The 57671-nt window shown below is 48.8% G+C and carries 52 protein-coding genes and 1 pseudogene (1 of these 53 running past the window's edge); 34 read left to right on the forward strand and 19 right to left on the reverse strand.

What is annotated here, in order from left to right:
• The 6 genes and pseudogenes from DU002_RS19390 to DU002_RS15915 form a co-directional block, all read left to right on the forward strand.
• Positions 1 to 230, forward strand: a pseudogene (locus tag DU002_RS19390) (IS91 family transposase); the annotation flags it as partial.
• Between the two features lie 293 nt (positions 231 to 523).
• A complete protein-coding gene (locus DU002_RS15895; RefSeq protein ID WP_114339407.1) occupies positions 524 to 2173 on the forward strand; it encodes an AAA family ATPase in 1650 nt (549 codons plus the stop codon).
• Positions 2174 to 3052, forward strand: coding sequence for an HNH endonuclease (locus tag DU002_RS15900; protein ID WP_114339408.1), 879 nt, complete (start codon positions 2174 to 2176; stop codon positions 3050 to 3052). It begins immediately after the preceding gene.
• A 124-nt stretch (positions 3053 to 3176) separates the two neighbouring features.
• The gene (locus DU002_RS15905) at positions 3177 to 3617 is read left to right on the forward strand and encodes a hypothetical protein (protein ID WP_114339410.1); all 441 of its coding nucleotides are present in this window, start codon (positions 3177 to 3179) and stop codon (positions 3615 to 3617) included.
• A 116-nt stretch (positions 3618 to 3733) separates the two neighbouring features.
• Complete coding sequence (locus DU002_RS15910; protein ID WP_114339411.1) at positions 3734 to 4117, forward strand: hypothetical protein; 384 nt, start codon at positions 3734 to 3736, stop codon at positions 4115 to 4117.
• Between the two features lie 313 nt (positions 4118 to 4430).
• Positions 4431 to 5183 carry a hypothetical protein gene (locus DU002_RS15915; RefSeq protein WP_114339412.1) on the forward strand — a complete coding sequence of 251 codons (753 nt, stop codon included), beginning with the start codon at positions 4431 to 4433 and terminating at the stop codon, positions 5181 to 5183.
• A gap of 26 nt (positions 5184 to 5209) precedes the next feature.
• Here the strand turns inward: DU002_RS15915 and DU002_RS15920 are convergent, their stop codons facing one another.
• From DU002_RS15920 to tcdA, 4 genes are all read right to left on the reverse strand, one after another.
• Positions 5210 to 5518 (reverse strand): hypothetical protein, encoded by a 309-nt coding sequence (locus DU002_RS15920; RefSeq protein WP_114339413.1) that lies wholly within the window; start codon positions 5516 to 5518, stop codon positions 5210 to 5212.
• Between the two features lie 3 nt (positions 5519 to 5521).
• Positions 5522 to 5965 (reverse strand): hypothetical protein, encoded by a 444-nt coding sequence (locus DU002_RS15925; RefSeq protein WP_114339414.1) that lies wholly within the window; start codon positions 5963 to 5965, stop codon positions 5522 to 5524.
• Between the two features lie 78 nt (positions 5966 to 6043).
• Entirely contained in the window at positions 6044 to 6904 is an 861-nt protein-coding gene (locus DU002_RS15930) for a hypothetical protein (protein ID WP_114339416.1), read from the reverse strand.
• 147 nt (positions 6905 to 7051) lie between these two features.
• The gene (gene tcdA, locus DU002_RS15935) at positions 7052 to 7885 is read right to left on the reverse strand and encodes a tRNA cyclic N6-threonylcarbamoyladenosine(37) synthase TcdA (protein ID WP_114339418.1); all 834 of its coding nucleotides are present in this window, start codon (positions 7883 to 7885) and stop codon (positions 7052 to 7054) included.
• A 112-nt stretch (positions 7886 to 7997) separates the two neighbouring features.
• Here tcdA and deoC point away from each other — a divergent pair, with 112 nt between their 5' ends.
• The 4 genes from deoC to DU002_RS15955 are packed head-to-tail and all read left to right on the forward strand — an operon-like array spanning position 7998 to position 11743.
• Positions 7998 to 8813, forward strand: a complete 816-nt coding sequence (gene deoC / locus DU002_RS15940; protein ID WP_233496518.1) for a deoxyribose-phosphate aldolase — start codon at positions 7998 to 8000, stop codon at positions 8811 to 8813.
• 2 nt (positions 8814 to 8815) lie between these two features.
• Positions 8816 to 10075, forward strand: a complete 1260-nt coding sequence (locus DU002_RS15945) for a phosphopentomutase (protein WP_114339420.1) — start codon at positions 8816 to 8818, stop codon at positions 10073 to 10075.
• A gap of 24 nt (positions 10076 to 10099) precedes the next feature.
• On the forward strand, positions 10100 to 10807 hold the full coding sequence (deoD, locus tag DU002_RS15950; protein ID WP_114339421.1) for a purine-nucleoside phosphorylase: 708 nt from the start codon (positions 10100 to 10102) through the stop codon (positions 10805 to 10807).
• A 3-nt stretch (positions 10808 to 10810) separates the two neighbouring features.
• Positions 10811 to 11743, forward strand: a complete 933-nt coding sequence (locus DU002_RS15955) for a type 2 periplasmic-binding domain-containing protein (protein ID WP_114339422.1) — start codon at positions 10811 to 10813, stop codon at positions 11741 to 11743.
• A gap of 26 nt (positions 11744 to 11769) precedes the next feature.
• Here DU002_RS15955 and DU002_RS15960 read toward each other — a convergent pair whose 3' ends face one another.
• Together DU002_RS15960 and DU002_RS15965 are read right to left on the reverse strand one after the other, a co-directional pair.
• Complete coding sequence (locus DU002_RS15960) at positions 11770 to 12558, reverse strand: ABC transporter permease (RefSeq protein WP_114339424.1); 789 nt, start codon at positions 12556 to 12558, stop codon at positions 11770 to 11772.
• Between the two features lie 93 nt (positions 12559 to 12651).
• On the reverse strand, positions 12652 to 13296 hold the full coding sequence (locus tag DU002_RS15965) for an AhpA/YtjB family protein (protein ID WP_114339425.1): 645 nt from the start codon (positions 13294 to 13296) through the stop codon (positions 12652 to 12654).
• A gap of 116 nt (positions 13297 to 13412) precedes the next feature.
• Here DU002_RS15965 and serB point away from each other — a divergent pair, with 116 nt between their 5' ends.
• The 3 genes from serB to DU002_RS15980 all read left to right on the forward strand — a co-directional run bounded on the left by serB (position 13413) and on the right by DU002_RS15980 (position 15994).
• A complete protein-coding gene (serB, locus tag DU002_RS19530) occupies positions 13413 to 14534 on the forward strand; it encodes a phosphoserine phosphatase SerB (protein WP_233496519.1) in 1122 nt (373 codons plus the stop codon).
• Positions 14534 to 15484, forward strand: a complete 951-nt coding sequence (locus tag DU002_RS15975) for an alpha/beta fold hydrolase (protein ID WP_114339427.1) — start codon at positions 14534 to 14536, stop codon at positions 15482 to 15484. Before serB ends, DU002_RS15975 begins: the two co-directional genes overlap by 1 nt.
• Positions 15485 to 15562: 78 nt before the next feature.
• Positions 15563 to 15994 carry a GFA family protein gene (locus DU002_RS15980; RefSeq protein WP_114339428.1) on the forward strand — a complete coding sequence of 144 codons (432 nt, stop codon included), beginning with the start codon at positions 15563 to 15565 and terminating at the stop codon, positions 15992 to 15994.
• 71 nt (positions 15995 to 16065) lie between these two features.
• On the opposite strand, the gene DU002_RS15985 is transcribed toward DU002_RS15980, so the two are convergent.
• Positions 16066 to 18531: a PilZ domain-containing protein gene (locus DU002_RS15985; RefSeq protein ID WP_114339429.1), complete on the reverse strand. Its 2466-nt coding sequence runs from the start codon at positions 18529 to 18531 to the stop codon at positions 16066 to 16068.
• Between the two features lie 182 nt (positions 18532 to 18713).
• On the opposite strand from DU002_RS15985, the gene radA reads away from it, so the two are divergent.
• Positions 18714 to 20075 carry a DNA repair protein RadA gene (gene radA, locus DU002_RS15990; protein WP_114339569.1) on the forward strand — a complete coding sequence of 454 codons (1362 nt, stop codon included), beginning with the start codon at positions 18714 to 18716 and terminating at the stop codon, positions 20073 to 20075.
• 82 nt (positions 20076 to 20157) lie between these two features.
• Here radA and DU002_RS15995 read toward each other — a convergent pair whose 3' ends face one another.
• Positions 20158 to 20775, reverse strand: a complete 618-nt coding sequence (locus DU002_RS15995; protein ID WP_114339430.1) for a PEP-CTERM sorting domain-containing protein — start codon at positions 20773 to 20775, stop codon at positions 20158 to 20160.
• Positions 20776 to 21187: 412 nt separating this feature from the next.
• Here DU002_RS15995 and DU002_RS16000 point away from each other — a divergent pair, with 412 nt between their 5' ends.
• Positions 21188 to 21955 (forward strand): ChaN family lipoprotein, encoded by a 768-nt coding sequence (locus DU002_RS16000; RefSeq protein ID WP_114339431.1) that lies wholly within the window; start codon positions 21188 to 21190, stop codon positions 21953 to 21955.
• A 14-nt stretch (positions 21956 to 21969) separates the two neighbouring features.
• The gene (locus DU002_RS16005) at positions 21970 to 22398 is read left to right on the forward strand and encodes a hypothetical protein (protein WP_114339433.1); all 429 of its coding nucleotides are present in this window, start codon (positions 21970 to 21972) and stop codon (positions 22396 to 22398) included.
• A 214-nt stretch (positions 22399 to 22612) separates the two neighbouring features.
• Here the strand turns inward: DU002_RS16005 and DU002_RS16010 are convergent, their stop codons facing one another.
• Positions 22613 to 22960: a hypothetical protein gene (locus DU002_RS16010; protein WP_147271883.1), complete on the reverse strand. Its 348-nt coding sequence runs from the start codon at positions 22958 to 22960 to the stop codon at positions 22613 to 22615.
• 391 nt (positions 22961 to 23351) lie between these two features.
• On the opposite strand from DU002_RS16010, the gene DU002_RS16015 reads away from it, so the two are divergent.
• Positions 23352 to 25367, forward strand: coding sequence for a DUF3857 domain-containing transglutaminase family protein (locus DU002_RS16015; RefSeq protein ID WP_158538091.1), 2016 nt, complete (start codon positions 23352 to 23354; stop codon positions 25365 to 25367).
• A gap of 14 nt (positions 25368 to 25381) precedes the next feature.
• Positions 25382 to 26545 (forward strand): hypothetical protein, encoded by a 1164-nt coding sequence (locus tag DU002_RS16020; RefSeq protein ID WP_147271884.1) that lies wholly within the window; start codon positions 25382 to 25384, stop codon positions 26543 to 26545.
• An 85-nt stretch (positions 26546 to 26630) separates the two neighbouring features.
• On the opposite strand, the gene DU002_RS16025 is transcribed toward DU002_RS16020, so the two are convergent.
• The 3 genes from DU002_RS16025 to ettA form a co-directional block, all read right to left on the reverse strand.
• The gene (locus tag DU002_RS16025) at positions 26631 to 27932 is read right to left on the reverse strand and encodes an amidohydrolase (RefSeq protein WP_114339439.1); all 1302 of its coding nucleotides are present in this window, start codon (positions 27930 to 27932) and stop codon (positions 26631 to 26633) included.
• A gap of 126 nt (positions 27933 to 28058) precedes the next feature.
• Positions 28059 to 28427: a PilZ domain-containing protein gene (locus DU002_RS16030; protein ID WP_114339441.1), complete on the reverse strand. Its 369-nt coding sequence runs from the start codon at positions 28425 to 28427 to the stop codon at positions 28059 to 28061.
• A gap of 196 nt (positions 28428 to 28623) precedes the next feature.
• Entirely contained in the window at positions 28624 to 30288 is a 1665-nt protein-coding gene (ettA, locus tag DU002_RS16035) for an energy-dependent translational throttle protein EttA (protein ID WP_114339443.1), read from the reverse strand.
• Between the two features lie 229 nt (positions 30289 to 30517).
• Here ettA and DU002_RS16040 point away from each other — a divergent pair, with 229 nt between their 5' ends.
• The 11 genes from DU002_RS16040 (at position 30518) to DU002_RS16090 (ending at position 43916) form a co-directional block, all read left to right on the forward strand.
• Positions 30518 to 35494 (forward strand): cache domain-containing protein, encoded by a 4977-nt coding sequence (locus DU002_RS16040; protein ID WP_114339445.1) that lies wholly within the window; start codon positions 30518 to 30520, stop codon positions 35492 to 35494.
• 333 nt (positions 35495 to 35827) lie between these two features.
• Positions 35828 to 36442, forward strand: coding sequence for a LysE family translocator (locus tag DU002_RS16045; RefSeq protein WP_114339447.1), 615 nt, complete (start codon positions 35828 to 35830; stop codon positions 36440 to 36442).
• A gap of 116 nt (positions 36443 to 36558) precedes the next feature.
• On the forward strand, positions 36559 to 37812 hold the full coding sequence (glyA, locus tag DU002_RS16050) for a serine hydroxymethyltransferase (RefSeq protein WP_114339449.1): 1254 nt from the start codon (positions 36559 to 36561) through the stop codon (positions 37810 to 37812).
• Positions 37813 to 37922: 110 nt separating this feature from the next.
• A complete protein-coding gene (gene nrdR / locus DU002_RS16055) occupies positions 37923 to 38387 on the forward strand; it encodes a transcriptional regulator NrdR (protein WP_114339450.1) in 465 nt (154 codons plus the stop codon).
• A 26-nt stretch (positions 38388 to 38413) separates the two neighbouring features.
• Positions 38414 to 39535 (forward strand): bifunctional diaminohydroxyphosphoribosylaminopyrimidine deaminase/5-amino-6-(5-phosphoribosylamino)uracil reductase RibD, encoded by a 1122-nt coding sequence (gene ribD / locus DU002_RS16060; RefSeq protein WP_114339452.1) that lies wholly within the window; start codon positions 38414 to 38416, stop codon positions 39533 to 39535.
• A 34-nt stretch (positions 39536 to 39569) separates the two neighbouring features.
• Positions 39570 to 40235 carry a riboflavin synthase gene (locus DU002_RS16065; protein ID WP_114339454.1) on the forward strand — a complete coding sequence of 222 codons (666 nt, stop codon included), beginning with the start codon at positions 39570 to 39572 and terminating at the stop codon, positions 40233 to 40235.
• Positions 40236 to 40351: 116 nt separating this feature from the next.
• Positions 40352 to 41461 (forward strand): bifunctional 3,4-dihydroxy-2-butanone-4-phosphate synthase/GTP cyclohydrolase II, encoded by a 1110-nt coding sequence (ribBA, locus tag DU002_RS16070; RefSeq protein ID WP_114339455.1) that lies wholly within the window; start codon positions 40352 to 40354, stop codon positions 41459 to 41461.
• An 85-nt stretch (positions 41462 to 41546) separates the two neighbouring features.
• Entirely contained in the window at positions 41547 to 42011 is a 465-nt protein-coding gene (gene ribH / locus DU002_RS16075; RefSeq protein ID WP_114339457.1) for a 6,7-dimethyl-8-ribityllumazine synthase, read from the forward strand.
• 11 nt (positions 42012 to 42022) lie between these two features.
• Complete coding sequence (gene nusB / locus DU002_RS16080; RefSeq protein ID WP_114339459.1) at positions 42023 to 42439, forward strand: transcription antitermination factor NusB; 417 nt, start codon at positions 42023 to 42025, stop codon at positions 42437 to 42439.
• Positions 42440 to 42451: 12 nt separating this feature from the next.
• Positions 42452 to 43438, forward strand: a complete 987-nt coding sequence (gene thiL / locus DU002_RS16085; RefSeq protein ID WP_114339461.1) for a thiamine-phosphate kinase — start codon at positions 42452 to 42454, stop codon at positions 43436 to 43438.
• A complete protein-coding gene (locus DU002_RS16090; RefSeq protein WP_114339463.1) occupies positions 43422 to 43916 on the forward strand; it encodes a phosphatidylglycerophosphatase A family protein in 495 nt (164 codons plus the stop codon). Before thiL ends, DU002_RS16090 begins: the two co-directional genes overlap by 17 nt.
• 93 nt (positions 43917 to 44009) lie before the next feature.
• Here the strand turns inward: DU002_RS16090 and DU002_RS16095 are convergent, their stop codons facing one another.
• The 4 genes from DU002_RS16095 to xseB form a co-directional block, all read right to left on the reverse strand.
• Positions 44010 to 44231 (reverse strand): hypothetical protein, encoded by a 222-nt coding sequence (locus tag DU002_RS16095; RefSeq protein WP_114339465.1) that lies wholly within the window; start codon positions 44229 to 44231, stop codon positions 44010 to 44012.
• A gap of 154 nt (positions 44232 to 44385) precedes the next feature.
• A complete protein-coding gene (gene dxs, locus DU002_RS16100) occupies positions 44386 to 46263 on the reverse strand; it encodes a 1-deoxy-D-xylulose-5-phosphate synthase (RefSeq protein WP_114339467.1) in 1878 nt (625 codons plus the stop codon).
• A gap of 22 nt (positions 46264 to 46285) precedes the next feature.
• Positions 46286 to 47167: a (2E,6E)-farnesyl diphosphate synthase gene (gene ispA / locus DU002_RS16105; protein WP_407642959.1), complete on the reverse strand. Its 882-nt coding sequence runs from the start codon at positions 47165 to 47167 to the stop codon at positions 46286 to 46288.
• Complete coding sequence (xseB, locus tag DU002_RS16110; protein WP_114339468.1) at positions 47164 to 47412, reverse strand: exodeoxyribonuclease VII small subunit; 249 nt, start codon at positions 47410 to 47412, stop codon at positions 47164 to 47166. Before xseB ends, ispA begins: the two co-directional genes overlap by 4 nt.
• A gap of 349 nt (positions 47413 to 47761) precedes the next feature.
• Here xseB and pomA point away from each other — a divergent pair, with 349 nt between their 5' ends.
• The 4 genes from pomA to DU002_RS16130 all read left to right on the forward strand — a co-directional run bounded on the left by pomA (position 47762) and on the right by DU002_RS16130 (position 53723).
• Positions 47762 to 48526, forward strand: a complete 765-nt coding sequence (pomA, locus tag DU002_RS16115; protein ID WP_114339469.1) for a flagellar motor protein PomA — start codon at positions 47762 to 47764, stop codon at positions 48524 to 48526.
• 12 nt (positions 48527 to 48538) lie between these two features.
• On the forward strand, positions 48539 to 49474 hold the full coding sequence (locus DU002_RS16120) for a flagellar motor protein MotB (RefSeq protein ID WP_114339470.1): 936 nt from the start codon (positions 48539 to 48541) through the stop codon (positions 49472 to 49474).
• Positions 49475 to 49600: 126 nt separating this feature from the next.
• The gene (gene thiI / locus DU002_RS16125; RefSeq protein ID WP_114339471.1) at positions 49601 to 51055 is read left to right on the forward strand and encodes a tRNA uracil 4-sulfurtransferase ThiI; all 1455 of its coding nucleotides are present in this window, start codon (positions 49601 to 49603) and stop codon (positions 51053 to 51055) included.
• A gap of 112 nt (positions 51056 to 51167) precedes the next feature.
• Positions 51168 to 53723 carry a bifunctional diguanylate cyclase/phosphodiesterase gene (locus tag DU002_RS16130; RefSeq protein WP_114339472.1) on the forward strand — a complete coding sequence of 852 codons (2556 nt, stop codon included), beginning with the start codon at positions 51168 to 51170 and terminating at the stop codon, positions 53721 to 53723.
• A gap of 9 nt (positions 53724 to 53732) precedes the next feature.
• Here DU002_RS16130 and DU002_RS16135 read toward each other — a convergent pair whose 3' ends face one another.
• The gene (locus tag DU002_RS16135; RefSeq protein WP_114339571.1) at positions 53733 to 54164 is read right to left on the reverse strand and encodes a GNAT family N-acetyltransferase; all 432 of its coding nucleotides are present in this window, start codon (positions 54162 to 54164) and stop codon (positions 53733 to 53735) included.
• 275 nt (positions 54165 to 54439) lie between these two features.
• On the opposite strand from DU002_RS16135, the gene DU002_RS16140 reads away from it, so the two are divergent.
• Positions 54440 to 54910 (forward strand): DM13 domain-containing protein, encoded by a 471-nt coding sequence (locus DU002_RS16140; protein ID WP_114339473.1) that lies wholly within the window; start codon positions 54440 to 54442, stop codon positions 54908 to 54910.
• 12 nt (positions 54911 to 54922) lie between these two features.
• Here DU002_RS16140 and DU002_RS16145 read toward each other — a convergent pair whose 3' ends face one another.
• Both DU002_RS16145 and DU002_RS16150 read right to left on the reverse strand, forming a co-directional pair.
• Positions 54923 to 55549 carry a hypothetical protein gene (locus DU002_RS16145; protein WP_114339474.1) on the reverse strand — a complete coding sequence of 209 codons (627 nt, stop codon included), beginning with the start codon at positions 55547 to 55549 and terminating at the stop codon, positions 54923 to 54925.
• 118 nt (positions 55550 to 55667) lie between these two features.
• Positions 55668 to 57671, reverse strand: the 3' portion of a protein-coding gene (locus tag DU002_RS16150; RefSeq protein WP_114339572.1) for a DNA polymerase II. 378 nt of this gene lie beyond the right edge of the window; 2004 of the gene's 2382 nt are visible here — the last part of the coding sequence; its start codon lies off the right edge, out of view; its stop codon occupies positions 55668 to 55670.

Raw genomic sequence — 57671 nt, forward strand, 5'->3', positions numbered from 1 at the left:
CCCCGCAACACGGAAAGAGCAGTGTGCGTTATCTGGGACTATACAGCGCAGGCGGAAGAACGAAATTGAACCGTGCCCGTCTGCAGCTTGGACAGTCAAAGGTAAGCCAAGGTGAATTTATCAGTTGGCAGGCTTACCTGATTGGTTGTGATGTACCCCGCGTGTGTGATGTTTGCGGGGCATCGTTAATACATGGTGATAAGGAGGTGCCTGTTCATCATGCGGCTTAATCAACATACGGCACTGTGTTTTTGGCGCGGTGGAATGCTGTGTGGGGACAATCTGACCGAGCGCAAGTTATGAGTTGCTCAGTATTAACAGAGTGTTGCGTTAAGTTAGCAAAGCACGGCATAGTGAGTGTAATAGATAACGTTGTTCGTCCATAGCCACGGCGGTGCGGGTGTACAACAAGTTTGATAAACGAGGAACCACCCAGAGAGCGGTGGTTTTATTTGGGCGCGTTATAGGTCCTGTTATCAAAGGCGTTAGCTGTATTATATTGCACTTCAAACTTAGGTAACCAATGAAATACTATTATTCAGAGTCCCTATCGATAGAAAATCTTGATGGCTTTCATTTATTACAAGATCATCGAGGAACAAACTATAAAAGTCCTTGGGATGATTTTGGATATATTATTACGTTTAAATTGTACTATGTATCTGAAAAGCAGAAGCGAAAACTAGGTACTCTAAAAATATTAATTAAAGATAAAGAAGATTCATCATTGTACTTTAAGGAAAATGGCAAACCTTTAGAATCTAAATATTTTGAAATTACAGATGTTTTAAATATCGATAATATAGTATCAATTGGTGAAGAGGTTGATTTCTATAAGAAAATAAATTCCTTGTTTAGTGAAAGTGAAGCCGAAGAGATATTGATTAAAATCTGTGATGCCGGATATTTTAACGATCAATATGATGAATTTTCTAGCTGGAAGGGTTTTTCTGGTAGCTTTATGCGTGGGAGTGCATCGAGTGCAATATTGAAAAAAGGGTATCAAATTGCTCTAGGTCGTTATATCCCTAAAAAAACATTTGATATAACACTCACTGAACTTGGTGATACATTCGATGATTTATGCCTAAAGTTTGATACTAGCCGAGAAATTGGAAAGTCTAATATCAATTTACTGATAGGAAAAAATGGTGTCGGTAAGTCACATGCCTTAAAGAAGCTCAGTGAAATTATTACAGGTGTTATTGATACTAAAGATAACCACCCATATTTCCACAAGTTAATTATGATTGCCTTTTCACCATTTGAGAGCTTTTATACGAAAAGCGAGATCTTTAAAAAATTATCTAGTCGCTACTCAGCAAGTGAAGAAAAAAGCAATAGAAAAAGCGAATCAAGAAAAAGGTTACATGTAAACGAGTATTCATATATTGGCTTTAAAAATGATAGTGGTGATCATGATTTAAATCACCCAATAAAGCAAAGTATAAATTCTTTAATCAAAGTTATTGAATATGATGATGAAAACTCGTGGTGGGAAGAGCAGTCTAGATTTAAAATACTCAAAGATACACTTTCATTATGCATTGATTTTGATTCAGTATTTATTACAAACGATGATAATCAAGAGCTTGAAGTTACTTCGACTTTAAACACTAACTCTTTAAAAGATAGTCTTAATTATAACAAGGGCATTATTTTCAAAAAAGATGGAAATATTTTGCCATTAAGCTCAGGTCAAAAAATATATTCATACATGATTCCTGCAATTATTGCTGAACTTGAGGAAGAGAGCTTATTAGTTCTAGATGAGCCAGAGTTATATTTACACCCTGAACTTGAAGTGGGGTTAATGAATATGCTGCAACATATTTTGAAAGAGACAAAATCTTACTCAATTATTGCCACACATTCAGCAATACTAGCTAGAGAGGTTGAGAGTAAAGCTATAACCATTCTCAGAAAAAATAAGGGAAATACGGAAACTAATATTTCAAGTGTTGAAACATATGGTGAGTCGTTAGATATCATTATTTCGGAAGTTTTTGATGATGACTACATGGTTAAGCCGTATCAAAGGGAAATTGATAGATATTTAAAGAAAGCAGAAAATTCAATAAACACAATCAAAAATCATATTGGAGATGATGCCTTAGCATATGCATTATCAAAACTGGATGATGGTGATGATATAGAAATAGAGGATATGTAATTGCTATATCTTGAGGATTTTGTGAGAGGATTGCCTTGTGGTTGGCTTAACCTTGCTACAACATGCAGAAAAGATAATGTTCATGAGCTTATCGCTATTTCAGAAGAGTTAACTGAAAGGTACCCTTTATATGAAGGGATCATTCGTAACTATAGAGTTGAACTTGAAGCTACAGACTTTGATGAACATCGAGAATTACTTGTTCATTACTATGAGAAAGCTCCTGCATCTTTAAATCGAGAGTTGCTATTTAGAAGAAATGAGCACGGTTTGTATTCGTGTCCATTTTGCGGCAATCCAAAGAAACCAGATACATTGGATCACTTTATTCCTAAGGATCAGTGGCCTGAGTATTCAATCTTTCCAAATAACTTGGTTCCACAGTGTCGAAGCTGTGCTCCGATTAAAGGTGAAAACTATTATTGTGTAGATGCTGGCACAGCAAAGTTTATCCACCCAATATACTCAGACCTTCTCCAAAAGTTTAGGTTTAAAATAACAGTAGCTTTTAGTTGTGAAACAAATCGCCCCTCATTTTCTGTCGTATTAAGAAAATTGCAAGTGACAGGCGATGGTGAAGACCAAAGAGTAATTTTTCATATTAAAAACTTAAAGGTTAAACAACGAATAATAAAATTTTGCCAAGATGATTATCGAAGGTGGCAAACAAGACTCTCAAAAAGGAGGTTTGATTTGAGGGGGGCGTTGTTACAAAGGTTAAATGAGATACCTCAAAATGATAGAGGAAGAGATTGGAAAAGCGCATTTATTGAAGGGCTATTAAATAATGAAGATGCAGTAGACTATCTCCACTCGTTGAGGCCTAATGCTATGGATCAGCCTTTAGTGCCAATAGTGGAAGAGCTAGAACTTGAGTAAATTGTAGTGGTGACAGCTAACAAGGCCTTAAAGTCGGAACTCCAACAGTTGGCTGAGTTTCGCTGCGCTTCACATTTTAGCCAACTGTTTCCATCCGCTTAAGGCGGCGTTATGTGTGTAGGGTATGATTGATCAAGAATCGAGAATACAATTCGCCGAATTGATTCGAAGTTTGTGCTCTGGGAATATTACAAACGACGACTTTGAAGACTCTGTTCCTTTTCAAAGTGAAGATAGAGCTATCTCGGCAGTTTTCTATTATGGAGCTTGGGGGATATATTCTGACATGAAAGAGTATAAGCTTAGAGGTAAGAATAGACTGAGTAGAGAAGACAAAGAATACGCCGCAAAACTGATTTTGTTTTTAAAATCTGGTTTTGAGTATGAATGGCCGGTTCGAAATCGTAAAAGGTCACTCTTGCACAGGTTTACATTCGGTTTGTTCGGAGAAATTGAGCCAGATCCATGGAGTTTAGTGGGGGATAAAACTGCATGGCCATTTTTAAACATCTCTCAGCTAGAACAAGCAAAAAGGCAATATGGCTATCTCGGGAAAAACACATAACAAGGCGCTAAAGCCGGACGCTCAATGCTACGTTTCGCTTATGCGAATGGCTTCGCCATTTTATCGCAACGCTACACTCTCGCATTGGCGCCGCTTAGCTTGGCGTTAGGAATACGATGAAAGCAAAGCATATGCTTATTATTGCATTTCTGCTTTTGGCTTCTAGCGGGGTTATCTATTTCTGGATTGCTTTGCCCGAAAGTATAACTGTCCGTGCCATTGGGAATGTTCCGCTTTTTGATCCCAACACGCTGGCAGGTAAAGTTGGTGACGTACCGCTAGAAGTTGGTGTACTGAAACCTGGTGATGAGTTACAGGTGATCGCGTGTGTAGATAGCAAGAGTGATATTAACGTTCATGCTCGTTACCAAGGAAAAGAAGTAGCTGTCGGAGAGTGGAAGGAAGAAATCATTTTGCTTAGGCGCCATGCGTTCCCTTGGGAAGACTCCGCAATAATATCTTGCCGTTGGTTCTTTCAGCATGTATCAATCAATGCTTAGTATCAAGTTTGAAGTGCAACAGTAGCGGTTAGTGTTCATTGAATACCTCTTCAGCTGTTTTGTCGCCTAATCGTTTTCTCGGGTGATTGTTCAATCGCTTGGCGGTAGATTCATAGTCCGCTTGCGTTATGGATACTGACCTTTGCCCCTGATTTAACACCCGTAAGGCAAAGCGGCGAGGTGCTTACTCTTTACTCCTGACTCTGTGGCCAAATGACGCAGCTTTTTACTGGCTACGTCAAAAGCCCGATCTATGATAGAAGTAGAGTTCATTGCAGATAGGGATCAGATATACAGAAAGGGATTAACTCAAATGTCAGAGACGGACTACCCAGCCACACTTGGATCCAGGCTAGCTGAGGTTAAAACTCAATTCATAGAGGCGCTCAGCTGTGAGACCGCCCCTGCACTTAGAAAGATCATCGAGCAGTTTTCCGAGCAACAGCTCTATCATATCGGCCTCTACTATAACGCTGGCACATGGTCTTATTGCACCCCTTTTGCTTGTAGCGAACAAGGCTTAGTGGCGGGGCTTGAGCAATGTTTCGATGAGGAGGGGATCAGTGATGCTGAAATGAAATCGGCTATCCGTTGGGATCCCAGCAGTGCCACTTTTTTGCCTGTTGAGGGTGTCGTCGCAGCGCTGCTGACGAAGACTGAGCGTAGCCTCTCCTCGGTTAATGATCTTTTGGAGAGTCTGGATCCTATCTATTCCATACCGGCACCGGAAAACAGAGAGCAATCGGCCAACTACAAATCTGTAGAGGAAGCCTACTACGATCTGATCCGTGAAGTGCACAGCGAGTTGCATCAGGCTGCGGTCGAGGCGCTTTGCTGTGTGGCTGCTCTGCCAGATATCGCTGAGTTTTTGACGTCTCACCCATGCATTTTGAGTGTTTGCTCCGATGAAATAGACGACGAGCAATTTGTTGCCGACGTCATCAAAATCAATGGTCGTTCAGGCGCTAGTCGCGTGGTCGAGGATTTCAAAGTGAAGGCTAGCGTGTTTGGGACTGAGCTTACCGAAGCGGAGATCCAAGCGTTTATTGCCGCCAGACAACCATAGCGTTTTCGTTGAGCCCCCAATAGCAACTATATATCCACAATGACAGCCGCAACAATGAGCGCAACGAGTGGGGCTGACGGTGCGATCAGCCACCAAGACCACAGTGAGACGTCGGTAAAAGCGTATAGGCACCAAGCGATAGGGATTAACCAGAATGGGTAGGTAAGAAGCATTGCAATGGCTGGCAGTGCAATAGCTGTGATGACCGCTCTTCTCCAAGCGCGATCTTGCTTACACTTGCTGAGTGTTAATGGTAGCCAACCACTGATGGTCAGCGAGGGAATATATAAGGCGGCAGCAATTAAGCTGATGAGTATCATCCATGATAATGTCATTTTTTATCCGTTATTGTCGGTACGTTTAGGGTCGTTGCTTTTGTTAATTGGCTTCCAAATTGCCCGAAATAGATCGTAACTGGTCAGCAGCATCACTGGCGATACAGCTGCTGATAATATTCCCATTGCCCAGCTATGTGTGCCGGTATCACATGGGTTGTATCGACAGACCAATTCTGTGGGCTGTAAAACAATGAGAGGGAATGTTAAGCCTGCCATTAAGCAGCCCAATAATAGAAAAATAGCCCCGAAGCCGATCCTGCCCTTGGTTGATTCAATGATATGGGGCGTTACGGTGCCGCTTTTGGCAAATATCCGCACATACCAAATACACAGTGAGGCAGCGCCGAGCGCAAGTAAGTCAAACAAGATATTAGCAAACGTTGATGGGAGTACTGCCAGAGCTAGGAAGTACGCTAAAAGGATAGTGATGATCTGCCAATGCATGAATATCGTTGCCTGATTCGTCTTAGTTCTTATCTGCTTGTTTGATGGGGCGGCTTAGATTTTTGCCAATAACAACAATTAGTTGGCTGCCGCTTGTTCATAAACAAAATCATAATATTGCGCTGAATTAGCGCCGTAAAAACGGGTCAATATTGCGTCGACTTCCTTTCGTTTTTTATCAAAGAGCAGGCAAAATGCTTCTCGACGAAACCACTTTCCTACCATGCCTCTGCGGTATACAGCTTGTAGCGTAATGTCATAGCGGCCGTCACTGTTTTTTGTCACCGCGAGGCTGTTGTCACTCATCTGCGGACATTGCCACATGATGGTGGTGGCAAGTAATGCGTCGCCCTGTTGTGTGCGTACTTGTTTTTTTGTCAGTGCGTTAATTTTAACGAGTGCGCCTTCTAAGCTGGTATCTGGGTAAATATTTAGATCTTCTGTCTCAGTTGAAACGCACATATGCATCAGTGCCGTTGTGTTGTGCGGGGCGTTTAGTTGTTCATTGTCGAGAACCGCTTTGCAGGCCTGTCGGTTGGGCAACCATTGATAAAGCAGCCCTGTGATGCAAAATATTCCTCCGGAAATGGCGATCAGACCAATAACTCCTCTGTGTGCGGCATCGGAACAGTCTGTGGCTTCGTCACATAAGAGTGACAATGGCTCGTGTGAAAGCAAATAAAATCCGACATAAAGAAAAATGGGGCTGCCAAGTAGCATTGCGAAGCATTTAATTAGGCTAAGTCGCTCAAGCAAGGGGAGGCCTTGAGGGTGCAGTTTGTCGTCAATCAGCGCCGCAGAATAGGGCAGCAAATAGATAGCAAAGATGAGCAGTGTGGCGTCAAGGAAAGCGCCGAACCACGTGTAACGCCATATCACGCTGACGCTAATACAAAACACCAAAACGGTTAAATGCAGATATTTTTCGATAGAACTCATTCGAACACTTCCCTGTCTTTCCAGTTTTTTAGTAAGCCGACACTAAGACTATGATCCACAAAAAATAAGCGAAAACGGCTATCGCTGTGCAGGTGGCTCTGATGAACAGTCGATGGGTCATCCCTTGTGGTCAGAGCTTAACTGCGCTTACTCTGTTGTTGGCTTTTCTAATAACGCTTTACGCGCTTTTGCTAGCACCTTATCTACTGCTCTGGCGGCGGCGATAAAGCCAAAGGTTGCGGTGACCATGGTGGCGGCGCCAAAACCGCCAGCGCAATCTAAGCGGGTGCTGCCATCATTCATCGCTTTGGTTTGGCATACCGAGCCGTCCGCTTGTGGGTAGACCAGCTGCTCTTCTGAAAACACCGCTTCGATACCAAATTTGCGCTTGGTGTTCTTGGTGAAGTTGTGCTTTCGTCGCAGGTTATTGCGTACTTTGGCAAGCAGTGGGTCGTTAAAGGTTTTTGCCAGATCGCCGCTGGTGATCAAGCGGGGATCGGTTTGCCCACCCGCGCCACCAACGGTGATTAAAGGGATCTTGTTACGCTTACAGAAGGCGATCATCGCCGTTTTGGCGTTGACACTATCAATGGCGTCAATCACACAGTCAAAGCCCGCTAGTAGATATTCGGCTTGGGTCTCTTCGGTGACAAAATCTTCAACACAGTTGACCTGGCAGGCAGGATTGATGGCGCGAATACGCTCAGCCATGACGGCGGTTTTGTCTTGGCCTATGGTGTCTGCGGTGGCATGGATCTGGCGATTGGTGTTGGTGACACAAATATCGTCCAGATCAATCAGGGTGAGTTGGCCAACACCGCTACGGGCTAGCGCCTCTGCCGTCCATGAACCGACACCACCAATACCGATAACGCATAGGTGCGCGTTGGCGAGGATCTGTGCTGCATCATTACCATACAAGCGGTTGATGCCACCGAAGCGCAAAGTGTCTGTACTGCTGTCTACATCGATATCGGTCATTACACTACCAAACAGGCCATGATCCGCTGACCAATGCTGGCCAGCTAAGTTGAGGCGGCATTATACTGATCGTATCCATATCAATCCAAACTAAACTAAATGGGTCAGGGCTTTGAATCACGACGATACCCAAACAACATCGCCTGAATTGGCTGGGCAGCTATTCGCGCTAATGGACTTTACCTCGCTCAATCAAGACGATGATGAGTCGGCTATTACCCAATTGTGCCACGACAGCCGTATTGAGCTGGATAGCGGTGACTTGCTGAATGTGGCAGCACTGTGTGTTTATCCGCGCTGGGTATCATTGGCGAAACAACTTCGGCCTGACAACCAAACCCGCATTGCGACGGTGGCGAACTTTCCGGCCGGTGATGCTAAACCGGCGACGGTGATGCATGAGGTGTCTGCCGCATTAGAGGCTGGGGCTGACGAAATTGATCTGGTGATCCCCTACCGGGCGGTGATGGCAGGGCAGTGGTGGTTAGCCGCGGCGTTGGTTAAATCGGTTCGTCGCCTGAACGAAGCTTGTGTTTTAAAAGTGATTATTGAAAGTGGCGAACTTCAGGATGTGTCACTTGTTCGCACAGCCAGTCAGTTGGCGCTGGACGAGGGAGCGGATTTTATCAAAACCTCAACTGGCAAAGTGGCAGTGAATGCGACGCTGGAAGCGGCGAAAGTGATGCTTGAGTGCATCCGTGATCATGGCAATGTGGCAGGCTTTAAAGCGGCTGGAGGCATTAGAACCATGGCAGAAGCGAGCGATTACTACGAGCTAGTCAAGCAAACACTGGGAGCTGACGCGTTGACTGCAAAACGATTCCGTTTAGGCGCCAGCAGTTTACGGCAATCACTGTTGCAACAGATGCATACGGATGGTGTGCTTAATGATACTCAGGGCGCAGTGACTCAGACGGGAGAATACTAGCGATGCAAAGACGGGTGATCTGGCTGGTGTTGGACTCCTTTGGTATTGGCGCTTCCGCCGATGCCGAACAGTTTGGTGACGCAGGGGCCAATACGCTGTTGCATATCGCCGATGCTTGCCAGCAGATCAGGAAACGGCCGCTCGCGTTACCTAATCTATACCAATTGGGCTTGGCTGATGCCTGCGCGGCCAGCAGTGGCCATTGGCCAGAAGGCTGGAATAGCACGCTGGGTAGTGCGCCAATCACTGGCGAAGCGCCACTTAACCTGCTGGGGCATAAGGCGAGCTGGGGATTCGCCGAAGAGATATCCAGCGGCAAAGACACCCCTTGTGGCCATTGGGAGATGGCAGGGGTGCCGGTGTTTTTTGAATGGGGCTATTTCCCGGAAAAAACAGAATCATTCCCCCCCAGCTTTTTGCGTAAGTTACGTCAGCAAGGTCTGCTTCCCGGCGTATTGGGCAACTGCCATGCGTCGGGTCCTGCGATTATTAAAGAACTTGGCGAGCAGTCTGTCGCTGAGGGGATGCCAATCTGTTACACCTCGGCTGACAGCGTGTTTCAAATTGCGGCCCATGAGCAGCATTTCGGTTTGGAACGGCTGTATCAACTGTGCCGTTTAGCTTTAGAGCTATTGGCGCCCCACAACATCTCCCGTGTTATCGCCCGGCCATTTGTTGGTGAGGATGCAGAGAGCTTTAAGCGCACCGCCAATCGTCAGGACTTTTGCGTTGAGCCGCCGGGTAAGACGCTGTTGGAACGCTTGGCCGATGAAGGCCGAGAAGTGATTTCTGTGGGAAAAATTGCTGATATTTATGTGCATAAAGGGGTGAGCCAAGCGCTTCACGGTGATGGCAATGATGCCCTGTTTGAACAAACCTTAAAGGCGCTAAAAACTCTACCCGCCGGTGGCTTGTTGATGACCAACTTGGTTGACTTTGACATGTTGTATGGTCATCGTCGCGACACCTTGGGCTATGCCGATGCCCTGGAGCAATTTGACGTCCGCTTACCTGAGTTACTGGCGGCGATGGCAGAGGAAGACCTGCTGCTGATGACGGCTGATCATGGTTGCGATCCAACCTGGTCTGGTACTGATCATACCCGCGAACATGTGCCGATATTGGTCGCCGGAAAACAGATAAAGACAGGGACGGTTGGCCATCGTAAAAGTTTTTCTGATATGGGACAAACTGTTGCACAATTCATGGAAATACAACCGCTTGAGTACGGCGAGAGCTTTCTTTCTGTGCTATTAGATTAGTTCGAGTTGAGACTAGGAGAGTGTATGGCTACCCCTCACATTAGCGCCGGATCCGGTGCCTTTGCCGATACTGTACTGCTGCCTGGTGATCCGTTGCGGGCCAAGTTTATTGCCGAGCAATATCTAGAGCAGGCTGAGTGTATTAATCAGGTGCGCGGTATGTTGGCGTATACCGGCAACTACAAAGGGTTGCGGGTATCGGTGATGGGCAGTGGCATGGGGATCCCCTCTTGCTCTATTTACGCCCGCGAGTTGTATACCGAGTATGAGGTGAAGCAGATCATCCGCGTTGGCAGCTGCGGTGCGATTCAAGGTGATATCCAGCTCAACGATATTATTTTGGCGATGGGTGCTTGTACCGATTCAGGTGTTAATCGGGCACGTCTTGCTGGTCATGATTTTGCTGCGATCGCTGATTACGGCTTGTTAAAACGGGTGGCGGATCAAGCGTTGGCGGATCAAGTGCCGGTGCGGGTGGGTAATGTGGTGTCTACGGATCTGTTTTATGCCCCCAGTGGTGAATTGATGGACCGGGCAGATCAGATGGGTGTGCTGGCAGTAGAGATGGAAGCCGCCGGACTTTATGGTGTTGCAGCGGAATATGGCGCGAAGGCGCTGACCGTGTTAACTGTCAGTGACCATATTCGCCGAGATGAACAGCTGAGTAGTGATGCGCGGGAGCGGAGCTTCCACAGTATGATGAAGCTGACCCTTGATGCGCTATTGGATTAATCGATGGCAGTTTTTAAGACACTTTGTTTGGCATGCTCAGCAATTAGCCTTTCGTTGTCGTTTGCAGTTTTAGCCAATAACCTGGCTGCTGACGGTACTCAAGCTGCACCTCGAGCCTCAGGCGCTGCCGGTTACCCGGCTGTGGTACTTATCAACCGCGGTCACTCCAAGTTAGATCCTCGTTATGACTATCCTCGCGAGTTGCTGGCTGAGGTTTTGCTGAGAACTGAGGATGAGCATGACGATGTCACGGTGCGCCCCACTGATAAGGTGATGCCTCGCGATAGAGCTTTGCTGGAGCTGGAGCGTGGGGAAGTATTACACGTGATGGCCGAAGCCCCTAAACCAGGCTGGGAAGAGCGGCTTATTCCCGTTCGCATACCTATTCGTAAAGGGATCCAGGGCTATCGCCTATTTTTGATTAAGCAGCAGAATCAGCCGATGTTTGCCAGCGTGAATAGTTGGCAACAGTTGGCTGATATTGCAACTGGCTCTGGTGAGCAATGGTCAACACGTTGGGCGATGGAAAAGGCCGGCATGGAAGTGGTCACTGGATTGGATTATGAGTCATTGTTCCGGATGTTGATGCACGATCGCTTTTATTCGTTCGGTCGTGGTGTCAATGAAGTGTTCACGGAGTTCGACGATCGCCAGCGCTTTTATCCTGACCTCGCGGTGGAAAGCACCTTGGTTGTGTATATCCCGCTGCCCACCTATTTTTTTGTTTCACCCAAATACCCAGCATTGGCCGCGCGAATAGAGCGCGGGCTAAGGGGCATGATCGATGATGGCAGTTTTGACCGTTTATTCATTGAGCATTTCGGTGCAGCGATAAAGCGTGCAGATTTGGCTAACCGTAAGCTATTTGCGATCGACAATCCTAACTTGTCAGAGCAAACGCCGTTGCAAGATGCTGCGTTGTGGTACCGCCGCTAACTGATACTGGTCTTAGGTTTCAATCGTTACTCTCGAACGCTCACCTGTAACTTGCCGGTATCACCGATCAGTGTTTTCACCGATATCAGCAGAGTCGAAGCGATTGCCACGCAGAGCATGACAAAAATTGAGATCATGATCAGCCACTGGTATTTCACGGCTACCACGGGGTCTGTGCCACCTAATATCTGGCCGGTCATCATGCCGGGTAGCGTCACGATGCCGGTGGTAGCCATTGAAGCCAGGATCGGGGCAAGGGATTGGCGCATCGCTGATTGCAGGAAGGGCAGGCTGGCTTGATAGGGAGAGGCTCCCAGTACTAACGCTCCTTCATATTCCATCTGCCGTTCAGTAAATGCGTTAAATAGGCGTTGCAGCGCGACAATATTCCCGCTCATGCTGTTTCCCAATAGCATACCCGCGAGCGGGATCAGGTATTGCGCGTGATAGACGGGCTCTGGGCGCAGCAGTAGTACCAGCAAAATCAACAGCAATGGCAGCAGCCCAAGCAGTAGCCCGGTGAGTACTGGAATAAACAGTCGCTTTAGTGGCAAACGTGCTTTGCCGATAATTGCACTGGTGCCCACCAGCAGCATGACCAGCAGCCAAGCAAGATTTAAGCTGATGCTGTTTAGCTGAAACAAAAATTGTAGATAGATACCAACCAGAGTGAGTTGCACACTCATTCTGAAAATGGCCGCAGCGGATTCTTTTGCCAGACCTAATCTAAAGTAGCTATTGATCGCTAGGGGGATTGCAAGCAATAGGCTAAAACAGAGCAGGTAACTCCAGGAGATATCAATGACGGCTTGCATCGTAGGCTCCTTGCGAGGGGCTGGTGGGTAAGCCGCTTTGTTTGCTGTTTAGTCTGATAATATCAAACGGACTATATGGCGTGTGGGTATTGCTCAGCGTCGACGCCTGAGCACCAACGCTAACATAAATCCGGTTAACCCCGTCAGCAGCAACATAATTCGCCCTTGGTCGTAACTGGTCTTCTTAAGTTGCGTCGCCTGATCCAGTAACTTCTCCATCTCTAGGGTGATGCGAATATACCCGAGAGTTTCGTTCTCTTTGACAACCTCGGCAATATAGGGGCGTAGCTCTCGGCTGGGACGATTTTCAGGGGAGAACTGGCCAAACCCGAGCAGGTCATTGATCGCGAGTACGTTAGCGGAGCGCGCGACGGCGATACCCTCTACATCATAGATGGTCGCGTCGTGGATAAAAGGATCGGACGCCAGGTGTTCAGCCATGGCTTGTAAGCGCGGCTGATCTTGATCCAACAGCAGTTGCACCGCTTCCAAAGCCGCCTGATGGGTCAGCATACGGGACATCACTTCCGTTTGTTGTTGGATGAGTGCGTTCGTTCTCACTGACAGCATGACCATTAATTGCATGATCACCATCACCAAGGCGACAGTGATAGCAATAAAAAATAATCGCCAATAAATTTGCCTAGTGCCGTTATTTTTATTCGAACTCACTGTTTTTATTTTATTTTTTTTATCATTGCCCGCTAATTTCGGTACAACGTTGGCGGTTTGGCTCATGATTCCTTGTTAAGCTCATTTGCGGCTTAGGGAGGACAGAAATACTATAGGTGTCCTGATTTGTGAAGCAACGTCTTATCGTCTTCACATTAGACACTAGATTAAAGGGATAGCGTGTGAAACTAATCACTTTTTCTCTGGCTCCTTCGGCGCTGGATTGGACGAGTCGTGAAGTGTTGGGAAAACTGCTCGATGATGTGAGCTCTGGGCAGAGTTTATTGCAGGATGTTGCACTGACCGATGATGGCGCTCAACTGCGTATTGCAACCGAGGAGGACGATAAACTGACTCGGAGTTTGCAAGCGTATACCTTGGCCGAGCAGGAGCGTGTTGATCACATTCCTCGTCTGGGTAGCCGCTTGGTGGTGTGGGGGGCTGAGCTCAACCTGCGAGGTCTGGCGCTGGTATTGGACTATCTGAAGCAGAGCGATATCCCGGTTAATGGCATTCGTCCGATTGCTGATCTGGCGGAGCCCACTCAGTTAGGTGCTGTGGTTGTGGATCTAGCCAAGGCTGAGTATCCCGATCGTGCCACGTTGGCGGCGGTTGGCCAAACCCTGCAGTTGGATCTGAACCTGCTGGATCAAAACGCACCAGTATTGGACCAGCCTGGATTGTTGTTGATGGATATGGACTCTACTGCGATCCAGATTGAGTGTATCGACGAGATCGCCAAATTGGCCGGTGTTGGCGAGCAGGTGGCTGAGGTCACTGAACTGGCGATGCAGGGTAAGTTGGATTTCGCCGAGAGCTTACGCGGTCGTGTCGCTACCCTGAAAGGGGCGAACGAGTCTATTCTGGCTGAGGTTGCTGGCGCTATCCCGCTGACGCCCGGCTTGGAAGCGCTGCTGGCAGTGCTGAAACAGCACCACTGGAAAGTGGCGATTGTTTCTGGCGGATTTACCTATTTCACCAGCAAGCTGGAACAGGATCTTGGCTTGGACTTTACTCGGGCGAACACGTTAGAAATTATTGACGGTGTTCTGACGGGCAGTGTGCAGGGCGATATCGTTGATGCGGCAGTGAAAGCGACAACGCTAAATGAGCTGCGTGACGAGTATGGCTTTACCCATCGACAAACGGTTGCTGCTGGTGACGGTGCCAATGATCTGCTGATGATGGCTGAAGCACGTATGGGAGTCGCATTCCATGCGAAGCCGGTGGTGCAAGCACAAGCGGCTACCGGCATCAGCCTGGGCGGCTTAGAGGGTATCTACTACCTGCTGGCCAGCGACTAATGCCAACCTTGCAATACCGTAGCCTGTTCGTCGAGCCTGTGGCTGGTGTCAGGCTACACTTGCGTGAAATCTGTCTGCCTGCTGGCCAGACCGATCAAGTCGCCCCCAGTCGTGGGGCGATCCTGTTTCTTCACGGCTCCATTGAAAATGGTCGCATCTTTTACAATGAGAAAGGGCGTGGCCTTGCGGCCTATCTGGCGTCTCAAGGATTTCATTGTTACGTTGCCGATCTGCGTGGTCGTGGCCTCAGTGAGCCCAAAGTTGGTCGCGGCGCTGACCACGGCCAGTGGGAATCTGTGGTGGAAGATATTCCGGCGTTGCATCGTTTTGTTGCTGACCGTCACCCACAAGGGGTGCACTGGATCGCTCATAGCTGGGGAGGCACCTTGGCTGCCGCCACGTTGATCCGTTTCCCTGAATTACGTCCACAAGTATTGAGTAAAACCCTATTTGGGGTGAAGCGTCGGATCTCCGTCCGTAGTTTAGAATTCTATTTCAAGATGGGCGTTGTCTGGCAAGGGCTGGCGCCATTATGCAAGTTAGTGTGTGGCTACTTTCCGGCCAAGCCCCTAAAGATCGGTGCGGATAACGAACCTTGGGGAGCGATATGGCAGGTGACGCGCTGGACTCAGGATCGTCATTGGTGTGATCCCGTTGACGGATTTGACTATTCAGCTGCGCTGCAGGCACAGCACGCGGCTCTGATGAGTGAGCCCGTCTCTGACTATCGTTGGCCGCGAAGTTGGTTTCTTGCTGGTGTTAACGACAAGGTATTGGGACATCCAACGGATGTGCAGCTATTTATTGATGAACTGGGGGCTGCAGAAACCCGCTTTACTTTGTTGTCGCAGGTGAAAGGTTATCGTCACGATTACGGTCATATCGATATGTTGGTGCACCGGGACGCGGCACAGGATCATTTTGTCGAATTAGCTGACTGGTTGGACTAACCTCACTAGGTTATTTCTCTCCCTCGTCTGAGAGCGGATCCCGATTTTCATTGATACAGCGAAGATTAAGGAGCAAGGATGAGCAGCAAAGGAATTACCGGTCAGTGCCTGTGCGGCGATATCAAGCTTGTTGTAGCAACACCTCCCGATCACTTTGAAGCCTGCCATTGCGATATGTGTCGGCGTTGGGGTGGTGGCGCATTTTTGGCTTTTGATGGTGGTTGCGACGTTGTCGTGACGGGCACACCGTCTGTCTATGATTCATCTGAGTGGGCTGAACGTGGCTTTTGTGGCAGTTGTGGTTCCCACCTGTTTTATCGAATAAAGCAAAACCAGCAGTATATGTTACCCATGGGCTTGTTCCCTGAATTGAAACAAACGCCATTTACCCAAGAGATCTTTATCGACGAAAAGCCGAGTTACTACGGCTTTGCTAATGAGACGAAAAAGATGACCGGGGAAGAGGCGTTTGCGGCATTTGCGGCGCAGGGGCGGGAGAACGAAGAGTGAACCTTTGGGGGTAGCGTAGTGTGAATGCCCCCTTATTAAGGGGGCATGCTGAAGTCGTGTTTCTTTGTTCGCTATTTTTTATTGATTGTGGGGTAGCGACAGAGTACTTCTTTAGTGACATCCACTAATTCACCGACACCGACGACATCCCACAGCTCCATTTCCAACTTTTTCGCTTTATGGATAGCGTACTGGCTGATATAGCTGAGTTCATCGTTGACGAATTCGATGTCTGGCCGCCCAGTGCGGGATAGGTGCACTTGCCAGGCGAAGAACTCTCCTTGATTAAGGCTGTCGAGAATAAACATGCGACGTTTAATCTCGTTTTCGAACTCATCGGCGTATCGGCACTGGGCAAAAGTCGGGATGCCATCACTGTCGGTTTGCAAGCGGATATAGAGTTCCAGGGTGATCGGCGGATCTTCCCGTTCCAGCTTTTTCAGAGGCACAAGGAGGTGTTCGTGGAAATGCTCGGCTTTCACTAGCGGGTATAGGTTGATGCCGCTTTTGTGCTCTTTATCAGCAATACGTTGTAGCAGTTCGCAGACCGGAGAGAAATGCTCACTGGCGGCGACGGTATCGATAGCATAACGGGCGCCGCGCTTATGCACATAAAATGGCGTGGTGGTAACTGCATGAGCGCTGATATTACGCAGTGCGTTGGACATACCATCAACCACTTGGGGTGATCTTAGTGCGGGTAGTTTCTTGCGGTTGGACTCGATCACTTGCGACAGAAAACGTTTCGCTTCCTGACTACCTAGTTCAGTTTTTAGTTTCAGGTGCAGTACGGTGTCGGTGGCGTTATGCCCGACAATCTCATAAGCCAGCTCTTCCAGACGGATCTTTTTGGTGAGCTTTTGCAACTGTGGCAGGGCAAGATGAATAGCATCACCTACCTCACATGGGATCGGCTCGTCTAACTCTACCTGCAAGCCAGCGGAAGAGATATCTCGGGTAAACCCCTCAAAAGCTTTCTCTCCCAGTTTGCAAATCACCTGTGTCTTGTAAGCGAAGCGCGTTTCGCGTCTGAGGTTTGAAAAGCTCAATGCGTGCAGCTCAATGGCTGACTTGCCGCCGCGTTTATGGCCTAACGCTTTCAGTATATTAACTTGCGACTTGTCCCACTCGTTACTGGCATAACGCTGCACGCCGATCTCCGAGGTGACGTCTGAAATCAATACCACCTGGCGAACATCTTTAAGGCGTCCTTCGACACGTGGAGGAGGAGACTGCTGGTCTAGCTCTGGCCCCTCCCGTCCATCTTTTAGTGTTGTTAGGTTGGCGTGCGCAGGATGGATACCTGCGATAGTTAATTGCAAGACCTGCCAGCTGGGCTTATTGGCACCAAACCCCATGAAAACTTGTTTTTGCTGCTCTGACTCAAACTCACTTTCAATGGCGGAATAGTAAAACAGTTTGCCGCGGGCACTGTGAGTAAAGCAGTATATCAACAGAGGATCTTGGGGGGCTTCCCGTAATCTATTTAAACGTGCAGGTTGCAATACGCCATCCAGTTGCAGACGATACTCTTCGTCGCGCCAGTAGTGGATAATGTGGCGATTATTCTCTGTCACTAGGGCTAACTCGGGGGTTAACGCCTCGTCGCGCTTGCCGCTGCAGAATACTGGCAGGGCACACATGCGGGGAAAGAAGTATTGCTCGTAGCCTTTGCAAAGTACCGCGTCGACGGCATGATCCAGATTCACCTTGTAGCGGCGTTTGTTGCCACGGATCAGACGTTCAAGAAACTCGTCGAACACAGGCTCGTTGTTGGCGCGCATCAGGCGTAAGCGTTGTTGGCCATTCAGGTGTTCATCGCTACCCATGACCACATATTCGATCCCTTTGCCCATTTCTCCGAGCACATAGTCATCTTCTAGGCCCATCAGCTTGACGAGAATATGGTCGCCCTTGGGGATCTCAAAGCTGTCGTCGACTTTAATACGTGCACCGCTCACCGAAAGATCTGTGGTGTTGCCTTCGATGACGACGCCATCGGCCAGTGTCACTTCGATGGAGATGGCATAATGCATCCGCTCTTCAGAACGCAGTACATAGCGACCAAATTGAACCAGCTTTCCTGGATAATGGGGGACTTTGCGGTTCGCCAGCAGCAGCGCTTCATCTTCAGCTGATTTTTTGCTGCTGGACTGAAGCTCAGAGAGTTGCTGTTCTTGTTGTTTTCGGTGCAATACGCGAAAGTTATTTTCGGTATTCATCACGTCTTCATAGACGCCCATGGTGTACACGCCGCGATAATCTTTCACGCTACGTTTAAAAGACTGTACCGCCATATCATCAAGGTAGTGCAAGCGACCATCATGCTCGAATGGATGACAGTTGCCGTTAACACGGCCACGTAAATCAATAACACGCACGCAAGGGGAGGCTAGGCGCTTAAGTTCCATTTTAATCAGGAAGCGCGCAGAGGGTGACTCGCTACGGGTTAGTCGTGCGAGCATATCCTCAAAGTCTGGTTCTGCCACCAACGGTTTCAATTGGTCGATGATGGCGCTATACGCTGTGAGTTCCATGCGAGATTGTTTACTACCTACAGACTGACAAACGGGATAACTGACAGTAGAGTATCCCTCAATATTCTATTAATTATTATAGCGGCGTACATTTGACGCCTTACCCTAATGATTGAGAGAAGCAAATTCAATGCCATACACATAAATTTGTGGCATGGCTCAGCAGGATTATCGAGGTACTGATGGCAAAGGCGAAAACTGCCTACGTTTGTAGTGATTGCGGGGCCGATTTTCCCCGGTGGATGGGGCAGTGTGGCGAATGCCATGCATGGAATACCATCAGCGAGGTACGACTGGCCGCGGCACCATCGGCACGGAGTGTGCGCGATGGTTATGCTGGCGCGGTGGCCGCACAGGTACAGACGTTGGCGTCTGTCGATCTCAGTGAGCTTCCTCGTTTCAGCAGTGGTTTTGCGGAGTTTGATCGCGTGCTGGGTGGCGGCATTGTGCCCGGCTCGGCAACTCTGATTGGCGGTAATCCAGGGGCGGGTAAAAGTACTTTGTTGCTACAGACCATGTGCCATATGGCGAATCATATGGGCGCTATCTATGTCACGGGCGAAGAATCATTGCAACAGGTTGCTATGCGCGCCAAGCGCCTCTACTTACCCACCGACAAGCTAAAAATGCTATCCGAGACCAATGTCGAGACCATCTGCACGTTGGCGTTGAAAGAGCAGCCAAAAATCATGGTGGTGGATTCGATCCAGGTGATGCACATGGCGGATATTCAATCGGCGCCGGGCAGTGTTTCACAGGTTCGAGAGTCAGCAGCCTATCTCACTCGGTTTGCCAAACAGCACCAGATCGCCATCTTGATGGTGGGGCACGTCACCAAAGATGGTTCGCTGGCAGGACCCAAGGTGCTGGAGCACTGCGTTGATTGTTCGGTGCTGCTTGATGGCTCAGCGGACAGTCGTTATCGCACCCTACGGGGTCATAAAAACCGCTTTGGTGCAGTGAATGAGCTGGGTATTTTCGCCATGACCGGGCAGGGCTTGAAAGAGGTCAACAACCCATCGGCTATTTTCTTGTCCCGTGCCGAAGAGCACGCCGCTGGCTCGGTGGTGATGGTGATCTGGGAAGGGACGCGCCCACTGCTCGTCGAGTTGCAGGCGCTGGTGGATCAGTCGCCGTTGGGCAATCCGCGGCGCGTTGCGGTGGGTCTCGATCAGAACCGCTTGAACATGTTGCTGGCGGTACTGCATCGTCACGGTGGTTTGCAGATGGCAGATCAGGATGTGTTTGTGAATGTCGTAGGGGGCGTAAAAGTCACTGAAACCAGCGCCGATTTAACCCTGTTGATGTCGCTGGTTTCCAGCTTTAAAAACCGCGCTTTGCCAGAAGATATGGTGGTGTTTGGTGAGGTGGGTTTATCCGGAGAGATCCGACCGGTACCGAATGGTTTGGAAAGAATTTCTGAAGCGGCCAAGCATGGTTTTAGTCGCGCCATCGTGCCTTATGGTAATCGTCCTAAGCAGCCGATAGAGGGAATGAAAGTAGACGCGGTGAAGACCCTGGCGGAAGCCTTAGAGCTGCTATAGCTGAGTGATAGGCACGTGAAGCAAGGTACGATCAAAAAGGGCAGGTGATACCTGCCCTTCGTTTATGCCGTCGATAAGATGCTTAACCGAGGCGGCGACGCAGCCCAAGGCTGGCTAGTCCAAGGAGGAACAAACCAAAGATACCCGGCTCTGACACATCCCTTACCGTAATGGTGGTACGGAAAGCGGCTGTTGTGTCTGTGGTGCCGTCAAAGTTATTTGCCGTCCACAGCCAGTATGCATCACTGCTGATCTCGCCAAGTAGATTGCTACCCCAGACACCCGCTCCATTTTTATGCCATTCGGTGGCAGCGACATAGTCAACGCCATTGGTGGTGACGTCCCATGTGCTGGATGTCAGGTTGATATTGTCCTGCCAGATGATTTCAGCGAGCAAGCCCGCAGGATTACCGCGAGAAGGAGCCCCGAAGTTTTGCACTACAAATCCAATACTGTAAGTGCCTGGATCTAAATCAAAAGTGATTGAATCGGCATTAGTCCAGTTATTGACATTGGCACCTTTGTCTAACAGTAATGAGAAGTCTGATGGGTTAGATAACGGGTTACAGCCCAAGTTCAAACAAACACCAAAATCGAGAATCGTGTTGTCTGCGGTGTAATTGATGGTAACGGGAGCAGCATTGACGGAAGCGCTGATAAGGGCGGTTAATCCAATAACTAACTGACTGATCTTCGACATAATCTATTCACCTACGGCAATCTTTGGGATTAAGTGATACTAAAGAAATGTCTAATGCAAAAATCGATCCTAATTAGCAATTGTTAATATTCTCAATTAGTTATATTTTGCCAGCAAAAGCAGAAATAAGAATGTGTAAATTTAGCTGACACTTTCTTGGTGCGTCATTGTTTTCTTCGCTGGTGATTTTTTCTCGTTTCTAGCTTGTTTGCTTAGTGGATGGTAGGTCGTTGTGCCGCCTTTTCCTATTTGATCTAATTTGGCCACTAGGTACAGAGTCGTTTTCATTTCATAGGCACTAAAAGACACCTTGCATTACGAATCCCCACGGCCTAAATTAGCCCTGCAGTAAGGAAGCTGACCCTTAGACAAACGTTGTTGAAGGGATGATTACGAAAAAGGAGTTTTGTAAATGACCTACCCAAAGCTTGATTTAGCAGAAGCAATTGTTGAAGCACCTGGAAAGAACCTCTATCGCTTGATGGTTCGCCCCTCGACCCGCGTATTGGTTATGGGCGAGAATTACCACACTCACCGTGCGCATAAGTTGGAAGTTGTCCAAGCATTGCAGAAGCTGCGTTTTGCCGGATTTGATTGCTTGGCGTTAGAAGTTTTCCCTTCAGATATGACGCCCATATTGCAGAGCTATTCACGCTCTGGAGAAGGAGCTGAGTTAATTTACGCGCATCTACATCAGTATTTTCCGCAGAACCCTGATTACTACATCGCATTGTTACAATCCTCACGAGAAATGGGTGTTGAACTTGTTGGTATAGATATGGAATATCGGAGATTTATTCAGGGGCAGCTGGAAGACGAACATGTTGAGCGCAACAGACACATGAGTGAAGCGATTGCCGTTCAAGTTGCGCAAGGCAAACGTGTAGTGGCGCTAATGGCTGTGGCCCATTCCACCGCGTTCTTAGGAAAGAGTGTGACCGACTATCTTAAGGAACAACATTCAATTTTAACGGTATCTGTCACGCTTACGGGCGGTATGGATTGCTTTGAACAACAAAGTTGTTTCGCTCAAACAACAAGAGCATCGAGACCAGATGTTTTACGTGCGGCACAGTCTAGTCAACTGTGGAAGAAAAGGTTCTTTGTTAAAGGCAAGTCGGTGAACTCCGCAGACTTTGTACTTCATCTCCCTCAAGTACCTATGGCTTCTGCACAATAGAGCGAGGCTTATGTATGAATACTGTTGTCGCACTAGCGATCTTTTTCTTCATCACACTTCCTGGTCGGGTGGATGCGGCTGATGGATTGGTAACTCCACCTCCAGAACAACCAAATTTGCAGCGAGAGTTTTACCGACCGTGTCTGAATTTCATCAGATCTAAGCGTTTTAAAGAAGCTTATATGACTTGTGAACAAGGCTACGTAGCTAATGAATGGTGGTCTTGGTGGGGACTTGTCAGGCTTAACCAGGCTTTTGATTTCAAGAGCGCGGAACTGATAGCGAAAATGCCTGACCCCTATGGTTTTCTGATCGAATCCCAATGTTTACTGCACTACAAGTTCGATGACGATAAAGCGGGTACCGCAGAGCTTTGTGCAAGCTCACCAGGGAAACGAGGTCCAAAGATCGCCGAGAAGTTGCGCCAGGATCTGCAGTTTTAACCAGATATTAAGAATAGAAAGCATGAATGCCTTGTTACCCTTTCTGATGTCGTTCAGGACACCGGCTCGCAGGCTTAGATTTCGTGCTGTTTATACGGCATGTTATAGGGCTTTCAGATTTGCATGTTCACTGGATAGCCGGATCGGTGATGTCCCTTCAGCGTCCAATAACTAATTAATGCTTCCGTTACGAGGCTTGTTACATCTCAACAGCTTACTGTGACTTCAGTTCAGTTGCTAAATCGGAGCTGTTTTTATAACAAGCAAACGTAAGCCGTTCGTTGTTTTTGAAGTCGACTCTCAAAATTGGAATGCCTAGAAATCTTCGCATCGCTACCTTGGTGATGTCATCTAAGTTTTTCGTGGCCGTGTAACCTGAAACTGGGTTGCTAAAGCAGAGCTTGCCGTCACCTACAATCAACCGAGATTCGAGTATTTTAGGTTGAATGTGTAACTCAAAGTGGTGCAACGCTCCTAAAATGATGAACCCCATTGCGACAATAAATAGTGCAAATGAATCCCAGTCAGAAAGGAGTGCAACCGCTCCGCCGGTAAGCCACATGCAGCGTGCTGCCATTCGCCATCGAGTTGCAGTTAGCTCATATAGGTTCTGATCAAAGTGATATGTCATAAGCAAGAACACATTAGCATTATTCGATTCTTTGGTGACAGAGTGCAGTTTAAATAAGGGAAAAGTTCTGTGGGAAGCGTCAATCCAGTGCCTACAGCGGTTACTAGAAAAGGTGGCTCATGACGACAAGCATAGGCCTCAGTAACTATGTGTGGAAATAGGTTTTGTGTGTGCGTTTAGCTGAGCTCTGAGGGCGTAGCAGAGAGGTGTGACAGGGGTCTGATAAATCCGCTTGCAGATCATTTGTTGGTTAGCTGACTTTTGTTTAACCAGATGTTGCTTTTATAATGCTTGGCTGAAGTAATGCACAGGAATGGCATCGATGTATATAAAAAGGATAGTTGGCTGTTTTCTCGGTCAACTCATATTGCTATTAGCGCTCCAGCCGGCTGCTGCCAATGATTATTGGATGGTCTCAGAAGCCCCCACTTGGGTGGAACAGGCGCAACCCGATTTAGCTCGTTCGCCCTCAACGGAGGCGGTTGATTTTCTTCTTGCTGATTCTCAGGTCAATTTGACCTCTGAAAGCCCGGTTCAGTATCGACATTACAGTTATCGAATTAATGACTCTCTTGGTGTCGAAGAAAACTCAGATATAGAGATCGGCTTTAATCCTGATTTTGAAACGATCATTTTGCATCATGTTCATATTCTGCGGGACAACAAGGTGATTGATCGCCTGAAAGCGGAAGATATACGGGTCACAGATCTCGAGCCCGATGCCAGTAGCCGTATTTATTCAGGTTATAAGCAGCTGGCACTGTGGCTAAAAGGAGTGAGCGCTGGTGATGTTGTTGATTACAGTTATAGCGTTAAGGGGCATAACCCCGTCTTTGCTGGCCATGTGAGTTATTTCTTTGATCTTGGCTGGAGCCTGGATGTTGGCGCAGTGAATGTTAGGGTTATCACTAAACGTGAGCGCCCGTTAAATTATCGGCTGATTAACAGTGATGCTTCCGTATCGACAAGCTCCCATGGAAGTGAGATCGAATACCGTGTTGCTTTAAAGAACACCGCCGCAGTGATTGATGAAGGTGACGGCCCTCAGTGGGAGGCAATCTACCCCTATCTTCAAGTATCTGATTTTGATTCATGGCAGCAGGTTGCTGAGTGGGCAGTGGCATTGTTTGAGCGTGGCAAAGGTAAGCTCAGCCCTGATTTAGTTGAATATATTCAGGAGCTTAAGTTGCAGCCAAGGCAGCAGGCGATTGAAAATGCGATTGCATTTTCACAAGAAAAAGTGCGCTACCTCGGAATTGAAATTGCCGAGAACTCTCATCTCCCTCATTCGCCGGCAGAAGTATTTGAAAATCGCTACGGAGATTGTAAGGACAAATCTCTACTACTGGTCACCATACTTAACCAGTTAGGAGTGGAGGCTAACCCTGTACTGGTTTCTACCCAACAGACCAAATCTGTCGGCAATTACTTACCCACGTATGGTCTATTTAATCATGCTATCGCAACCTTTAGTTATCAGGGGCAGCGTTACTGGGTTGATCCGACGATGACCCATCAAGGCATAGGTTTAGATAGTTATTTTCAGCCAGATTATGGCGATGCGTTAATTGTCAGCAAACAGACCGATAGCCTGACGATGATGCCTAACGTTGCACCGGCGCAGCAGTCAATTGCAGTGACTCAGCAGTACCATGCTTCTGATTATCTTTCGCCGGTGGTTTGGCGTATACGTTCAGAGTATCGCGGCCGAGAAGCCGAGAGTATGAGGTATCAATTCGCACGGGCGGGCAAAAAGCGGCTGGCGCAAGATTACTTTAACTATTATGCCCAGCTCAACGAAGGGCTTGAGGTGATGAGTGACTTAACGGTTGAGGATGACAGAGTTCAGAACCGTATGGTTATTAGTGAGGAATACTTATTGCCCAATTTTTGGAAGTTAGATGATGGTAACGCCAATTTTGGTTTTTACGCTGATTTGGCTGATAGCTACTTGAAGCTGCCGCAACAGGTTAATCGTAGCCAACATCTAGGTATTTATGGTCCGATCCTGATGAGTCAGAAAATGGAGCTCTGGTTGCCTGAGCATATTAATTTCATCTGGGAAGATGAGCAGAAGGTGATAGAAAATGATTTTATTCGCTACACCATCGACTTGTCGGCCAAGTATCGAAAGCTAATCCTCGAGCACAGTTATCAAACCAAACTAGAGTCGGTTCCCCCGTCATCGGTGAGTGAACATATCCGTGTTTTACGGGAAGCGCGTGAGTACCTCGAATACAGTAACGGTGTAAACAATGTCACCAGTGATCCATCGTATGACGAAGTAAAAGCGTTAGTCAGCCATATTCAGAAACAGCAAAAGAGCTTAAGACAATGAGGGTGATTCAGCGAATGAAGGCATTGTACAGCGTGGCTTTGGTTGCTGTTCTGCTGGCTGGGTGTGCCAGTAACAGTAATCAATCAATCGATAATTCTCAGACGTTAGCCTCCAACAATGACGATATAAAGCAAGTTCATACCGAGCTGGCGAACCCGATATTTGGTAGCCCGCGTTTCTTCCAAGCGTTTGCGGAAAGTGCAACCGAATCAGTCAATGATGCTTACCGAGAGTATAAAGATCCCACTGCGGTTGCTGATTATGTGCAGTATAGAATTCAACAGGATGGTCAACCTGCTGAGGTTAGTGAGGGCTTTTTGGGATTGGAGTGGGGTGAATTTGGCGAAGGAGCGCTCGATCGGCACTTCATTGACGGCGGTATCGATACGGAATGGGAGTTTATCGACAGCTATGTTAGCGATGGCTATACCGACAGCTATTATGCTGTACATGCCCAGCAAGGGATCGAATATATTAATATCGTTTGGCAGAATGCAACGCCGGCGATTGTTGATCTGCATAAGATTATCTATCGCTTCAGCCTATTCGACTCGTTTATTGGCGTTGATAGGTTCATGGAGTCTGAGCAATATGAGATGAGTCAAAGAGCTTATTTCATTCATGCATACAAGGCGCTCAATAAAGGGGATCTTCAGCAGTTTAAAATTCGCTATGAGGGCTTACCGGAAGAGCTAAGGCAGCACCCTTTGCTGGTTGATAAGTTAGTGCGATGGGCGGTTTTAGATGATTCTGGTCAATGGAAGCAGATGATTAGAAAAGTTGCTGTGAAAGCTGAGCCTCACAGCCAGTTTTATAACTACTACCTATTGACTAATCAGACAGAAAAGGCTCTTGCGGCATTAGATACCTTACCTCCAACTATTCAAGAGTATGGTGGGGTGAACGTTGAGCGAGCGGTTCTCTATTATGAACTGAATGAGTTAGATAGAGCTGCGTTATTGGTTAACCAGGCAATATTAAGTGATCCTTACTTGGTGCTGCCGTACTACGTCAAACTGATGGTTGCACTTAAGCGGGACGACCAAAAGAGTGTGCTACTGACGTTGGAAGTACTCAAAGCACGCTTCAATGTTGAGTATGACAAAGAATCGTTCTTGGAAATTGACGACGCTGAGGGCTTTCTTAGTTCAAGCTATGCTGCGCACTATTTTGGTTAGTGGTGATTAACTCAGTGATTTAACGCAGCTAAAAAAAGGCGAGTTATTAACTCGCCTTTTTTATGGGAAGTGGGCTTTGCTTTAGCTATTTCCTTTGCTGCAAATAATCCACCGCTAACTGCGTCATGGTTTGTGTGCCCACGGTGAGTGCGGACTCGTCGACATAGAAGCGGGGAGAGTGATTACTTGGAGCTGTCAGAGGGTTCTGCTCTGCCGGCGTGACGCCCAGGAAGTAGAAGAATCCTGGCACTTCTTGGGCGTAGTAGGAAAAGTCTTCCGCACCGGTGATGAGCCCCATCTCTCTTACATTGTCTTTGCCTGCCACGGTATTAAAACGCTCAACGACAAAATCTGTCAGTGATTTGTTGTTAACGGTGACGGGGTAGCCCTTGAAAATGGTGACCTCAGCTTTGGCACCCGCGCTTTCTGCGACTAGCTTGGCGGTATGCTCAAGCTTTTCGTGGATCTGCTCGCGGATCCCCATGTCAAAGTTACGGATCGTGCCGATCAACTCAACACTGTCGGGAATGATGTTATTGCGAATGCCGCCGTCAATAACGCCAAATGAGATCACCGAAGGTGCTTTAGTTACATCAACCTGCCGACTGGCAATGGTTTGTACCGCCATCACGATCTGTGACGACACCACTATGGGGTCAACACCACCCCATGGGCGAGAACCGTGGGTTTGTTTGCCGTGTACGGTAATTTTGAAACGGTCTGCACTGGCCATGGCTGGGCCGCTGCGATAGCCAATTACGCCTGCGGGCAGGGTGGAGGTGACGTGTTGGCCAAACACCGCGACCGGTTGGTGCTTCTCAAATAGACCTTGCTTGAGCATCAAAGCTGCCCCGCCTTCCTCCCCTTCTGGGGCGCCCTCTTCTGCAGGCTGGAAGATAAATACCACTTTTCCGGGCAGTTGCGATTTGAGTGCGACTAGGTTCTTCGCTGTGCCCATCAACATCGCAACGTGGGTATCGTGACCACAAGCATGCATGACACCAACTTTTTGACCTCTAAATTCGGAGGTGGCTTTTGATGCGAATGGCAGGTCAACCTGTTCGGTGACCGGTAACGCATCCATATCGGCACGTAGCGCTATCGTTGGGCCGGGCAGGCCGCCTTCAAGCACGGCGACAACACCGGTATGGGCTATGCCTGTTTCAACGGTCAAACCCAGCGCTTTCATCTGCTTGGCGATATAGACACTGGTTTCAAATTCGCGGTTACTGAGTTCTGGGTGTTGGTGCAGGTGGCGACGCCATTCAATGACTTGTGCTTCGGATGCGCTATTAAGTTTGGCTACGGCGGTTGGTTCAATCTGTGTCGCATCGACGGTCATGGCGCTAGCAAGCAGTGCCGTCGCAAGAATAGTGGATGTTTTCATATCGGTTCCCTGGAAAGGAGTTGATTGTTCAACGCATCTTTATTGTTTTTGTGCGTTTTATTTAGCCGTTCCAGAGTAGAGAGTTTGCCGCTCACTGTCATTACTGTGAGCGGCAGAAAGAGAAAACTATAGTGCGGGCGGATGGCTTAGATCGGCCAGTTCTCTGTACAGTAGATCTTCATCGCCGACATTTAACTCAATCAGGCGCTTAAGGTGGGAGACACTTTCGATCCCGATATGGTGGCAATTCCAACCTAAATAATGAGCCCGTTGATGGGATAGCTCTACTTCCATCTCTATTTCGACATCAGAGCCGTCTAAATGAAAACAGAGTTTATAGTCAGCGTCTTCGTCGTAAACCCAATCTTTGGGTTCAGCCACCAATGCGCCTTTTAGAGACAGGTCGATCAGCTCAGTGCTAACGCTTTTATCACCAGTGACAATATTGACCGGTGTTGAGAATACGATTCGGGTAAATCTTCTTTTTTCGAGCATCAGGTTTTAAATCCATACATTCGGCAGAGACCAATGTTACCTAGCAATCATAGTCAGCCCTGTGTCTGTTGAGAAGCCAGGTGAGTGATTGAGTCCTGCCTCAGATCACAGGCTTTGCAAATAGATCGTGGCGAAACAGCGTTTTAGAGCATAAAAAAGCCCAGACGAGTCTGGGCTTTCACGACCAACAGAGAGGTTAGCCAATCTTCTTATACTTGATGCGATGGGGTTCGATCGCTTCTGGCCCAAGGGTTTTCTTTAACCAGGTTTCGTAGTCAGAGAAGTTACCTTCGAAGAAGTTAATCTTACCTTCGTCACGATAGTCGAGTATGTGAGTGGCGATACGGTCAAGGAACCAGCGATCGTGCGAGATAACCAGGGCGCAGCCCGGGAAGTCCAGCAGCGCATTTTCTAATGCACGCAAGGTTTCAACGTCAAGGTCGTTGGTCGGTTCATCCAACAGGATGGTGTTACCACCGGCTTTAAGTAGCTTGGCCAGATGCACACGGTTACGTTCACCACCAGACAACTCACCAATCCGTTTGTTTTGGTCGCCACCTTTGAAGTTAAAACGGCCGACATAGGCGCGGCTGTTGATCTCGACGTTACCGACAGTGAGGATGTCTGCGCCTTCTGAGATCTCTTCCCACACGCTCTTTGTGTCATCCATGGTGTCACGGAACTGTTCTACGGCAGCCAGTTCCACTGTGTCACCTATGGTGACCGCACCGGAATCGGGTTGCTCTTGCCCTAATAACATACGGAACAGGGTCGATTTACCGGCACCGTTAGCGCCGATAATGCCAACAATGGCTCCTTTAGGTATGCTGAAACTGAGGTCATCAATGAGCAGCCGGTCACCATAGCCTTTCGACAAATGCTCAACATCGATCACTTTGTCGCCTAAACGTGGACCGGGCGGGATATAGAGCTGGTTCGTTTCATTCCGTTTCTGGAAATCTTTATTTTGTAGCTCTTCAAAGCGTGCCATACGGGCTTTACTTTTTGCCTGACGACCTTTGGGGTTGGTGCGAACCCACTCCAATTCTGCTTCGATCGACTTCTGGCGCGCTTTCTCAGAGGAGGCTTCTTGCGCCAAACGCTGATCTTTCTGTTCTAACCAACTGGAATAGTTGCCCTCCCAAGGAATGCCCTGGCCACGGTCAAGTTCGAGGATCCAGCCCGCGACGTTATCGAGGAAGTAACGGTCGTGGGTGATCGCCACCACGGTGCCGGAATAGTCGTGCAGGAAGCGCTCCAGCCAGGCCACTGATTCCGCATCTAAGTGGTTGGTTGGTTCGTCGAGTAGCAACATGTCTGGGTGTGCCAACAATAAGCGGCACAGGGCGACGCGGCGCCTTTCACCACCTGACAACACCTCAATTTTGGTGTCCCACTCAGGTAAACGCAGGGCGTCGGCGGCACGTTCGAGGGCGTTATCCAGGTTATGCGCATCTGATGTGGCCAGGATCGCCTCTAATTCGCCTTGCTCTTTGGCCAGCGCATCAAAGTCGGCATCCGGCTCGGCATAAGCGGCGTAGATAGCGTCCAGTCGAGTCATCGCATCTTTAATATGGGCGACAGACTCTTCGACGATTTCACGAACGGTTTTGTTTGGGTCTAGTTCCGGCTCCTGTGGCAGGTAACCGATGTTGAGTCCCGGCATGGGGCGGGCTTCACCCTCAAACTCGGTATCGACCCCAGCCATAATGCGCAGCAGGGTGGATTTACCTGCGCCATTAAGACCAAGTACACCAATTTTGGCGCCTGGGAAAAAGGAAAGGGAAATATCCTTAAGGATGTGACGCTTTGGTGGAACGATTTTCCCCAAGCGGTGCATTGTAAAGACGTATTCAGCCATATCTGCCGGACAACTCTTGTTAGTCATTAAGGGAGGATTACGGCGCAATAGTTTAGCTGAATCTGACGGGGATAACAGTGATTTGCGTTAAGCATGGCTTTTGCAGCGAAGATCTTCCTTTACTCATTCTGATCCTACGTTTTCTGGTGAAAAGCCATTCTGTTGACTAAAATTCAATCACTTAAGTTGAAATCAACATAAGCCGTTTATCTTACACAGGAATGGTCAGATGATCGTTAAGGTCAACCGGACGACCACGGCACTGTTGTTTTCCCTGTCGTTGCTGTTAATTGGGGCACCAGTCGCTTGGCTGTTATACGCAAAGTTTCAAAGTAACGAACGCTATCTTCAGCATCGGTCGTTCGCGGTGCTGCATCAAACGCGTACCCACCTCGATAATAAATTCAAAGCGTTAGCTGGGTTGTTTCAACGCCTGCCAAAAGCCAGCTTATGCGCGTCTTCGCTCTCTCCTGAACATATTCAACAGATCAAAGCTTCATCACCAGCGTTTAAGGAGGAGCTACATAGCTTTATTCTGGAGGGTAATGCTTACATTGATGGTGATTTTGATGATGAGTTAGCGGAAGTGCTGGGTTATGAACTGGGTATTGATGCTGAGAACGATGACTTTGAGTCCCTCTACAACGAGGTATGTCCTAAGCCGGATTCTGGCGTAGCGGCTGATAAAGTATGCGCACTGTTTAATGAATATAAAGCGATCCCCAAGCCCAAATATAGCGATAAAACCGCTTATTCGGACGAGGGTGAGTCTAGGGTAGAGGGCGATGATGCGCTTGTTCATGGCATCAATGCATTAGGCTCATGGGGCTGTCGCATAGGTGTCTTTGCCGACAGTAAGTCGATGCGAGCATCTGGCGCGTTCGAAACCCAACTGCTGCTGTCGGAGATTCAGCATGAGTTGTTCTCATTTTTGGATGAGATCATCTCATTGGCAAAAACGGGTGCCGGTGATCCTCGTCAGGAGCTAGCGCCTACCTCGCAACGGTTTGTCGAGCAGGTTGACTCAATTGATCTGGCCAGTGAGGCTTTTGTTGCTGACAAAAAAGAGCAGCAACGAGGGGACTTTTTACAACGCCTTAAGCGCAACTCTTTAATCTCATCCGCGGAGGTTTATTTTTCCGGGCAACAGAACTGGTTTCCGTTAGACAGTGAAAGCAGTACGGCGGCCTGCAAAGCCAATGCAGATCGTCCCTTTGTTCGGTTTATGGGCGGGGCGCGAGGGTTCTGGATGATGCGTTGTCTGGCGCAGCAGAACAGTAGCAGTGCAACACCTTTTGTCGATCGGAATTATTTCAGCTTTGATACCCGTGAGCTATTAAAAGACACTCCCAGCGTGTCGCCCTTTGACCTCATGATGCTGGTTAACATCGATGGCGGCGTGATCACCACGGTAAAAAGCTCTGTCGAAGATGTCGATGCATCCACGTCGTTTAATGACTCTCATTTCACCCATATTAATGATTTTCTCAAAAGTGCTGACGATAAGTCCAAGCGGGATTGGGAAGAGGCGATTAAGCCTTTGTACAAGGCGTTGCAGAGTGCGGCCAGTAGTAGTTCGACGAGTAGTAAAAGTACCCTCGAACGACTTCCAGTGGGGGCCGCAAGTAGCTTTGATATCACCATTGGTGAGATGCCATTTCGTCTTTATATCATGCCCTATGAGCTGCCTTATCCCGTTATTTCTCGGGGCAAATTGCAGCAAGGCTATTTGCTGTTAACCGGCTTGATCCCGATGGAGGAGGCGAGGGCGTCGAAGTTTTCCTTGTCGCCCTCAATGGCTGCAGCAACTTTGGGTGGAGTACTGTTGCTATTAGCATTGTGGCCGATTCTGCGTTTTCGCTTTATGGGCGTTAATCAAGCGATGGGGGCGAATGAGTTTCGTGTCGCATTGGCTGGCGTTGCTTTGTTTGCGATGACGATCACCCTCGCCATTACTGATCTGTTGGTTTACAGCAACTCGAAAGCGCATGTGCAGCGGCAACTGTATGAGATTGCTGGGCAGGCGCGAACGCAGGTGGGCGACGAACTGACCCATAAGCGGCAACTGCTTACCCAGCTTTGGCAGAAGCAGTCGGAACAGCCGGTGGCGGTCAGTGATTTGCCCAGCGCTGATTATGGCCAACAGCAGCTGCAATGTGTGCAACCCCTGTCGGGCAGCGAAACAAATTATGAAACGGTTAACTGTATTCCGAAACAGATTGAGGCTTTACCGCCACTTGAACACTATTTCTTGCTGGACCCTGAAGGTAAACAGGTCGGGCCGTTTTACTCCTGGTATCCGTTTGATCTGCTCGACAATGAGCGTATTAGCTTAGCCACGCGCGAATATTTTTCTGCGCTGGCGTTGGACAAAGGCTGGCGTTCGCCCTTAGGTGGACATTTCTATGTCGAGCACATTTTCAGTTATTCCGATGGCTTGCGAAGCACAGTGACATCGATTGCTTTGCCGCCTAATCAATTTAACGCCAAGGTGGCAGTTGCTGAATTTCATTTGGAAAACTTGCTCGAGCCGGTTTTGCCCTTTGGTTACAAACTGGCAATGGTGGAGAACCAGACTGGACGCGTACTTTATCATTCGCAGTCAGAGCTGAGTCTGTTAGAGAACTTTCTCGTGGCAACGGATCATGATCGGGATCTTAAGCTGGCCTTAAGTAGCCAGGAAGATATGACGCTGCGGGTAAATTATCAGGGTAAACCTCATTACCTAACGACAATGTCCTTAAATCAGTACGGCATTCCCTGGAGTGTGGTGGTGATGTACGACCACAGCCTGTTGCAGATTATCAACTTTAACGTGCTGCTGATGGTGCTGGTGAGCATGTTGGTGCTGCTGTTGTGCCTGGCGGCTTTTCTGTGGGTAGGAAAGGTGTTTACACCCGGCTTGAGCTGGTTGTGGCCTAACTACTATCGCCGCCCTGTCTATCCGTGGTTGGTGGGCACTGCCGTGCTTAGCTTGATACAAGGGGGCGTTTTTGGCTTTGGCGTCGAACACGCCACGGTGCTGACCGTCTTGTACTGTTTGGTGTTGTTAATATTTAATTGGGCAAACCTCTGCTTGCAGGTGGCGCATGGTCCGTTAACCAGTGCGTGGCGCCGCTATGCACTGATTGCCATCGCCTTGGTCGCCGCATTGGCAGATATTATTGTGACGGTGCTGGTGTGGCAGCGCGAAGAAGCGTTTGGTTTGAATGCGGGCGTGGTTATCGGTGCTATGGCGTTGCAAGTGTTTATCATGGCTAAACAGTTGCAACGCTTTCCTCCATCACTGGAGCCTGCGCCTGGCTGGGTCAGTCGGGCTTGGGCGCAGCGACTTTACCCGTTACATGGTGGCCTGATGTTGGGGCTCGTGGTGGTACTGCCGACCCTCATTCTGTTTCAGCAAATATCTAAACATCAGATCTATCTGTATAGCGAACTGTCGTCGATTGATATTGGCCAACAGTTCAATCAGCAGCTCGCAAAACGCCATTGGTTACTTGAAACCTTATATCCGAAACCCTCTGATGGTGGTCTGGGCACTGGAGATACGCCCAAAGTTAACTCCGATGGGGTATCAAAACATTGGTTGGCGACCCATTTCTTTGCTCAATCGAAACACGCATTTTTTACTGAGCAATCCAATGGCTGTGGTAACGGGGTGTTTGGTTTAGGCTGCATAAAGGATCAGGATTCAGATGGCTACTATGTGCGTTATGCCCGTATCAACAGTAGCAAAACAGTTGGTCATGCCAACGAGGAGAAATCTTTTCTGGTTCAAGATAAGGGTTTTTATGATTACTTGATTAGTTTAACAACACCACTATCTGATTTTGCCGCGCGGATTGGTTTTCGGGCTGCAGGGAGAGAAACCGGAGCCTTGTCATCTATTCGCTATTGGACTGCGAAAGGTCTTTATCGCCCCTTGGATGCCGCCGAGGAGCCTGCTTTCATTATCCCGCTGTTACCGACTGCGCTGGCGATGATTCTGGAGTCTGTCTGGTTGATGGCGTTTGCGCTGCTTCTTATTGGCTGGATGCTGTACCGCGTATTCCGTTCGCTGGCGGAGCGCTGTCTTGGCTTGCTGGTACCTAGGGTGTTAAGCCAGAATTTCCCCAAACGTGGTTTAATGCGCCAGGTGCTTGAGAAAGCGACCCGTGTTCCCGGTGGGGTGTTAATGCTGTGGCCAGGTCAAAGAAAGCTGATGCGCTATCGCCGATGGCTTGGGACAGAGCATGGTATCCATTGGCTAGATCTGTCCGATCCTGATGCCGAGTTGCCGATGCGTTATGGCGATGGTGGTGTGACTTCGCCGCTGCCACGACTGGATGGCTGGGAAGTGGTGGTGTGTTACAACTTGGAAACGGCGGCAATGGACGAAAAGCTTCGTCGCAATGCGCTCTCGCTGCTTCAGCAATTGCTGGAACGACGCCAAAGTTTGGATGCGATGGGGTTTGTGGTGTGCTGTGAGCGCTCGCCGCTCTATCGTTTGATCCACAGTAATGCATACACAGAAAGCTTGGGAACGGCAGACAACGAAGTCCAGCAGTGGGCGCAGATGTTTAGTGGGTTAAGAAAATTCTACGCTTGGAGCCCCAGTCATCATGGGTTTGGCTTGATGCCAACCGATAATCCAAAGCAATACCACTACTTATTGAGCCGCCGGGAAGCCGCAGTTTGGCCTGATTTGAGGCTGGTGCATTTTGAGTTCAAACGCTGGTATCAATCCCACCAACCCAAGCATTTTGAAGTGGAAGACTTGGAAACCTGGTATATCGCCAATGCCGGCAGTTTGTACCGCAGAAAATGGGAGCTTTGTACCCGAGATGAAAAAGTGGCGCTGTATCAATTAGCCAGCGGTAGCTTTATCAATTGCCACAATTTGGAGGTGATAGAGCATCTAGAGCGCGGCGGTTATATCGTCAGAGACCCGAGGTTACGTATCTGTAATCGCAGCTTTGCTCGATTTGTTTTAGCTGCGGAACGCAGTGAGGTGATGGAAATCTGGCTGCAGGAAGCCTCTGTTAGCCAGTGGAACGTAATCCGAATACCGTTACTGACGTTGATCGTGGTGGCGGTGGGAGCCATGCTCTATCTGTTTAATACTGAAATGGAAAGCATGGCTGCCGCACTGGCTGCCGCCCCTGCTATTTTAGCCATCTTGGCGAGAGGCATGGCCTTTGTTAGGGGAAGCCCACCTAACGACTAGGTGGTTGACCTGCCATCATGGTAATCAGCAGTCCTAGTGCCATTAGGCCGCAGAACCCTGCGCCAAGTAGTGCTAATGTCGCAATGAGTGCAGTAAACATAATAGGCTCCTTGGGTAAGCAATCGTGGTCACTATCTGAGTTGGCCGCGAGTCATTGTTTACTGCAAGCATATAGTGCGCCATATCAACGATGTGAGCTCGCATGCCTTGTCATACAGGGCTTACGCTGAGTTAGCTTGCTTATCAACTCCCTTTTAGCTCTATTGATTGATCTTTGCTGGGGGATCATTATGGTTACTCTCCCTTTTTTGATGCATAGATGATGTTTGCCGTATGACGTTGACCGCTTGGTTCTCCGTATTTGCTGTCTGTCTATTGGGTGCGATGACCCCAGGCCCGAGCTTGGCGGTGATCATGCGCAATTGTATTCAACGTAGCCGCGGACATGCTTTGCTGGCGAGTTGGTGTCATGCCATCGGTATTGGTGCTTATGCCTTGGCGGCGATTCTCGGTTTGGGATTGCTGATGACACAGTTTCCACAACTGTTTCTCTGGATCAGTTATCTCGGTGCTGGCTATCTGGTTTGGCTCGCATCGAAAGCACTGCGTTCAGGGCCTAGTTCTTTCGTGGTTGATAGCGAAGACAAAGTGCATATCCCTTATCTGCATTCGGCGAGCGAAGCGTTTGCTATCGTTTTTTTGAATCCCAAAATCGCCCTGTTTTTTACCGCACTCTTTAGCCAGTTCATCGCCGCAGATATGAATTGGCTGACTATTTTAATGCTGGTGTCGACCGTGACTCTCGTGGACGGGTGCTGGTATACCTTGGTTTCACTGTTACTTTCCCATCAAGGCATTTTGCCTTGGTTAAAACGTTATAGTCATTGGATAGACAGGGTCACAGGGGTTGTATTTTTGCTGATCGCAGCGCGAGTTGTTCTCGTATAACGCCTTGTTTAAGGTCAAAGAAGAGACAAAAACTAGGCATACGGCATTACTCAGGGTAAAATACGCCGCCTTGAAACACCCTCTTAGCCCATTTTTGGCACCCGCCGGGAGAAACCATGCTGAAGCGTGATATGAATATTGCCGATTTCGATCCTGAATTGTGGCAGGCGATGACCAACGAAGTGTCTCGTCAGGAAGACCACATCGAACTGATTGCGTCAGAAAACTACTGCAGCCCTCGTGTACTTGAAGCACAAGGCTCTCAGCTGACCAATAAATACGCAGAAGGCTATCCTTTTAAGCGTTATTACGGTGGTTGTGAATACGTCGATGTGGCCGAGCAGTTGGCTATCGACCGTGCATGTGAGTTGTTTGGCGCAACCTATGCCAATGTACAGCCCCATGCTGGTTCTCAGGCCAACTCTGCAGTATTCCAAGCGATGATTGAGCCTGGTGACACTGTGTTGGGTATGAGCCTGGCCCATGGCGGTCATCTGACTCACGGTTCTCATGTCAGCTTTTCTGGTAAGATCTACAACGCTGTTCAGTACGGTATCAATGATGATGGCAAGCTCGAGTACGAAGAGGTACGCAAGCTGGCCTTGGAGCATAAGCCGAAGATGATTATCGCTGGTTTCTCTGCTTATTCAGGGATCCTAGATTGGGCTAAGTTCCGTGAAATTGCCGACGAAGTGGGTGCGTACCTGTTTGTTGATATGGCACACGTTGCTGGTTTAGTGGCGGCGGGTATCTATCCGAATCCATTGCCCCACGCGCACGTTGTGACTACCACCACTCATAAGACCCTTGCCGGTCCTCGTGGCGGTTTGATCTTATCTGCATGCAATGACGAAGCTATCTACAAGAAGCTGAATAGCGCTGTATTCCCTGGTGGTCAGGGCGGTCCTTTATGCCACGTGATTGCAGCTAAAGCGGTTGCTTTCAAAGAAGCGTTGCAGCCAGAGTTTGCAGAGTACCAGAAGCAGGTAGTTGCTAACGCAAAAGCGATGGCGAAAGGCTTTATCAATCGCGGTTACAAGATCGTTTCAGGCGGTACTGATAATCACCTGTTCCTGGTTGATTTGATCGACAAAGATATCACTGGTAAAGATGCCGATGCTGCTTTAGGTAACGCGCACATCACAGTGAACAAGAACTCTGTACCTAATGATCCGCGTTCACCTTTCGTGACCTCTGGTCTGCGTATCGGTACACCAGCAATTACCCGTCGTGGCTTCAGCGAAGCTGATGCGACAGAGTTAGCTGGTTGGATCTGTGACGTACTTGATAACATTGAAAATGAAGCTGTTATCGCTGAAGTACGCGGTAAAGTGGAAGAGATCTGCAAGCGTCTGCCCGTTTACGCTTAAGATAAAGGCGGAACTCACGCGCTGATAACTGGCCGTCTTTTATAGGACGGCCAGTTTTTTTGTTTTTATCCGAGAGTTCGTTATGGTGAGCGCTTACCCAAGGAGAGCTTATGCATTGCCCGTTTTGTTTTGCGCCAGATACCAAAGTGATCGATTCACGTTTAGTGGCTGATGGCAGTCAGGTGCGTCGCCGCCGTGAATGTACTAAATGCCATGAACGTTACACCACCTTTGAAACCGCAGAGCTGGTAATGCCGCGTCTAATTAAGCGCGATGGCAGCCGTGAACCTTTTAATGAAGATAAACTGCGCAGCGGGTTACTTCGCGCTGTGGAGAAACGTCCTGTCGGTGTTGATCAGTTGGAACAGACTGTGGCTGATATTAAGTCCAGTTTACGCGCCACTGGTGAGCGTGAAGTAGGCAGTAAGATGGTCGGAGAGCTGGTGATGGAAGCGTTGAAGAAGCTGGACAAAGTGGCTTATATTCGTTTTGCCTCCGTTTACCTGTCGTTCGAAACCATCGGTGAGTTTGAAGATGTGATTGCCAAGTTGGGCAATAACTCGCAAAACCACTAACCTGAGCGAACCAAGCAGAGCATCCTATGGCGCGATTTTCTCCAGACGACCACAGATTCATGCAGCGCGCTATTCATTTAGCTGAGCGGGCACTATATACCACCTCTCCGAACCCTCGGGTGGGGTGTGTCATTGTCAACGCTGGGCAGATTGTGGGTGAAGGCTATCATCGGCGCGCGGGAGAAGGGCACGCCGAGGTGAATGCCCTGGCTGAAGCGGGAGAGCAGGCCAACGGCGCTACCTGCTACGTCACTTTAGAACCCTGCTCTCATCATGGCCGCACTGGTCCCTGTGCTGAAGCCTTAGTGCATGCCGGGGTTACAGAAGTGGTTGTTGCTATGGTTGATCCTAATCCGCTAGTGTCAGGCCAGGGTATTGGCTTGTTGGAAGCCTCAGGCATTCGTGTGCGTTATGGACTTATGGAAGCGCAAGCCGAGGGCTTAAACCCCGGTTTTATTAAACGAATGCAGTCTGGTATGCCTCTGGTACGCCTAAAAATGGCAGCCAGTCTGGATGGGCGAACAGCGCTGAGTAATGGCAAGAGCCAGTGGATCACCGGTGCAGCTGCTCGTGCGGATGTGCAGCATTGGCGCGCACGGAGTTGCGCTATTGTCACCGGTAGCGGCACAGCGCTGGCGGATGATCCGGCGTTGAATGTGAGGCCGGAACAGTTAACTCAAGATTATCCTCTGCCCGTCAGACAACCGGTGCGTGTGGTGGTTGATGGTCGTAAACAGATCTCGCCCGCGCTAAAGATGTTCCAGCTGCCCGGCGAACTCTGGATCGCCAGAAAAGCTGCCGATGTGGAAGCTCCGTGGCAAGAAAACGTGACTATGCTGGCCATCCCCGAATTGGAAGGTAAGTTGGATCTGCGTAATTTAATGCGCCAACTTGCCAGTAAAGAGATCAATGAGGTTTGGGTTGAAGCCGGAGGAAGACTTGCCGGGGCGCTGCTGAATGCCGGTTTGGTTGATGAGCTTATTTTGTATCTGGCGCCCAAATTAATGGGAAACAGTGCCCAAGGGCTATTTAACTTGACCGAGTTTGACGACATGGCGCAACTGCCAGAGTTAGACTGGCAAGATATCCGGCAGGTTGGAGACGATCTCCGGATTGTTGCTACGTTTAAACCTAAGCTCGATGATTAAGTCGTTCTGCTCACAGCGATAGACATGAGAATTTATGTTCACAGGAATTATTGAAGCGGTTGGTGAGATCCGTCGTATTGAGCCGAAGGGGCAAGATGTGACTCTGGAGATCGCTACCGGTAAATTAGATTTGAGCGACGTTAAGCTGGGTGACAGCATCGCCAGCAACGGCGTCTGTTTGACCGTAGTGGCGCTTTCTAGCGACAGCTTCTGTGCTGACTTGTCGACTGAAACCTTGAAGCGGTCAAACTTTGCCAGTGCCAGCCGCGGTGCGCGGGTGAACCTGGAAAAGGCGGTCACGCCAACGACCCGTTTGGGCGGGCATCTGGTCAGTGGGCACGTTGATGCTTTAGCTGAGGTTGTTAGCCGCGAATCGACAGGGCGTGCAATTGAATTTTGGCTACAAGCACCGGAACATCTGGCTCGTTACATTACCGAGAAAGGCTCTATCTGTATTGATGGGATTAGTTTGACGGTGAACGCCGTTGACGGCGCACGCTTTAAGTTGACCATAGTGCCCCATACTGCAGATGAGACCACCATGAAAGGGTTTCAAACCGGTACTAAGGTGAATTTGGAAGTTGATCAGATCGCTCGTTATATCGAGCGGCTGATGTTAGGGGATAAGGCTGCGGTCAGTGAAGCCCAGCCACAAAGTGATGTGATGGCTCTGTTGGGTCGTACCGGCTTCTTGAAATAAGCAGCAGATAACACCACTAGATAAGAGTGATTTCATATTGTCAGGCCCGACAATGACACGCTCGACAATAAGCCAGCTCCTATGGCTAAAAATAGAATGATAAAGGCAGGCAGAAAATGGCATTAAACAGCATTGAAGAGCTGATTGAAGATATTCGCCAGGGCAAGATGGTGATCTTGATGGATGACGAAGACCGAGAGAATGAGGGTGATTTCGTCATGGCTGCTGAGAAGGTAACCCCTGAAGCGGTTAACTTTATGGCTACCCATGGCCGCGGCCTGATCTGCTTGCCAATGAATCGAGAGCGTTGCATGAAGCTGAATCTGCCATTAATGGTGGATAATAATAATGCGCAATATTCGACAGCGTTTACCGTGTCTGTTGAAGCGGCCGTAGGTGTAACGACAGGCATTTCCGCGGCAGACCGAGCGAAAACCATTTTGGCTGCTGTTGCGCCTGATGCTGAAGCCAAAGACTTGGTGCAGCCAGGTCATATCTTCCCGCTGATCGCTGAAGAGGGTGGGGTATTGACCCGTGCCGGACACACCGAAGCGAGCTGTGACTTAGCGCGTTTGGCCGGTTTTGACCCGTCAGCAGCTATCGTTGAGATCCTCAATGAAGATGGCACCATGGCGAGACGTCCAGAGCTGGAAATACTCGCAGCAAAGCATGGCATCAAAATTGGCACCATCGCTGATTTGATTGAGTATCGTAACCTCAATGAAACGACCATTGAGCGTGTGGCGCAGTGCCACCTGCCGACCGCCTTTGGTGAATTTGAGCTGATCACTTATCGCGACATTATTGATGGTCAGCTGCATTTCGCGTTGCTTAAAGGCGAAGTGACACCGGATCAGCCAACCCTTGTTCGGGTTCATCTGCAAAGTTTTATGAACGATATTTTGTTCAGCGATCGTGCATCGACGCGCAGTTGGCCGTTGGAAAAGGCGTTAACCCGCATCTCTGATGAGGGTGGCGTGATGGTGTTGTTAGGACGCGAAGAAAACAATGAAGAGCTGCTCGCGCATCTGAAAACATTTGAAAAAGAAGATAAAGGGGAGCAACCTGCGGCCGCTAAGTGGCAGGGGACTTCTCGTCGTGTCGGTATTGGTAGCCAGATCCTTGCGGATGTTGGCGTTCATAAGATGCGTCTGCTGAGTTCGCCGAAGAAATATCATGCTTTGGCTGGGTTTGGTTTAGAAGTGGTTGAATATCTATCTGAGTAAACTCCCGACCTGACCGGTCACTGTGCTATTATTACGCGGTTTTTCTGGCGGTCAGCCGGGTCACCTATTTGTAAAAGGAAGATCCATGAAAGTTATCGAAGGCGCTATTGCTGCTCCCAACGCAAAAATTGCCATTGTTATCTCCCGCTTCAACAGCTTTATTGTCGAAAGCCTGTTGGAAGGTGCTGTTGACACGTTGAAGCGTGTTGGACAGGTCGCAGACGACAACATTACGGTTGTTCGCGTACCTGGCGCATATGAACTGCCACTGGCGGCAAAAAAAGTTGCGGCGAAAGGTGAATATGACGCCATTATCGCTTTGGGTGCCGTGATCCGTGGTGGTACACCGCATTTTGATTATGTTGCCGGTGAGTGCAACAAAGGTCTGGCACAAGTGTCTCTGGAAGCATCTGTTCCAGTGGCCTTTGGTGTGTTGACTACAGATACTATCGAGCAAGCGATTGAACGCGCTGGAACCAAAGCTGGTAATAAGGGTGGCGAAGCTGCTATGTCGGCCTTGGAAATGGTTAACGTGATGTCTGCGCTTTAATTGGAGTTACTGTGAAACCTATTGCACGCCGTAAGGCAAGGCGCATTGCGCTGCAGGCCATCTATCAATGGCAAATGACTAACGACAGTATTGCGGATATCGAACTGCAATACGTTACTGACAACGATCCTGCCGTTGTGGATTTTGATTACTTTCGTGATCTGCTCAGCGGTGTCGCTTCGCGTTTGAGTGAGCTTGATGCCAAGTTGGCAGATTTTGTCAGTCGCCCATTTGCCGAAGTTGATCAGATCGATAAAGCGATCCTGCGTTTGGGTGCTTACGAACTGATGCATAGAAACGATGTGCCTTACCGCGTCGTGATAAATGAAGGTATTGAATTGGCAAAATCCTTTGCTAGTGATGATAGCCATAAGTTTATCAATGGTGTTTTGGATAAGTTGGGTAATAGCCTGAATCGTCCTGGGTAACAGTGTACACCGATGAATGAGTTTGAATTGATTGCTCGCCACTTTACGGGGCGGGGCGCACAGCGCAAGGATGTGCTGCTTGGGATTGGTGATGATGCCGCGATGATCTCCCTACCGGAGTCGCGCGCACTAGTTGTCACCACAGATACCCTGGTTGAAGGTGTGCACTTTTTACCTGATGTTTCTCCCCATGCTTTAGGTCATAAAGCCGTTGCCGTAAATCTAAGTGATTTGGCGGCGATGGGGGCTGAGCCTGCTTGGATCTCCCTTGCTATAACATTGCCTGATAAACGCCATGATTGGATTGAAGCGTTTGCGGCCTCTTTAGCTGACACTTGTGAATACTATGGGGTTAGCCTGATTGGCGGTGATACGACCCGTGGTCCCTTGTCTATTACGATCACAGCCCACGGTTTAGTGAAGGCGGATAAGGCATTAAGACGCAGCGGAGCTAATCCTGGCGATTGGCTCTATGTGACCGGGACACCTGGCGATGCTTGCCGCGGTTTAGAACTATTACAGATGCCTCGTGGCGAGATAACTGAATCTTGTCAGATCAGGGAAAAGCTAGAAAAAAGAATACTTTACCCCACGCCAAGGGTTGCGGCAGGACAGGCGTTGAAAGGTTTAGCTTCTGCGGCAGTCGATATCTCTGATGGCTTGTTGCAGGATCTGCTGCATATTACCAAAGCTTCCTATTGTGACGTGGAGGTAGTTTCCGAGCAGTTACCTATCTCGGATGCCCTTGCGCAAAGTGTGCCTGAGTCAGATCGCCTGCGTTATCAATTAGCGGGGGGGGATGATTATGAGCTGCTGTTTGCGGTGCCAGAAGAGAATCGGGGCTCGGTCGAAACTGCTTTGAAGCACTTTGCGGTACCCTTTGCTTGTATTGGTCGTTTTAAACCTGGACGGGGCGAAGTGATAGTGACACGCGGCGGTGAACCTATGTCTGAGCTTTGGCAGGGCTGGGATCCGTTTCGGGATGCTACTCATGACTGAGCAACAGCCTGAAGGGCGCTTTAATCTTAAAGATCCTGTACATATTCTTGCCTGTGGCTTCGGGTTGGGTTTAGCCAAAAAAGCGCCGGGTACTTGGGGTACTTTAGCGGCGTTTCCTTTTTACTTTGTGTTGTTGCAGTTTCCTGATTGGGTTTATCTTTTAGCCACAGCGGTCATGGCGGTTGTTGGTATCTGGATCTGTGGCAAGACCAGTGAGGATATGGGCGTACATGATCACGGTGGGATCGTGTGGGACGAGGTGGTGGGTATGTTGATCACCTTGTTCTGGGTGCCGGTTGAATGGCCATGGATATTGGCTGCTTTTGTTGCTTTTCGCTTCTTCGATATTCTTAAACCTTGGCCCATTCGTTGGCTAGATAAGCAGGTAGATGGCGGCTTTGGCATCATGATTGATGATGTGATCGCGGGGCTATTTGGTCTTGCGGTGATGCATTTGGCTCTCTATTACTGGTATTGATATACCCATGTATGGGAACGGCAACAGATAAAAAAATAGAGGCGAAAAAGCCTCTATTTTTTTTATTTGTTGCCGACAGCTTGATTTGGCACGTTACTTTGCCGAGAAAGACTCCAGTGCTGCTGCATAGGCTTCGTGTATTTCCTGTTCGAGAGAGCGCAGTGCTTCTCTAAGCTCGGGGATATCACGGGCTTGGGCGAAACGTTCTATCATCGCTGCCGTGAGGTGTGAATTCTTTTCACAGGCATCCGTAATGGCGTCTTCTATCCGCTTTTCAATAGCCGATTCTGGCGTGGGGCGGTCTATTACTTCCATACACATCTCCTACGTGACATCCTTAATGTATAGCATTGTTCGCTAGTGAGGGAAGTCTAAATGCTGTGCTTGGGTGAGAAGTTTTTTAATTGTTGTTTATTCGGTCATAAAAAAACCGCAGACTAGCTGCGGTTTTTAATGAATGGTAATGACGCTAGCGTTGGCAATAATCCCGGATGCTGGCTTCAATACCGGCACTATCTAAGCCTAAATCAGCAAGGATCTCTTCTTGGCCACCATGCCTTATAATTTCGTCCGGCAGGCCGAGGTTTAGCACGGGCTTGCACTGCTTAGTCGCCATCAGGTATTCATTGACTGCAGAGCCTGCACCGCCCATCACCACATTGTCTTCAATGGTTACCAGCGTTGTATGATCCACGCATACCTGATCGATCACCGCGGTATCCAGTGGCTTCACGAAGCGCATATCAACTAGCGTGGCATCCAGCGCGTCAGCTACTGCTTTACAACGTTCAAGTAAGGTACCAAAACTAAGAATAGCGACTTTGTTTTCTGTAGCCTGGCTCGTTCTTATGGTGCGGGACTGGCCTACAGGTAGGGCCACCATATCCTCTTCCAGCGCAACTCCTGGTCCTTGACCCCGTGGGTAGCGCACTGCAGCAGGTTGTTGCAACTGATGGCCGGTATAGAGCATCTGGCGGCACTCATTTTCATCGGCTGGTACCATGATCACCATGTTGGGGATGCAGCGCATAAAGCTAATGTCATAAGCGCCTTGGTGCGTTGGGCCATCGGAGCCAACAACACCGGCACGATCGATGGCAAACAGTACTGGCAAGTCCTGGATCGCCACATCGTGGATCAGTTGGTCGTAACCCCGTTGCAGAAACGTAGAATAGATAGCGACCACAGGCTTATATTCTTCGCAGGCGAAACCTGCGGCGAGTGTGACAGCATGTTGCTCGGCGATAGCGACATCAAAATACTTATCGGGGTGTTCCTGACTGAAACGCACCATACCTGAACCTTCGCGCATGGCAGGAGTGATAGCCAGGAGTTTGTCATCCTGTTTTGCCATATCACACAGCCAATCACCGAAAACTTTTGAATAGGTAGGGTGACTTGGTGTTGATTTGGGCAGCTGCGCCTCATCTGGATTAAATTTCGGCACCGCGTGATAACCGATAGGATCATTTTCAGCTGGAGCGTACCCTTTACCCTTCTTGGTCATTACGTGCAGTAACTGCGGACCATTTAGCTGACGCATGTTATGCAGGGTTTCTACCAAAGCATCGACATCGTGGCCATCAATGGGGCCAATATAGTTAAAACCGAGCTCTTCAAAAAATGTGCCGGGTACGACCATACCTTTGAGGTGCTCTTCAGTGCGACGCGCTAACTCTTTAATGGGGGGAAGGCCGGACAGGACTTTCTTACCGCCTTCGCGAATACTGGTATAAAGACTACCTGACAGTACGCGGGCTAAATGGTTGTTTAGTGCGCCAACGTTTTCTGAAATCGACATCTCGTTGTCATTCAGAATAACCAACATGTTGGGATCAATATCGCCTGCATGGTTCATCGCTTCGAACGCCATGCCTGCGGTTACCGCGCCATCCCCGATCACCGCGACAACTTTACGTCCTTGTTGCTCTCGTTCAGCCGCTACCGCCATTGCCAGCGCGGCACTGATTGAAGTGGATGAATGACCGACACCCAAAGTGTCGTACTCGCTTTCCTCACGCCAAGGGAAGGGGTGCAATCCGTCCTTCTTCTTGATGGTTTCCATCTGATCGCGACGACCAGTGAGAATTTTGTGAGGATAGGCCTGATGACCCACATCCCAAAGGAGACGGTCAAAGGGAGTGTTATAGACATAATGCAGGGCGACGGTGAGTTCCACCGTCCCCAACCCAGAAGCCAGGTGTCCAGCACTTTGACTAACAGAAGCAAGTAAAAAACGACGCAGTTCGTCGCAAAGCTGCGGCAACTGATCTTGGGGAAGTTCTCTTAGGTTAGGCGGTAGTGGCGCCTTGGCCAGCAACGGATAGTCGTTTATATCCACACTCATCTTATTGTTCTTATTCGTTCTATTAGCGAGACCGTTGCACAACGAAGCGTGCAAAATCGGCCAGATTGTCTGAATTGTACGGTAATCCCTGCAAAGCGTGTAGTGCTTCGTCGAGTAAGCTTGAAGCATGCTGCTGTGCCCCTTCAAGCCCTAACAGTACAGGATAGGTACTTTTGTTTAATTCGCTATCGGAGCCCTGAGGTTTACCTAGGGTCTTGGTGTCACTAGTGACATCAAGGATATCGTCCTGAACCTGAAAAGCGAGACCAATGGCCTTGGCATAGTTGTCTAACTTGCCTGTTACTTCAGCTGATGCGTTGCCAATAATTGCCCCCATACGAACAGCTGCTCTGATCAAGGCGCCAGTTTTGGCACTATGGATCGCTTTCAGTTGCGGTAAGCTTATCTGCTGGTCGGTGGCGGCAATGTCCATCGCCTGTCCCCCACACATGCCCAGATAACCACTGGCTCGCGATAACTGCTGGATTAAGGCGATTCGGCATTCAGCGCTTAGCTGGTCAGCCTGGCTGAGTACTTCAAAAGCTAAGGTCTGCAGCGCATCACCAGCTAGGATAGCGGTTGCCTCATCAAAGGCGACGTGACAGGTGGGCTGGCCACGGCGCAATGCATCGTTGTCCATCGCTGGCAGATCATCGTGGGTTAGTGAGTATGCGTGGACATACTCAATCGCTGCTGCCGCTGGTGCTAATTGTTGATCTGTCGCACCCAGCATACGGCCTGTTTCATACACCAAAAACGGCCTTATACGCTTGCCGCCAAGCAGTGCTGCATGGTGCATCGCATCCCTTAATCGGGGCGCATCTTGGGGTAATGCCGCCAGCTGTTGCTGGATCACTTGGTCAACAGTTGCTTGCCGACTTATCAATTGTTGTTTGATAGTCACGACCGCTGTTCATCCTGAGACATATCGATCAGCTGTTCTTCACCTTGCTCTTGCAACAACACTTTTACTTGTTGCTCAGCTTGCTGCAATTTTTGTTGCCCTGCCCGAGACAGGCCAACACCGCGTTCAAACTGGCGTAGCGCGTCTTCCAGAGGAAGATCGCCCTGCTCTAAGGTTGTCACGATACTCTCGAGTTCGTCGAGGGTCGCTTCAAAGGTCATATTTTCCGGTTTTTTTGCTGCCATACCGGCTCCTGTCAAAGTGTCGCGGCAAAGGTACCCCAGTGCTGGAAAAGGGTCAATTTGTTAACAAACATTCAAGTGACGTTAATCATTATAGAGTTGCTATGATTTGAGTATCGCAGTAATCGAGTGATCTGACGCAGGCATTTCGAATAAAACAGCTAACGCTTACAGATTATCCGACGATAATGAAAATGTGGGTCAAAACAGATGCTTGCTGGAGCTCATTTTTGTCGAGTTGCGCTTTGCGATGGCGCAACGGCAAAGCTATGATAGCGAGCAATATGCGTAATACCAAATCGTTGATGACTTTGGTGCTGTATACGCAACTTAGAACAAACAGGAGTATTGAGTGGATCTGGCAACGCTAATAGGCCTGGTTGGCGCATTCGGTTTCGTCGTCATGGCAATGATACTGGGTGGCGACCTCACTATGTTTTTCGATGTGCCATCGGTGCTGATCGTACTGATTGGTTCAATGTTTGTGGTGATGATGCAGTTTTCTATTGGCCAGTTTTTCGCTGCGCTAAAGATCACGGCAAAAGCTTTTATGTTCAAACTTGAGCGCCCAGAAGACTTGATTGAGAAAGCGGTCGAGATGGCTGACGCTGCGCGTAAGGGCGGCTTCCTAGCATTGGAGGAGGCTGAGATTGGTAACTCCTTTATGCAGAAAGGCGTGGACATGCTGGTCGACGGCCATGATGCCGAAGTGGTTCGCGACACCTTGCAAAAAGATATTCAGATGACGGCAAGTCGTCACGAGTTTGGTGCCAGCTTCTTTAAAGCGCTAGGGGATGTGGCTCCTGCCATGGGGATGATTGGTACCCTGATCGGCTTGGTGGCTATGTTGTCGAACATGGATGATCCCAAATCGATTGGCCCGGCGATGGCGGTAGCGTTGCTGACAACATTGTATGGTGCCATTCTGGCAAACATGGTGGCGATCCCTATTACGGCTAAATTGAACCTGCGCGCAGAAGAGGAGAAGCTTAATCGCAAGTTAATTCTGGATTCTATTCTGGGTATTCAGGATGGTCAGAACCCTCGGGTGATCGAAGCATTGCTGAAAAATTATCTGGCCGAAAGTAAGCGCCAGGTTGATACCACCGGCGAATAGGCGAGTTGAACCATGGCTGAAGTCGATGAAGACCACAAATGTCCCCCCCCTGGGCTACCTGCCTACATGGGGACTTTTGCGGACTTGATGTCATTGCTGATGTGCTTTTTCGTGCTGTTGCTGGCATTTTCAGAAATGGATGTGATGAAGTTTAAGCAGATCGCCGGTTCTATGAAGTATGCCTTCGGTGTACAGAATCAGATTGAAGTGAAAGATATCCCCAAAGGCACCAGTGTCATTGCTCAGGAGTTTCGTCCCGGCCGCCCTGATCCTACACCGATTGAGAATATCCAGCAGCAAACTGTCGAAGTTACCCAGCAGACCTTGGAGTTTCAGGCGGGTGATGAAGACTCTGCGGGGGGGCGCTTGAAGCAACGGGGCGATGCCCGTGGTGGTGCGGCAGACTCGACCTCTACCGATGCCACTCCAGCAACGCCGTCAGAAGCTGAAGCGGCTAACCAAGAGCAGCTTGAAGAGTTAATGAAACGGTTGGCTGAGCAGCTGGAAGAGCAGATTGAAGATGGTGCGTTGGAGCTTGAAGCGTTAGGTCAACAGATCACCATCCGTGTGCGTGAAAAAGGCTCTTTCCCCTCTGGTTCGGCTTTTTTGCAGCCGCAGTTTAAGCCTATTATTCAGAATATTGCCAAGTTACTGAACGAGGTGCCAGGGGTGATCACTGTGTCAGGTCATACTGATAACCAGCGTATCAGTTCCGAGTTGTACCGTTCGAACTGGGATTTGAGTGCCCAGCGTGCGGTGGCGGTAGCTCATGAGATGGTGAAAGTTTCAGGTTTCGATGAGCATCGTTTGGCGGTGGAAGGGCGAGCGGATACGCAACCTTTGGAACCCAATAAAACAGTGGATAGCCGACGTCGCAATCGCCGTGTTGAGATCTCAATCATGCAAGGTAAGAGTATGCAATCAGACGAAATAGGCGTGGCCGAATAGCGCCTGTTTTATCGCTGAAGGCGATTCTTTTCTCCATGATTGGCGAGCCCTCCGGCTCGCCAATCATATCCCCCTTGCGCTATACTCCGCGCACTTAATCGCCGTTAACACAGGCTTGTCGTATCCATGCGTTTTATCGTTAAGTTGTTCCCTGAAATCACCATCAAAAGTCGTTCTGTTCGTCTGCGTTTTTCGAAGATCTTACAGTCCAATATTCGTAACGTGTTGAAGCGTATTTACGAAGATACGCGGGTGCGAATGGAATGGGACAAGCTCGAGGTTAAATGTGATGGCGCGACGCCTGAGCAGGCCGAACAACTTATTGAAGCGCTGAAATGCACTCCCGGAATTGCGCACTTTCTTGAAGTGCAAGAATCGAAATTTACCGATATTCACAATATCTACGAGCAGGTGCAGCCGATCTGGGGACCGCAGCTGGCGGGACAGACTTTCTGTGTGCGTGTGCGCCGTATTGGTGAACATGATTTCAGCTCGTTAGATGTTGAACGCTACGTAGGCGGAGGTCTTAACCAGCACAATGAGACCGCAGGGGTGAAGCTAAAAAATCCCGATGTCACAGTGCGTATGGAGCTGGATAAGGACAAGCTATTTATCGTTAAGGCCACGCACCCTGGCATGGGGGGATACCCCATTGCCACGCAAGAAGATCTTTTGTCGCTGATCTCTGGTGGATTCGATTCGGCAGTTTCCAGCTATATGATGATTAACCGAGGTAGCCGGGTTCATTACTGTTTCTTCAATCTGGGGGGCGCAGCCCATGAGATTGGTGTGAAGCAGATGGCTTATTACTTGTGGGACAAGTTCGGCTCTTCCCATCGCGTGAAGTTCGTTAGTATCCCATTTGAACCAGTGGTTGGCGAACTGCTGGAGCGGGTGGCTGATGGCATGATGGGCGTTATTTTAAAGCGCTTAATGATGCGTGCGGCCAGCCAGGTAGCGGGAAAAATGCGGATCCAGGCGTTGGTCACAGGTGAAGCGTTGGGACAAGTATCCAGCCAGACACTGACCAACCTGCGTGTCATTGATGGCTGTACCGATCACCTCATTGTTCGGCCTCTGACTGCTTTTGACAAGCAAACCATTATTGATATTGCGCGTAAAATAGGCACTGAGCAGATATCTATCACCATGCCGGAATACTGCGGCGTGATATCTAAAAGCCCGACAGTGAAAGCTGTACTGAGTAAGGTGGAAGCTGAAGAAGCTAAGTTGTCTCCGGATCTGATTGAACAGGTGCTGGCGGCCGCTAAAGTTGAAGATATTCGCGATATAGGTCGTGCTGCTTCTGAAGAGGTTGCCGAGGTTGAGCTTGCCGGTGAGTTAGATAGTCATGCTGTGATACTGGATATTCGCGCACCGGATGAAGAGGAAGAAGCACCATTAGAAGTCAAAGGTGTGGAAGTGAGCGTGATGCCTTTTTATAAGTTGGCTACACAGTTTGGTGATCTTGACCAATCAAAAACCTATCATCTGTATTGTGCCAAGGGCGTGATGAGCAAACTGCAGGCGCTCTATCTGCATGAGCAAGGTTTTGTTAATGTGAAAGTTTATCATCCGTAACAGCTCATTTAGGGCGTCGTGCACGCTCTCATCGTCGATATGGGGGTTTAAGCTTGGGGAATATGGTCTATGACCGAAGTCGATAGCTTTATTCTGGGATAACAGTCTGCCGATGTATGTTGAGAATCGTCAATTTCAATCGTTACCACAGCTGCTGGATAGCCTACCCGACTGGCATCCAGCAGGGGGCGATGAGCAGACCGGCTGTTTTCTTATCCAAGTTTTTGCTGCGCTAACGTTAGAGGAAGCGAAAGCGTTAGCGAAGCAGTTAAAGCTGCGTTTTCCTAACAGTGCTGTTATTGGCATGAGCCTCAATAATGGATTGATTGGCGGCCGTCATGTTGAAACGCCCATCATTGTTTCTTTGGCTCATCTGCAACAGAGTCACATAGAAACAAGCTGGCATACAGTAACCCCTGAAACCTGTGAACAGGATGGTCGCGCACTTTTCTCGCAGTTGGATGCCGCTGACAACCGAGCGTTTATCTGTTTTGCCCACGGCATTGACGCGTCCTGTCAGCAACTATTTGGTCAGGTTGGAAAGCTTAATAACGATGTGCCCATCGTGGGCGGGATCGTTGATCACTCCGCTGAGGCCAAAGGCCCATGGGTAATGGTTGATGAGCATTGTGCTCCTGGGATCATTGGCGCTGTTGCGTTACGTTCCCATCGCTTGAAAGTATGGCAATCAGCTTTTCTGGAATGGATGCCGGTAGGGCGACGAATGGTGGTGACTCGAGCAGAGGGACATCGTCTGTATGAAGTGGATGGTGAGACGATCGCTGACGCTTACGCTCGCTATTTTAGTATCAATGGCCAGTGTCAGTTCGAGGTGTGTCAGGATTTTCCGTTACTGTTTCGCCAAGGAAACCAAGAGTTCTACACTGCTGCTATTAAGGCTTTCGATGATGGCAGCATGGAGATGACAGAAGCAATACCTGAGGGCGTTCAGGTTCAGTTTAGTTATTTTCATCCTAAGCTTTCGCAAAGCCGTATTCGGCAAAAACTGCATGAGATCCAGACGGAAGCACCAGAGGCGGTATTTCTCTATAACTGCGCTTCGCGAATATTCAATGATGATGGTTGTATTGAGGAGGAGCTGGCAGTTTTTGAGGAGCTTGCTCCCAGCGTTGGAGGCTACTGTTTCGGTGAGTTTGCCGCTGTGCCTAGTCAGCGTATTGCGCATCATAGCGTGACCTACCTTTCCCTTTCTGAAAAGGGGGATGTCGTGGCACCGTCTCCAGACACCTTTGTAAAAAATGAGCGCGTCGATCGTACGCTTAGCCCAGTCTTTACTCTAATTAATCAAGCGTTTACCGATTTAGAGCAACTAAACGAGTCTTTAGAAGATGAGGTTGCTCAGAAAACCAGCGCCTTACTGGCTTCAGCTCAACAACACCCGCTGACCAAACTACCGAACCGCGGTCAATTGGTAACCCGTTTACAGCAATATCAACGGCTATCAGGCATGGCAGTGATTAAGCTGTGTAACTTGGGTTGGATCAACCATGGGGTTGGTGATAAGCAAGGTGACCAAGCTGTCATTTGGCTGGCGGCGCAGTTGGCATCACATACAGAGCAAGTGTGGCCGTCTGCTGCCGAGCTTTTTCAGCTCAGTGGTAGTGAGTGGTTGTTAGCTGTATGCACCGATGTCAGCGAAGTAAACCTGTTAAGGCAATTGGAGAAGATGCTTCGGGATATCGACGTGATTGAGTATCCGGTTTCTGCATTGCAATTAGATACACCACTTAACTTTGTGTTGAAAGCGGGTGTCGTGGCGCAGCCTGGTGGCAAGATGCCAGCATCAGATATCAAGCTTAATCGTATGGTGCATAGGGCGAAACAGGCTCGGCGAGAAGCGCTAGCGAATAATAAGTTGGTTTCGCTTTTTCAGCCCCATGAGCACTCGACGATTGATCCTGTCGATGCTATCGCGGCTATGGCCACGGTTAAATCTGCTTTGTCAGAGAATAGAGTGGTTGTTTTTGGCCATCCTATTTTGGCTTCAGGGGAGCGTCGACTGGCTTCAATCGAATGCCTGGTGCGCATTCGTCTTGGTAATGAATACATTTCACCGGCGCAGTTTTTACCTGCGGTCAGTCACAGTGAACTCTACAGCCAGCTGAGTCGAGAAGTGATCCGCCAAAGCATAGAAATGCTGGATGGCCAGGCTGTGCGTTATAGTATCAATCTTGCTCCACAGGACTTTTTTAATCACACCACCTATGAGTGTTTGCTGCAGCATATTCGAGCGGCGCAGACACCGCAGCATATAGGCTTAGAGATCCTGGAAACGGAGCAGATAGTTGACTATGCCGCCTTTGCAGAGCGCTTGCAGCCATTGCGCGAAGCTGGGGCTAGGTTAATTATAGACGACTTTGGTTCCGGCTATTCCAATATGAATGAGATCCTTAAGCTCAGTCCAGAAGTGGTTAAGTTCGATGGCTCATTGGTTAGCGACATGGATACCAATCCACAACAGCGGTTGATGGTGGAGCATCTCAACAATTTGTGTCAGTCATTAGGTATTCAAACGACGGCGGAATTTGTTCGCAACCAGGCGATTTGTGAATTGGTTGAATCGATCGGTGTTGATTATCTGCAAGGGTTTTATCTTGCTAAACCCCTGCCGTTAACTGAGTTGCTTAGGGGCGTGCTCCCTCAGTAAGATCTCTTCTTAGCCATCTTGGATATTGGTATTAGACAGATGGTGGCTCGCAATATTTAGGCCTTCTCGGTGATAAAAACGGTGGGCGTCAAAGCGCTGCACCCCTGAGTCTAAATGAAGCTGGTCGCAGCCCTGTTGTTTCGCGTATTTTTTTAACCAATCAAGCAAAACCTTTCCAGCGCCTTTGGAGCGTTCTTCAGGTAGTGCAATGACATCATCGACGTAGATGAACTTCCCCCAAGCCAATTTTAAACCGATGACAAAGCCACCGACAGCAACGATTTTATCACCGTCATAGACACAGGCCAGTTGGTAACCTTCCTTGACCTGTTTTTTGACCTGCCGGAGCAGTGATGCAAAGGTAAATTGGGTGCGAAGGTGGCAAAGTACCACAGCCGCTTCTTCCAGTGCTTCACCATCTGTGACTATGCGAACATCCATGCTGTCTTCACTCTTTAAATGGGCAATATCTTTTTGGCGTGCAAGTGGAACTGCTAACGCCGACCAGTGCCTCATACTCTTGACGTTTTCACTGCTATTTTCAAGTATTGAGTGACGATAAGCTGGATGAAATCGTGACTTAAGCCGTTCTAGCGTCTTAAATTCAAAGCAGATGATATTTTTGCATACATATTAGAAGCTGCTATGTACGTTGAAAGTTTTCTCCGTTGCGCAGGTTCTTATTAGTTAACTGTCGTTATTTGTAAGGGAAACGGGTGAAATCGATATTATTGATATTGTCGCATTGCACACTGCTTGTTTGCGGTGTGGTTCTAGGTATCTATTTACTACCGGTGTTAACAGCAAAGCCAGGGCCGTCGGAGAGCTTATTACAACAGCATGCACTTGATGCTGACTATCAGACTGAGTTCGATCGAGAGAGATTAGACAGTGATTTTTTGCACTGGGGCGAGGGCAAAGTGCATATCAGTGGTAACTATGTAAGCCTAGATGGTGAGCTTGCCCCCGGGCCTGATTATCAGCTCTATTTGGTTTCCGAGTTTGTTGAAACTGAAGCTGACTTTTTAGCGCTAAAGCCGATGGCAAAGCATCTCGGGGATGTTGAAAGCTTTAACGATTTCATGCTGCCGGTGCCGGCAGATGTGGATGTTCATAGATACAATACGGTGGTGGTTTGGTGTGAAACTTTTGAGCAGTTTATTACGTCGGCGCAGTATCGCTTTTAGTTGAGTCTGCGCCTACTTCAGTGTGACCAGTTCCACGTTGGATAGCTGACCGTCAGTTAATACGCAGGTAGCCACTTTCTTAACACCGCGCTCTGTGCGGGTGTTGAACTCCAATTGATAAGTTACCTGCCAAAGTCTATCACTGGGCTGTGAGGTCTGCGCGTCGATATAGGTTATTTCGCCGGGCTCTGCATGGCCTTCAACGTCTGCTTTACACAACAGCATAGCGCGATCCCTTTCGCTGTTGTGAGCTGTTGCTGTATAGCCTTTAGTATAAACACCGCCAACCAGCAGGGTGGCAATGGTGGCAACAGACGCTGCGATCATGGGAATATTTCGACCACGACGTTTAGTGGCTAACTCATAACGCACAAACCAGGTTCCATTTTCACAGTAGCCTTGTCGGGCACCTGACTGGATCTCAACAATAAGTCTCTTAGGATCTAACGCTCTTTCTGTAGCATAGAGCTCTGCTTGTTGGGTATACCAAACATACTCGATACCTTTGTGCGTTAACCATTTAGCATCGGCCTTGGGGGTCTTCTCTAATGGCGCGTCGCAACTAGGACACGTCATTGCGCGTTCAGCAAGTTTGCTGGTGCAGAAGGGGCAGGTGCTTGTTAGAGGTGCATCGTTCATTACTGGTTTACTTCTTACCTGTTATGTTCAGCACGTCCTTGTCGATAAAAAATGTTGGCGAAATATACAGCAATTCATGCGCGAGTTCACGTTTTTAAGGTGATTAGGCGATGACTTTTCAGAATAACCCTAATTGGTTATCTATTAATCGATCGAAATCAAGTTTTATGAAAGGAAGAATCGCGTCCGCGACAGGTTTTAACTGGCGATCAATGTAGTGATCGTAATCGATCGGGCTGGTGATGTGTTCAACCGGCTCAGGACCGTTTAGTGTGATTAGGTAACTGATACTGCCTTTGTGTTGATATTGCTGTGGCTTGCCCTCTGCAAGATTTCTTTCATCTGCCATTCTTGCTGCGCGAACGTGGGGCGGCACATTCTTAACATAATGGCTTAGCTTACGGCGTAAGCGCTTTCTGTAAACCAACAGTGCATCGCGTTGACCGGCTAAGGTTTCATTGACTGTTTGCTGGATAAAATCGCTGGGGTCCTGATCGTGAAACACCATCTGATATAACTGAGTTTGAAACTGCTTGGCTAGTTCTGTCCAATCGGTACGAACGGTTTCGAGCCCTTTAAATATCAGCTTTTCGGATGCGCCTTCACCAATTAAACCGGCGTAACGTTTTTTGCTGCCCGCCTCGGAACCGCGAATTGTGGGCATCAGGAAGCGTCGATAGTGGGTTTCGTATTCGATCTCTAGGTGGCAGTCGAGTTGTAACTCTTGCCGCAGCTTTTGTCGCCAGCGAAGATTAATATCTTCAGCCAGCTGTTGGCCGATGGTATCGGCTTGGTTACTGTTGAAATCACCGTTTAGCCAAACGAACGTCGAGTCAGTGTCACCATAAATCACTTCATAGCCATGTTCGGCTATCCAACGGGCTGTTTGCTGCATGATCTCGTGGCCACGCAGGGTGATCGAGCTGGCCAATCTAGGATCATAGAAGCGGCAGCCACCTGAGCCGAGTACGCCATAGAAACTGTTCATCAGGATCTTAATTGCTTGCGAGCGCGGCGCATCTTTGACTTTTTTGGCTTCGTCCCGCTGCAACCAAAGCTCATTAATGATGCTTGGTAGGAAGTGCTTGTCCCGAGAAAACAACGCTTCCCGAAAACCTGGGATCGCGCTTTGCGGGGTTTTTAGCCCTTCGATTAGACCCATAGGATCAATTTTGAAGGTGCGGATAATCGATGGATATAGGCTCTTAAAATCCAGCACCAACACATGCTTGTATAGGCCCGGACGTGAGTCCATGACATAGCCGCCGGGGCTGGCTAGGCCGCCATCAGCGGGAAGATTAGGTGCAACATATCCGGCGCGGTGTAACTTGGGTAGGTAAACATTAGTGAATGCGGCCACAGAGCCACCAATACGGTCGAGCTCTAAGCCGGTTAGTTGGCTACGGAGACGCAAGAAATCTAACAGCTGAGTATGCTCAAAAATTTCACTGACTAAGCGGCAATCTTCCAAATTATAGGCGGCCAGTGCGGGTTTATCGTGATAGAAGTTATGGTCGATCTCTGCCATTCGGTCAGCGACATTGTCAGCCAATTTGCCCTTGCCAAGTAGTGTTTGGGCCACAGCTTCCAAGCTAAAGCTGTCGAAGCTATAAGTTGCGGTCTTTAGGCCATCAATCCCATCAATAACGACTCGGCCAGGTAAGGTGATGAAGCCCTGATTGTTTTCCGTTCGCGAGTCACGCCAGCTAGCGTAGCTGTTACCGCGCCCCAGACGCATCTTTAACTGATGTTTTTCGGCACGCTTTAGTAACAGGCGAAAATCAAAATTGACCACGTTCCAACCGATCACGATATCGGGGTCGAGTTGCTGCATCGCCTGCTCGAGTGCTTGTAGCAACTCTCGCTCACCGTCGACCCAAGTGATATCGGTTGAGGCTGGCTGCGGCTTTCCGCGCATAATGACAGTGGCGATCTCTGCTTGTTGCTCCGAGGCGGGTATATGCATACCAATAGAGTAAAGTTCACCTTGTAGAGAGCACTCGATGTCTAGTGATAGAACCTTAAACTCTGGTAGATACTCAGCGGGTTTAATTTTCGCCTGTTGATACTCTATATAACCTGGTCGTTGACTAGGCTGGCCAATGAACTGGAGCCCTCCTTT

It is taken from the genome of Corallincola holothuriorum (genome assembly GCF_003336225.1).
In the GTDB taxonomy this organism is placed as follows: Bacteria; Pseudomonadota; Gammaproteobacteria; order Enterobacterales; family Neiellaceae; genus Corallincola; species Corallincola holothuriorum.

What these genes read in the sequence shown, in the direction of transcription:
- DU002_RS15895 (WP_114339407.1), top strand. Translation starts at nt 524, where the DNA reads ATGAAATACTATTATTCAGAGTCCCTATCGATAGAAAATCTTGATGGC.
- DU002_RS15905 (WP_114339410.1), top strand. Translation starts at nt 3,177, where the DNA reads ATGATTGATCAAGAATCGAGAATACAATTCGCCGAATTGATTCGAAGT.
- DU002_RS15910 (WP_114339411.1), top strand. Translation starts at nt 3,734, where the DNA reads ATGAAAGCAAAGCATATGCTTATTATTGCATTTCTGCTTTTGGCTTCT.
- DU002_RS15915 (WP_114339412.1), top strand. Translation starts at nt 4,431, where the DNA reads ATGTCAGAGACGGACTACCCAGCCACACTTGGATCCAGGCTAGCTGAG.
- DU002_RS15920 (WP_114339413.1), bottom strand. Translation starts at nt 5,518, where the DNA reads ATGACATTATCATGGATGATACTCATCAGCTTAATTGCTGCCGCCTTA.
- DU002_RS15925 (WP_114339414.1), bottom strand. Translation starts at nt 5,965, where the DNA reads ATGCATTGGCAGATCATCACTATCCTTTTAGCGTACTTCCTAGCTCTG.
- DU002_RS15930 (WP_114339416.1), bottom strand. Translation starts at nt 6,904, where the DNA reads ATGAGTTCTATCGAAAAATATCTGCATTTAACCGTTTTGGTGTTTTGT.
- tcdA (WP_114339418.1), bottom strand. Translation starts at nt 7,885, where the DNA reads ATGACCGATATCGATGTAGACAGCAGTACAGACACTTTGCGCTTCGGT.
- DU002_RS15945 (WP_114339420.1), top strand. Translation starts at nt 8,816, where the DNA reads ATGCAAAGACGGGTGATCTGGCTGGTGTTGGACTCCTTTGGTATTGGC.
- deoD (WP_114339421.1), top strand. Translation starts at nt 10,100, where the DNA reads ATGGCTACCCCTCACATTAGCGCCGGATCCGGTGCCTTTGCCGATACT.
- DU002_RS15955 (WP_114339422.1), top strand. Translation starts at nt 10,811, where the DNA reads ATGGCAGTTTTTAAGACACTTTGTTTGGCATGCTCAGCAATTAGCCTT.
- DU002_RS15960 (WP_114339424.1), bottom strand. Translation starts at nt 12,558, where the DNA reads ATGCAAGCCGTCATTGATATCTCCTGGAGTTACCTGCTCTGTTTTAGC.
- DU002_RS15965 (WP_114339425.1), bottom strand. Translation starts at nt 13,296, where the DNA reads ATGAGCCAAACCGCCAACGTTGTACCGAAATTAGCGGGCAATGATAAA.
- DU002_RS15975 (WP_114339427.1), top strand. Translation starts at nt 14,534, where the DNA reads ATGCCAACCTTGCAATACCGTAGCCTGTTCGTCGAGCCTGTGGCTGGT.
- DU002_RS15980 (WP_114339428.1), top strand. Translation starts at nt 15,563, where the DNA reads ATGAGCAGCAAAGGAATTACCGGTCAGTGCCTGTGCGGCGATATCAAG.
- DU002_RS15985 (WP_114339429.1), bottom strand. Translation starts at nt 18,531, where the DNA reads ATGGAACTCACAGCGTATAGCGCCATCATCGACCAATTGAAACCGTTG.
- radA (WP_114339569.1), top strand. Translation starts at nt 18,714, where the DNA reads ATGGCAAAGGCGAAAACTGCCTACGTTTGTAGTGATTGCGGGGCCGAT.
- DU002_RS15995 (WP_114339430.1), bottom strand. Translation starts at nt 20,775, where the DNA reads ATGTCGAAGATCAGTCAGTTAGTTATTGGATTAACCGCCCTTATCAGC.
- DU002_RS16000 (WP_114339431.1), top strand. Translation starts at nt 21,188, where the DNA reads ATGACCTACCCAAAGCTTGATTTAGCAGAAGCAATTGTTGAAGCACCT.
- DU002_RS16005 (WP_114339433.1), top strand. Translation starts at nt 21,970, where the DNA reads ATGAATACTGTTGTCGCACTAGCGATCTTTTTCTTCATCACACTTCCT.
- DU002_RS16010 (WP_147271883.1), bottom strand. Translation starts at nt 22,960, where the DNA reads ATGTGGCTTACCGGCGGAGCGGTTGCACTCCTTTCTGACTGGGATTCA.
- DU002_RS16015 (WP_158538091.1), top strand. Translation starts at nt 23,352, where the DNA reads ATGTATATAAAAAGGATAGTTGGCTGTTTTCTCGGTCAACTCATATTG.
- DU002_RS16020 (WP_147271884.1), top strand. Translation starts at nt 25,382, where the DNA reads ATGAAGGCATTGTACAGCGTGGCTTTGGTTGCTGTTCTGCTGGCTGGG.
- DU002_RS16025 (WP_114339439.1), bottom strand. Translation starts at nt 27,932, where the DNA reads ATGAAAACATCCACTATTCTTGCGACGGCACTGCTTGCTAGCGCCATG.
- DU002_RS16030 (WP_114339441.1), bottom strand. Translation starts at nt 28,427, where the DNA reads ATGCTCGAAAAAAGAAGATTTACCCGAATCGTATTCTCAACACCGGTC.
- ettA (WP_114339443.1), bottom strand. Translation starts at nt 30,288, where the DNA reads ATGGCTGAATACGTCTTTACAATGCACCGCTTGGGGAAAATCGTTCCA.
- DU002_RS16040 (WP_114339445.1), top strand. Translation starts at nt 30,518, where the DNA reads ATGATCGTTAAGGTCAACCGGACGACCACGGCACTGTTGTTTTCCCTG.
- DU002_RS16045 (WP_114339447.1), top strand. Translation starts at nt 35,828, where the DNA reads ATGACGTTGACCGCTTGGTTCTCCGTATTTGCTGTCTGTCTATTGGGT.
- glyA (WP_114339449.1), top strand. Translation starts at nt 36,559, where the DNA reads ATGCTGAAGCGTGATATGAATATTGCCGATTTCGATCCTGAATTGTGG.
- nrdR (WP_114339450.1), top strand. Translation starts at nt 37,923, where the DNA reads ATGCATTGCCCGTTTTGTTTTGCGCCAGATACCAAAGTGATCGATTCA.
- ribD (WP_114339452.1), top strand. Translation starts at nt 38,414, where the DNA reads ATGGCGCGATTTTCTCCAGACGACCACAGATTCATGCAGCGCGCTATT.
- DU002_RS16065 (WP_114339454.1), top strand. Translation starts at nt 39,570, where the DNA reads ATGTTCACAGGAATTATTGAAGCGGTTGGTGAGATCCGTCGTATTGAG.
- ribBA (WP_114339455.1), top strand. Translation starts at nt 40,352, where the DNA reads ATGGCATTAAACAGCATTGAAGAGCTGATTGAAGATATTCGCCAGGGC.
- ribH (WP_114339457.1), top strand. Translation starts at nt 41,547, where the DNA reads ATGAAAGTTATCGAAGGCGCTATTGCTGCTCCCAACGCAAAAATTGCC.
- thiL (WP_114339461.1), top strand. Translation starts at nt 42,452, where the DNA reads ATGAATGAGTTTGAATTGATTGCTCGCCACTTTACGGGGCGGGGCGCA.
- DU002_RS16090 (WP_114339463.1), top strand. Translation starts at nt 43,422, where the DNA reads ATGCTACTCATGACTGAGCAACAGCCTGAAGGGCGCTTTAATCTTAAA.
- DU002_RS16095 (WP_114339465.1), bottom strand. Translation starts at nt 44,231, where the DNA reads ATGGAAGTAATAGACCGCCCCACGCCAGAATCGGCTATTGAAAAGCGG.
- dxs (WP_114339467.1), bottom strand. Translation starts at nt 46,263, where the DNA reads ATGAGTGTGGATATAAACGACTATCCGTTGCTGGCCAAGGCGCCACTA.
- xseB (WP_114339468.1), bottom strand. Translation starts at nt 47,412, where the DNA reads ATGGCAGCAAAAAAACCGGAAAATATGACCTTTGAAGCGACCCTCGAC.
- DU002_RS16120 (WP_114339470.1), top strand. Translation starts at nt 48,539, where the DNA reads ATGGCTGAAGTCGATGAAGACCACAAATGTCCCCCCCCTGGGCTACCT.
- thiI (WP_114339471.1), top strand. Translation starts at nt 49,601, where the DNA reads ATGCGTTTTATCGTTAAGTTGTTCCCTGAAATCACCATCAAAAGTCGT.
- DU002_RS16130 (WP_114339472.1), top strand. Translation starts at nt 51,168, where the DNA reads ATGTATGTTGAGAATCGTCAATTTCAATCGTTACCACAGCTGCTGGAT.
- DU002_RS16135 (WP_114339571.1), bottom strand. Translation starts at nt 54,164, where the DNA reads ATGGATGTTCGCATAGTCACAGATGGTGAAGCACTGGAAGAAGCGGCT.
- DU002_RS16145 (WP_114339474.1), bottom strand. Translation starts at nt 55,549, where the DNA reads ATGAACGATGCACCTCTAACAAGCACCTGCCCCTTCTGCACCAGCAAA.